This is a genomic window from Streptomyces sp. WG7, assembly GCF_049975785.1.
Lineage (GTDB): Bacteria > Actinomycetota > Actinomycetes > Streptomycetales > Streptomycetaceae > Streptomyces.
The window spans coordinates 57672-115342 of the sequence record NZ_JBNGGE010000022.1 but is presented as its reverse complement, the minus strand read 5'-3'; the positions used below and the strand labels follow the sequence as shown (position 1 = coordinate 115342).

The following is a 57671-nucleotide window of genomic DNA, read 5'->3' as shown; positions in this document are numbered from 1 at the left end:
GCACGACCGTGTTCATCGTGGTGCCGTGCCGGGCGGCGAGTGCCGCGAGGCCGGCGGTCAGTTCGCCGCCGAAGGTCACGGAGATCTTCTCGGTCGCCACGGCCGCCCGCTCCGGGTCCGCGGGTGCCAGCAGGGTCGGCTCGGCGGAGTCGTCCAGCACCCGGCGCCAGGCCCGCTCGGCGGCCGCGCGGTCCTGGCCGGCGAGCCAGGACAGGTAGTCGCGGTACGGCCGGACCTCGGGCAGACCTGCAGGGTCGCCCTCTGCCGCGTACAGCCGCATCAGCTCGTCGAGCAGGACCGGCGTGGACCAGCCGTCGAGCAGCAGGTGGTGCAGGGTCAGCACCAGCCGTGCCCGGCCGCCGCCGAGGCGGAGCAGCGCGCAGCGCAGCAGCGGGGGCCTGCCGATGTCGAACCGCTCCGTCCCGGCCTCGCGCATCGCCCGCTCCACGGCGTCCTGCCGTGCGGCCTCGTCGAGGTCGCCGAGGTCGGTCTCCGACCACGGCACGTCGACGTCCTCGGGGATGAACTGCACCGGTCGGCTGAGGCCCTGGTGGGCGAAGCCGGCGCGGAGGTTGGCGTGCCTGCGCAGCAGCGCCCCGACCGCGGCCCGCAGCACCGGGGTCTTCGGGTCGCCCTCCAGGTCGAGTCCGAACTGCACGGTGTACACGTCCGGTTCGCGCTGGTCGTAGAGGGAGTGGAAGAGCAGCCCCTCCTGCAGCGGGGCCAGTGGCAGCACGTCGGCGAGCCGGTGTCCGTCGCGTTCGAGGACGTCGATGTCCTGCTGGGTGAGGTCCACCAGCGGGAAGTCCGACGGGGACCGGCCACCGTCGTGGACGGCGGCGGTCTCCCGGACCGCCTGCTGCCAGTCCGCGGCGAGTTCGGCGGCCTCGCCGTCCCCGAACAGCGCCTCGGGCCAGGACCAGACGGCCGTCAGGCGGGGGCCGCCCGGGCCGTCGTGGGACCAGGTCTCCACGTCGAGGACGTAGCGGGCCGGTGTGTCCGCGTCCTCGCCACGGGCGGGCCGCAGGGCTCCCGGTGCGTCGACCGGCACGGAGCCGTCGGCGAGCGGCTCGGCGCAGCCGTCCCGGTGTGCGACGCGCACCCACGGGGCGGGCAGCCCGGCCAGCAGGGGGACCGTCTGCGGGTTGAGGTACCGCAGCAGGCCGTAGCCGGAGCCGTCACCGGGGACGGCCGCGAGCTGTTCCTTGACCTGCTTGACCCGGGCCGCGGGCGCGGTGCCCGGCTCGCCGGTGCCGAGCAGCACCGGGTGGACGGCGGTGAACGGGCCGACGGTACGGCCCGTGCCGCTCCGGGCGTCGCGGTCGTCCTGTTCGACGGCGACCAGGACACCCGCGTCCGCGGGCAGTCCGCGCCGGGTGCGCCACTGGGCGACCGCGGCCGTCAGCGCGCCGAGCAGCACTTCGCGCACCCCGGTGGCCAGGCCCTCGGGGACGGTGGTGAGCAGGGCCTTCGACTCGGCGGCGGAGAAGGTCATCTCCAGGCGGCGGACGGTCCCCTCGGTGTCGCGGCGCTGGTCCGGCGCCGCCGCCACCGGGGCCACGGCCCGGGCGGCGAGCATGTCGGTCCAGGCTTCGAGCTCGTCGACGAGTTCCGGGACGGCGGCCGCCGCGGCGATCTGCTCGGCCCGGGTGCGGTAGGCGGTGGTGACCGGCGGCAGCTGGGGCGCCGCCCCGGTGCCGGCCGCCTGCCAGGCGGTGCGCAGGTCGTCGAGGAGGATCCGCCAGGAGGCGGCGTCGGCGGCGAGGGTGTGGACCGCGAGGACCAGCCGGTGCTCACCGTCGGGTCCGCCGTCCAGCCACGCGGCCCGCAGCAGCACGCCGTCCTCGGGCGCCAGGGCGGACCGGACGGCGTCCGTCTGCCGGGCGGTCTCGGCGGCGAGCGCGTCCTTGTCGGCCGCGGCCACGTCGACGCGGGTGAGCAGGCCGGCCGCCGGTACGTCGCCGCGCGGCAGAACCTCCAGGCCCCACACCAGGTTGCCGGCCCGGCGGGTGAGCCGTTGCCGCAGGGCGTCGTGGTGGTCGATCAGTGCCTGCAGCACGGTGTGCAGCCGGGACTCGCCGGTGCCGGGCGGAAGGGCGAGCACGGCTGTGGCCGCCGAGTGGCCGGCGTGGCCGCCGCGTTCGCGCAGTGCGTGCGCGGCGGGCAGCAGCGGAACCTCGCCGGTCCCGGTGTCACCGGAGCCGCCCGGGCCGTCGGCCGGGAGGAGCGCGGCCGGTCCGGTCGCGGCGGCGGCGAGTGCCTCGACGGTGCGGTGGCGCAGGACGTCCGCCGCGGTGAACTCCAGGCCCGCCTCGAGGGCCCGGCTGACCAGCTGGATGGACACGATGCTGTCGCCGCCGAGGTCGAAGAAGCTGTCGTCGATGCTCACCGGCTCCACGCCGAGCAGGTCACCGATCAGTTCGCACAGCAGGGTCTCCTTGGCGTCGCGCGGGGCGCGGCCCTCGCCCCGGGAGGCGAAGTCCGGTGCCGGCAGCGCCGCGCGGTCGACCTTGCCGTTGGCGTTCAGCGGCAGGGCCTCCAGCAGGGTGTACGCCGCGGGGACCATGTACTCCGGGAGCCGTTCGGCGAGATGGGTGCGCAGCATCCGCGGGTCGGCGTCGGCACCGTCGGCGGCGACGACGTGTGCGACCAGTTGCTTGCGGCCGTCGTCGCCGTGGTGGACGGTCACGGCCGAGCGGGCGACGGACGGGTGGCCGTCCAGCGTGGCCTCGATCTCCCCGAGCTCGATGCGGAACCCGCGGATCTTGACCTGGTCGTCGGCACGGCCGGCGAACCGCAGCTGCCCGTCGGCGTTCCAGGCCACCAGGTCGCCGGTGCGGTACAGGCGGGCTCCGGGCGCCCCGAACGGGTCGGCGACGAAGCGTTCCGCGGTGAGGGCGGGCCGGCCGAGGTAGCCGCGGGCGAGCCCGTCGCCGGCGATGTACAGCTCGCCGGTCACCCCGGCCGGCACCGGGCGCAGGAAGTCGTCGAGGACGTACACCCGCGTGTTCCACAGCGGGGCGCCGATCGGCGGCTGGACCGCGCCGGACTGGGGCGCGCTCATCGTCGCGCAGACGGTCACCTCGCTCGGGCCGTAGACGTTGAGCAGCCGGCGGCCCCGGGACCAGTGGGCCACCTGCTCGGGCGGGCAGGCCTCGCCGCCGACGGCGAGGGTGCGCAGGTGGGGCAGCGGGTCGCCCGGCAGGGTGGCCAGCACGCCGGCCGTGATCTGCAGGTGGGTGACCTCGTACTCGGTGAGCAGCTGGGCGAGTTCGTCGCCGACCGGGGCGCGGTTGCCGTCGGGCAGCACCAGGGCGGCACCGCTCAGCAGGGTCATCGCCAGGTCGGCGACGGACACGTCGAAGCTGGGCGACACGGCCTGCAGGATCCGGCTGTCCGCGTCGATGGCGAAGTTCTCCGCGTGGGCCCCGGCCATGCCCGCGACACCCCGGTGCGTGACGACGACGCCCTTGGGCCGGCCGGTCGACCCGGAGGTGTAGATGACGTAGGCGGGGTGGTCCGGGGCGAGCGGCCGCGTGCGGTCGGTGTTCGCCGGGTCGGTCGCCGAGGCGGCGGCCACCGCCTCCCGGACGTCGGCGGCGTCGGCGCGCAGGACCGGCACCCCGGCGGGCAGCGCCCGGTCCGCGAGGGCCTCGCCGCTGGTGACGACCAGGGCGGGGCGCGCGTCCTCGGCCATGTAGGCGATGCGCTCGGCCGGATAGCCGGGGTCGACGGGCAGGTGGGCGGCGCCCGCCTTGAGCACGCCGAGGGTGACGGCGAGCCACTCCGCCGAGCGGGGCAGGGCGACCATGACCCGCTGCTCGGGACCGGCACCGTGCCTGATGAGGTGCTGCGCCCAGCGGTTCGCCCGGGCGTTGAGGGCCGCGTAGGTGAGCCGCTCCTGTCCCGTGATCACGGCCGTGGCCTCGGGGGTGGCGGCGGCCTGCCGCTCGAACAGCTGCGGCAGGGTGGCCGCGGGCACCTCACGGGCGGTGTCGTTCCACTCGGTGAGCATGCGGTGCAGTTCGGCCTCGGGCAGCAGGTCGATCCGGCCGAGCGGGCGGTCCGGGTCGGCGGTGACCGCGCCGAGCAGTGCGGTGAAGCGGGACACCACGGACTCGACGGTGCCGCGGTCGAACAGGTCGGTGCGGTAGCTGACCAGTCCGCGCAGTCCGGCGGGGCCCCCGTCGGGGGTCCGTTCCTCGGTGAGTTCGATGCCCAGGTCGGTCTTGGCCGAGGTGAGTTCCACGACCGCCGGCCGGACGGTGAGACCGGGCAGCTCCAGGCGCGGGGCCGCGTTGTTCTGGAAGGCGAGGAACACCTGGAACAGGGGGGTGTGGGCGAGTGACCGGGCCTCGGCCCCGAGGTGGTCGACGAGCCGTTCGAAGGGCAGGTCCTGGTGGGCGTAGGCCGCCAGGTCGGTGGCCCGCACGCGGCGCAGCAGCTCGGCGAAGGTGGGGTCGCCGGAGGTGTCGGTGCGCAGCACGAGGGTGTTGACGAAGAAGCCGACGAGGTCCTCGAGGGCCGCGTCGGAGCGGCCGGCGACGGCGGTGCCGACGGGGATGTCGGTTCCGGAGCCGAGCCTGGTCAGCAGTGCCGCGAGTGCTGCCTGCGCCACCATGAACAGGCTGACCTGGTGGGTGCGGGCGAGCTCGGTGAGGCGGGCGTGCAGCGCGGGTTCGATCCGGAAGCCCACCGTGGCGCCGTCGCCGGTCATCTCGGCCGGCCGGGGCCGGTCGGTGGGCAGCGCCAGTTCGGCGGGCGCGCCGGCCAGGGCCTCGCGCCAGAAGGCGAGTTGGCGGGCGGCGAGGCTGTCGGCGTCCTCCTCGTCACCGAGCAGGTCGCGCTGCCAGAGGGTGTAGTCGGCGTACTGCACGGGCAGTGGCGCGAAGTCCGGCGCGCGGCCGGCCCGCCGGGCGGCGTACGCCCGGGAGAGGTCGCGGGCCAGCGGGGCGTTGGACCAGCCGTCGGACGCGATGTGGTGCAGGGTCAGCAGCAGACGGTGCTCGGTGTCGGAGACGGCGAACAGAGTGGCGCGCAGCGGCGGTTCGGTGGCGAGGTCGAAGCCGCGGGCGGCCTCCTCGCGCAGCGCCGCGTCGAGCTCCTGCGGCCCGCACGTCACGACGCGCAGCGGCACGGGGGTGCCGGCGGCGTCGAGGACGGCCTGCCGCGGCCGGCCGCCGTCGTCCGGGAAGACGGTGCGCAGGGCCTCGTGCCGGGCCACCACGTCGGCGAGGGCCGCGCGCAGCGACGGCACGTCGAGGGCGCCGTCGAGCCGGATGGCGAGCGGGATGTTGTAGGCGCCGGACGGGCCGTGCAGCCGGCTCAGGAACCACAGCCGGCGCTGGGCGTACGACAGTGGGATCCCGGCGGTCCTCTCCCGGGCGGTGAGCTCGGGGCGCCGGCTGCCGGACGCGGTCAGCCGGGCGGCGAGCAGGGCCGGTGTCGGCGCCTCGAAGACGGCGCGCACGTCGACTTCGGAGCCGAAGGCGGAGCGGATCCGGCTGAGGAGCCGGACGGCGCTGAGCGAGTTGCCGCCGAGCTCGAAGAAGTGGTCGTCGGGGCCGGCCTCGGGGCGGTCCAGCACCTGGGCGAACAGACCGCACAGGATCTCCTCCTGCGGGCCGCGCGGGGCGCGGGTGGCCGGGCCGGCGGCCGTCTCCGGTTCGGGCAGGGCGCTGCGGTCGAGCTTGCCGTTCGGGGTGAGCGGCAGCTCGTCGAGGAGGACGACGGCGTCCGGGACCATGTAGTCGGGCAGGACCGCGGCGAGTTGCTCGCGCAGCGCGGCGGCGGCCGGCGCCGTCCCCGGCGCGGGCACGGCGTACGCCAGCAGCCGGGCTCCGTCGGCGGAGCCGGTGGTCACGACGGCCTGGGCGGCGACGCCGGGGAGGGCGGCGAGGGCGGCGGAGATCTCGCCGGTCTCGACCCGGTGGCCGCGGATCTTCACCTGGTCGTCGGCGCGGCCGGTGAACACCAGGTTCCCGTCGGGCAGCCGGTGGGCCACGTCTCCGGTGCGGTACATCCGTGAGCCGGCCGGACCGTGGGGGTCGGCGGTGAAGCGCTCCGCGGTCAGGCCGGGGCGCCCGAGGTAGCCGCGGGCCAGGCAGGGCCCGGCGAGGTACAGCTCGCCGGGGACACCGGGCGGGACGGGCCTCAGCGCCCGGTCCAGGACGTAGGCCCGCACGTTGCCCTGGGGCCGGCCGATCGGGACCGGGCCGGGGACGAGTCCGGTGCCGGGGTCGATGCGGTACTCGGTGACGTTGACGGTCGCCTCGGTGGGGCCGTAGACGTTCCAGACGGTGGCGTCGGGGTGGCGGTTCCGCCAGGCGGTCAGCGACTCGCCGAGCAGGGCCTCGCCGCCCAGGAGGAGTTCGCCGGACGGCGAGTACTCCTCGGGGAGGGCGCCGAGCAGCGGGAGGTGGCTGGGGGTCGCCTTCATGAAGGCGACCGGGGTGTGCCGGAGCCGCCCGGCGGTCGCCGGGTCCTCCTCCAGGGCGGCCATCAGTACCGTGCCGCCGACCGTGAGGGGCGTGAACAGGGCGGTGACCGTCAGGTCGAAGGCGACCGGCGAGTGCAGCAGCGCGAGGCCGGCGGCGCCCCGGTAGGCGCTCCCCGCCCAGGTGAGGTAGTCCGCGACGGAGCGGTGCGTGACGACGACGCCCTTGGGGCGCCCGGTGGAGCCGGAGGTGTAGATGACGTACGCCGGGTGGTCGGCGGTGAGCGGGGCGCGCCGGTCGGCGTTCACAAGGGCGGTGGCCGGGTGGGCGTCCGCGCGCCGGGCCGTCTCCGGGTCGTCGACGACGAGTGTGCGCACGTCGTGGTCCGCGAGAACGGCGGCCGTCGCCCGGTCGGTGAGCGCCAGGCCCGGGCGGGCGTCGGCGAGCAGGTACCCGATGCGCTCGGCCGGGTGGGCGGGGTCGACGGGCACGTAGGCGGCACCGGACTTGAGTACCGCGAGCAGTGCCACCGCCAGGTCCGCCGACCGTCGCAGGGCGACGGCGACGAGTTGCTCGGGTCCGGCTCCCTCGGCGGTCAGCGTCCGCGCGAGACGGTTGGCGCGTTCGTCGAGCTGGGCGTAGGTGAGTTCGGTGGTGGCGTCGGCGACGGCGACGGCGTCGGGGGTGCGGGCGGCCTGGGCCTCGATCAGCTCGGGGACGAGGGTCGCGGCGGCGGCCACGGCGGGGCCGGCGGATCCGGTGGTCAGCTGCCGGGTCTCCTCGTCGTCCAGCAGCCGGAGCCGGCCGACGGGGGTGTCGGGCGCGGTGACGACGGCCTCCAGGACGCGGCGCAGCTGACGGGTCGCGGACCGCACCAGGTCCTCGTCGAGCAGGTCGCCGCGGTAGTACCAGTTGATGACCATCCGCCGGTCGTCCTGCATCACGACCATGCCCAGCGGGTAGTGGTTGTCGCCCTTGGTGTCGACGTCGGACAGGGTGAGCCCGTGCACGGTCCGCCCCGTGCCGTCGTCGGCGGGGAAGTTCTCGAAGACGACGGCGGTGTCGAAGAGGGTGCCGAGGCCGGTCAGGCGCTGGAGGTCGGCCAGGCCCAGGTAGTGGTGGCCGAGGAGCTCCACGCGCTGCGCCTGGACGCGGGTGAGCGTCTCGGCGAGCGAGAGGGCCGGGTCGACGCGGACGCGTACCGGCACGGTGTTGCTGAACAGACCGACCATGGACTCCACACCCGGCAGCTCCGGCGGGCGGCCGGAGACGGTCTCTCCGAAGAGCACGTCGCCGCGGCCGGTGAGGCCGGCCAGCACCAGGCCCCAGGCGCCCTGCACCACGGCGTTCATGGTGAGGCCGTGGGCTCTGGCCGCCGTGGTCAGGTCGGCCGTGAGGCCGGCCGGCAGTTCGTCCACGATCCGGCCGGGCAGGGCGGCGGCGTGCCCGGCCGCCTGCGGGGCGACGAGCGTCGGCTCCTCGACGCCGGCGAGCGCCGCCCGCCAGGCGTCCTCCGCGGCGCCGCGGTCCTGCCGCGCGAGCCAGGCGAGGTACTCCCGGTACGGGACGACGGGCGGCAGCGCCAGGGCGTCGCCACGCTGCCCGTACAGCGCGAACAGCTCGCCGGCGAGCACCGGTGCCGACCAGCCGTCGAGCAGCAGGTGGTGGGCGGCGAACAGCAGCCGGTGGCGGTCCGGGCCGAGCCGGATGAGGGTGAAGCGCAGCAGCGGCGGCTGCTCGGGGTCGAAGCGACGGGACCGCTCGGCGGCCAGCAGCCTGTCGAGTTCGGCCTGCTGGGCGGCTTCGCCGAGGCCGCTGAGGTCGATGTCGTGCCAGGGGGTGCCGGCCTCGGCCGGGATCAGCTGCACGGGTGTGCCGTCGGTGGTGCGGTGGAAGCAGGCGCGCAGGCTGGCGTGGCGGGCGAGCAGCCCGGCGACGGCACCGCGCAGTGCCCCGGTGTCCAGTTCACCGCGCACGTCGACGGCGAGCCGGGTGATGTAGACGTCCTCGGCGTCCTGGTCGTACTCGGTGTGGAAGAGCAGGCCCTCCTGCAGCGGGGAGAGCGGCAGGATGTCGGTCAGCCGCGGCCTGGCCCGCTCCAGGCGGTCGATCTCGTTCTGGTCGAGGGCGACCAGCGGCAGGTCGGAGGGGACCAGGCCGCCGGTGTCCTCGGGCCGGTCGGCGCGCGCGACGAGGGCGCGCAGGGCGTCGAACCAGCCGGTGGCGAGGTCCCGCACGTCCTCCTCGGTGAGCAGGCCGCCGGGCCAGGTCCAGGTGGCCCTCAGCCGCGGGCCGTCGGCGTGGGTCTCGGTGACCGCGTTGGCGGTGAGGGTGTACGGCAGCGGCGTGCCGGGGTCCGCGCCGCCGCCCAGGCCGCTGTCCTGCCCGTCGTCGGCGGTGTCGCCGGACTCGCCGATGCGGCCGAGGTAGTTGAAGCCGATCTGCGGCTCGGCGAACCGGGCCAGGGCGGCCGCGGTGCGCGGGTTGAGGTGGCGCAGCAGGCCGAAGCCGATGCCGTTGTCGGGGATGGCCCGCAGCTGTTCCTTGACGGCCTTGAGCGCGCGGGCCGCCGCAGGGCCCTCGGCGACGAGGCCGGCGGCGGTGACCGGGCCCGGGTCGAGACGCACCGGGTAGAGACTGGTGAACCAGCCGACGGTGCGCGACAGGTCGGCGCCGTCGAGGATGTCCTCGCGGCCGTGGCCCTCGAGCCCGATCAGCACCGACGAGGTGTCGCCGCGGCCCTGCCGGCGCCGCCAGTCGGCGACGGCGAGCGCGAGGGCGGTCAGCAGGACGTCGTTGATCCGTGCGTGGAAGGCTGCCGGGACCCGGCCGAGAAGCGGCTCGGTGACGTCGGCGGGCAGGCGCAGGGTGAGGTGCCCGGCGCCGGCGAGGGTGTCGGCCGCCGGGTCGAGGGGGCGGTCGGTGAGCAGCGGATCGGGCGCGGAGAGGACGGAGCGCCACAGGGAGAGTTCGCGGATGCGGTCGGGTTCGCCGGCGGCCGCGGTCAGGTGCTGGGCCCAGCGCCGGAAGGAGGTGCCGACGGGCTCCGGTGCGAAGGTGGTGCCCCGGGCGGCCGCGTCGAGTGCGGCGGAGAGGTCCGGCAGCAGGATGCGCCACGAGACGCCGTCCACGCACAGGTGGTGGGCGACCAGCAGCAGGCGGCCGGGCCGGCCGGCACCGGCGTCGAACCAGACGGCCTGCACCGTCCGGCCCTCCTCGGGGGCGAGCCGGTCCTGGGCGGCGGCGGACTCCCGCTCGGTGACGGCCCGCACGGCGTCCGCCTCGAGGCCGGCGACGTCGACCCGGTGCAGGGCGTCGGCGGCCGCGACGGTGCCGGGCGGGGTGATCTCCAATGTCCACTCGTCGATGTCCTCGATGCGGGTCAGCCGCAGCCGCAGCGCGTCGTGGTGGTCGAGGAGGGTCTGCAGGGCGGCGGTGACCCGCGCGGTGTCCAGGCCGGCGGGCACCGGCACGGGCATGGCCTGGCTGAACCGGGCGGCGGGGCCGCTGTGTTCGCGGAACCAGTGGATGATCGGTGTCAGCGGGACCCCGCCCACCCCGTCGGACGGGGCGGCACGGCGCGGGGCGGCGCCCTCCTGGGCGACCTCGGCGAGCGCCTCGACGGTGCGGTGGGTGAACACGTCGCGGGGGGTGAGGCGCAGTCCGGCCTTGCGGGCCCGGCTGATCAGCTGGATGGAGCCGATGCTGTCACCGCCGAGCTCGAAGAAGCTCTGGTCGGCGCCCGCCTTCTCCAGTCCGAGCACCTCGGCGAAGATCCCGCACAGCAGTTCCTCGCGCTCGGTGGCCGGGGCCCGGCCCGCGCCGGCGGCGGGCCGCGGGGCGGGCAGCGCCTTGCGGTCGAGCTTGCCGTTGGCGGTCAGCGGCAGTGTGTCGAGGGTGACGACGACGGACGGCACCATGTACTCGGGCAGCAGTTCGCCGACGTGGGTGCGCAGCGTGCCGGCGTCGGCGTCGCCCGTCCCGGACGGCACGACGTAGGCGACGAGCTGCCGTACGCCCTCCTGGAGCTCGTGGACGGCGACGGCGGCCCGGTCCACCGCCGGGTGGCGTGCCAGGGCGCTCTCGATCTCGCCGAGTTCGATGCGGAAGCCGCGGATCTTGACCTGGCCGTCGGCGCGGCCGACGAACTCCAGCTGTCCGTCCGGCCGTATCCGCACCACGTCACCGGTGCGGTACATCCGCTCGCCCGGGGAGCCGAAGGGGTCGGCGACGAAGCGCTCGGCGGTCAGGCCCGGGCGGCGCAGATAGCCGCGGGCGAGACCGGCGCCGGACACGTACAGCTCGCCCTCGGTGCCCTGGGGCACGAGGCGCAGTGCCGCGTCGAGGACGTAGAGGCGGGTGCCGCGCACCGCGGCGCCGATCGGCGGGACCGTTCCGGTGGGCTCCAGCGGAGTACTCATGGACACGGCGACGGTGGACTCGGTAGGACCGTAGGCGTTGACCATGCGGCGGCCGGGTGCCCAGCGCTCCACCAGCTCCGGCGGGCAGGCGTCGCCCCCGACGATCAGGCAGCGGAAGCCCGGCAGTTCGGAAACGGGCACGCTGGCCAGCGCCGCCGGCGGGATCAGGGCGTGGGTGACCCGTCGGGCGTCGATCAGCTCGGCGAGCGGCTCACCGGCGAGCGCGCCGGGCTCGGGGACGACGAGAGCGGCCCCGGAGGTCAGCGCCATGCACAGCTCCAGCACCGAGGCGTCGAAGCTGGGCGAGGAGAACTGCAGGACGCGGGCGGTGGCGTCGACGGCGAACCGCTCGCGCTCGGTGGCGGCGAACGCGGCGAGCCCGGCGTGGCTGACGACGACGCCCTTGGGCACGCCGGTCGAGCCGGAGGTGTAGATCAGGTAGGCGGGCGACGCCGCCGACACGGGCCCGGCGGGCCGCTCGGCGGTGTCGGTCCGGGCGTGGTCGTCGTCCAGGACGACGACGGTGGCGTCGCCCGCGGGGACGACGGCGCGGTGGGCGGTGGTGGTGAGCACGGCGGCGGGACGCGCGTCGTCGAACATGAAGGCGATGCGCTCGGCCGGGTAGTCGGGGTCGACCGGGAGGTAGGCGGCGCCGGCCTTCATCACGGCGAGCGAGCCGATGACGGACTCGGCGCTGCGGCCGAGGACGAGGGCGACGGTCTGCTCGGGGCCGACGCCCGCGGCGCTCAGGCGGGCGGCGAGCGCGTCGGTGCGCGCGTCCAGTTCGGCGTAGGTGAGCGTGAGGCCGGGGGCGTCCACCGCCACGGCGTTCGGGGTACGGGCCGCCTGGGCGGCGAACAGCTCGGGGAAGGTGGCCCGTTCGGCCTCCTGCGCCCCCGCGGTCAGGCGGGCCCGCTCGTCGTCGTCGAGCAGGTCCAGGCCCGCGACGGTTCGCGCGGGGTCCTCGGCCAGCGTGTTCAGGATGTTCACCAGCCGGGCGCCGATCACCTCGACCTGCTCGGGTTCGAACAGGTCCGGGCGGTAGTTGAGCAGCAACCGGAGCCGGCCCTCGTGGACGTGCGAGACGAGGCAGAGCGGATAATGGTTGGCGTCCAGGACGTCGAAGCCGTCGATCCTGAGGTCACCGGCCAGCCCGCGCAGGCTCTGCAGGTCGAAGGGGAAGTTCTCGAACGCCACGTAGGTGTCGAAGAGTTCGGGGTGGCCGGAGACACGGAGGATGTCCCGCATGCCCGTGTACTGGTGGGCCGTCATCTCCAGGTGCTCGCGCTGCACCGCGTCGAGCACGCTGTGCAGGGTGTCGCCGCTGCCCAGCCGGACGCGGACCGGCAGGGTGTTGATGAGCATGCCGACCATGCGCTCGACGCCCGCCACCTCCGGGGGCCGGCCGGAGACCACGGTGCCGAACACCACGTCGTCGCGGCCTGCGAGCACCGACAGCAGCAGGGCCCAGGAGCCGTGGACGGCCGTGGAGAAGGTCAGGCCGAGGGCACGCAGCCGGGCCGAGAGCACCTCGGTCTGCTCGGTGGACAGCTCCAGGACGCGGGTGTCGGGGTGCAGGACCTCGCGCGCCGGGTCCGACGGCACCAGCCGGGTGGGGGCGTCGATGCCGGCGAGGGCGCGGCGCCAGGCTTCCTCGGAGGCCCGGTGGTCCTGGCGGGCGAGGTGGGCGAGGTGCTCACGGAAGGGCGTCACCGGCTCGAGGCCGGAGGCGTCGCCGCCGGCGGCGTACACCTGGAACAGCTCGCCGAGCAGCACGGACGTGGACCAGCCGTCGAGCAGGATGTGGTGGAAGGTGCACAGCAGGCGGTGCGTGTCCTCGGCGAGCCGGACCAGGCGGTAGCGCATCAGCGGCGGGCGGGTGAGATCGAAGGCGTGGGCCTTCTCCGCTGCCTGGATGCGGGCCAGTTCGGCGGTCCGCTCGGCCTCGCCCAGGGGGCTGAGGTCGCTCACGGCCCACGGCACCTCGACCTGTCGGGCGACGACCTGCACCGGCCGGCTCTGCTTGGGGTGCAGGAAGGCCACCCGGAGGTTGGCGTGCCGGTCCAGCAGTGCCTGCGCGGTGCGGTGCAGCGCCTCGGTGTCCAGGGCCCCGCCCAGGTCGAGGACGACCTGCACCGTGTAGACGTCGTTGCCGGTCTCGTCGTACAGCGCGTGGAAGAGAAGTCCCTCCTGGAGCGGGGACAGCGGAAGGATGTCCTCGGGACCCGTGTTCGTCATTGCAGCGTCCTCCACTCGGCTTCGAGGCCGTCGATCTCGTCTTGGGAAAGTTCCACCAGGGCCAGGTCCGACGGGGACCAGCCGCCGGCGTCGGGGCGTTCGGCGTGGTGGAGCAGCGCGCGTACGGCGCGGAACCAGGTGTCCGACAGTTCGCGGACGTCGGCCTCCGACAGGAGCCGTCCCGGGTAGGTCCAGCGGGCGGTCAGGCGCGGCCCGTCGGGCTGCTCCTGGATGAGGGCGTTGATCTCGATCAGGTGGGACAGCGGCAGGTCGGCGCCCTCGGCGAGGACCACGTCGCTCTCGGCGGCGGCCGCCCAGTCGCCGCCCGAGGCGGCGACTCGTCCCAGGTAGTTGAAGAGCAGGGGTGAGGCGGCGAGCCCGGCCAGGCGTGGCCCGGCCTCCGGATGCAGGTGGCGCAGTACCCCGAAGCCGATGCCCTCGTCGGGTACGGCCCTGAACTGTTCCTTGACCGTGCGCAGCACCCGGCCGGCCTCCGGCCCTCCGGACCACAGCCCCTCCCAGTCCTCGACGCCGGGGTCGAGCCGGGCGGGCCGGATGGCGGTCAGCCAGCCGACGGTGCGCGACAGGTCGACGCCGTCGGCGATCTCCTGGCGGCCGTGGCCCTCCACGTCGAGGAGGACTCCCTCGCCCCCGCCGCGGTGCCGGTGCCTGCGCCAGTGGTCGACCGCCACGGCGAGCGCGGTGATCAGGACCTCGTGCACACCGGCGTTGAGTGCGGTGGGCGCCCGGTCCAGGAGTCCGGCGGTGGCGTCGGCGGTCAGCACCTGGGTGAGGTGCCGGGCGGCGTGCGCGGTGTCCCGGGCCGGGTCGAGCGGCCGGTCGGTGAGGGCGGGGGCGGGCTGCCGGAGCGTCCGTGCCCACAGCTCCTCCTCGGCGGCCCGGGCGGTGGCCTGTTCGGTGAGCAGCTCGGCCCAGCGCCGCAACGGTGTGCCCACGGGGGCGAGTTCGGGTTCCTTGCCGACCGCGGCCGCCTCCCAGGCAACCCGCAGGTCGGGCAGCAGGACACCCCACGACACGCCGTCGACGGCCAGGTGGTGGGCGGCGAACAGCAGTCGGCCGGGGGCGTCCTGACCGGCGTCGAACCACACCAGCCCGGCCATCGTGCCGGCCTCCGGGTCGAGGCGCCGCCAGGCGGCGCGGGCCTCCCGTTCCAGGGTCGCCCGCAGCCGTTCGCCGCGCTGCCCGGCGATGCCGACCCGGTGCACGAGGCCGGCGGCACGGACGCTGCCGGGCGCGGGGATGTCGTACGTCCACTCGGCGCCGCTCCGGTCCAGGCGGAGGCGGAGGGCCGCGTGCCGGTCGAGCAGGGCCTGCAAGGCCTCCGTGAGCGGTTCCTCCCCCAGGCCGGGCGGGACCTGCACGAGCATCGACTGGTGGAAGGCGTCCACCGGGCCGCCGCGTTCGCGCAGCCAGCGCATGACCGGGGTCGGCGTGAGCGGACCGCTGCTCGCGGCGGTGTCGTCGGCCGGCCCGGTCTCCATGGGGGCCGCCTGGGCCGCCAGGGCCGCCACTGTCCTCAGCTCGAAGACGTCCTTCGGGCTCAGCGCGATGCCGCGGCGCCGGGCGCGGGCCACCAGCTGGATGGAGACGATGCTGTCACCGCCGAGTTCGAAGAAGCTCTCGTCGAGGCCGACGGCGTCACGGCCGAGGACCTCGGCGAACAGCGCGGCGAGCGTCTCCTCCGCCGGGGTGCGCGGCCGGTCCGCCCCGGCCGGGGCCCCGGCGGTGAGCTCGGGGGCGGGCAGGGCCTTGCGGTCCAGTTTGCCGTTCGGGGTGAGCGGCAGGGTGTCCACGACGACGACCGTCGCGGGCACCATGTAGGCGGGCAGCCGCCCGGCGGCGTGCGCGAGGACCTCCTCGGGTCCGGGCCGCTCGCCCTCGCCGGGGACCACGTAGCCGACGAGCTGCCGGTGGCCGGGCAGGTCCTCGCGCACCGTGGCGGCGGCCCGCGCCGCCTTCGGGTGGCGGGCGAGCACGGCCTCGACCTCGCCCAGCTCGATGCGGAAGCCGTTCAGCTTGACCTGGTCGTCGACCCGGCCGAGGTACTCCAGCCGGCCGTCGGCGCGCCAGCGGCCCACGTCGCCGGTGCGGTACATGCGGGCGCCGGCCGGGCCGTGGGGGTCGGCTACGAACCGCTCCGCGGTGAGCGCCGGCCGGTCCAGATAACCGCGGGCGAGTTGCCCGCCGCCGATGTAGATCTCGCCGGCCACGCCCGGCGGGACGGGGCCCAGGGCGGGGTCGAGCACATGGACGACCGAGTTCCACATGGGGCGCCCGATCGGCACCGGTCCGCCGGGCACGGGCTCGTCGGGGCCGATGCGGTACGCGACGCAGCCGACGGTGGCCTCGGTCGGGCCGTACTCGTTGACGACGGTCACGCCCGGGCGGTGGCGGCGCAGTTCCGTGACGGCCTCGCCGATCAGCATCTCGCCGCCGACGACGAGTTCCCCGGTGGGCGAGAACTCCTCGGGGAGCACGCCGAGCAGGGCCAGGTGGGCGGGGGTGGCCTTCAGGAAGGCGGGGCGCCGGGCTCCCGTCGCGGGTCCGTCGAGCGCGGTGACGCGGACGGTGCCGCCGGTGATGAGGGGCGCGTACAGGGAGGTGACGGTCAGGTCGAAGGAGACCGGGGAGTGCAGCAGCGTGCCGCCGGCCACCGACGGGTAGTGCTCGCGGGCGTACTGGAGGTAGACGGCGACGGAGCGGTGTTCGACCACCACGCCCTTGGGCCGGCCGGTGGAGCCGGAGGTGTAGATGACGTAGGCGGGGTGGGCGGGGCCGAGCGGCCGGATCCGGTCGGTGTCGGTGGGGTCGGTCTCCGGGGCGGAGTGCTCCGCGCCGGGGTCGACGACCGGCAGCCGTCCGGGGACCGCTGCCCGGGTGCGCTCGTCGGCCAGCACCAGTGCGGGCGCGGAGTCGTCGAGCATGTACGCGATCCGCTCGGCGGGGTAGTCCGGGTCGACCGGGACGTAGGCGGCACCGGACTTGGTGACGGCGAGCAGCGCGATCACCAGTTCGACGGAGCGGGGCAGCAGGACCGCCACTCGCCGCTCGGGGCCCGCGCCGGCCGCGATCAGGTGGTGGGCCAGCCGGTTGGCTCGCGCGTTGAGCTCCGCGTACGTCAGCACCCGGTCGCCCTCGCGCAGCGCCTCGGCCCGCGGGCTGCGCGCGGCCTGCTGCTCGAACAGCCGCGGCAGCAGCGCCTCGGGGGCGACGGCGGGGGCGGAGGCGAACTCCTCGAGGACCTGCCGGCGTTCCGCGGTGGAGAGGACGCCGATGTCGCCGGTCCGCCGGGCGGGGTCGGCGGCGAAGGCCTCCAGCACCCGCAGCAGGCGGTCGCCCATCGCCTCGATGGTCGACCGGTCGAAGAGGTCGGTGCTGTACTCCAGGCGGCCCGAGACGCCGGCCGCGACCTCGTGTCCCGCGGACCGCTCGTCGAACCCGAACAGCAGGTCGATCTTGGTGACGCCCGGGTCCACCTGCTGCGGGGCGGTGGCCAGGCCCGGCAGTTCAAGGGTGGCCTCGGCCGGTGTCTGGACGTCCATCATCACCTGGAACAGGGGGTTCCTGGCGAGCGAGCGCTCGGGGTTGAGGACTTCGACGAGCCGCTCGAAGGGGAGGTCCTGGTGCGCCTGGGCCGACAGTGCCGTCTCCCGGCTGCGGTCCATGAGTTCGGCGACGGTCGGGTTGCCGGAGACGTCGTTGCGGAACACCACGGTGTTGACGAAGCATCCGACCAGTTCGTCCAGCCGCGCATCGCCGCGGCCCGCCACGGCACTGCCGAGCGGGATGTCGTCGCCCGCGCCGAGCTTGCTCAGCAGTACGGCGACCGCGCTCTGCAGCACCATGAAGAGGCTGCACCGGTGGGTGCGGCCCAGGTCGATGAGCCGCTGGTGCAGTTCGGCACCGATCTCGAAGCGGACGATGTCACCGCGCTGGCTCAGCTCGCTCGGACGCGGCCGGTCGACGGGCAGGTCCAGTTCCTCGGGCAGGCCCGCCAGCGCCCGGGTCCAGTGGGCGAGCTGGCGGCCCAGTGGGCTGTCCGGGTCGTTGTCGTCGCCGAGCACCGACTGCTGCCAGAGGGTGTAGTCGGCGTACTGCACCGGCAGCGGCGCGAAGTCCGGGGCCCGCCCGGCGGTGCGGGCGGTGTAGGCGCGTCCCAGGTCGCGGGCGAGGGGGGCGAGCGACAGGCCGTCGGCGACGATGTGGTGCAGGACGACGAGCAGGACGTGCTCCTCGGGGGCGAGCACCAGCAGGCGGGGGCGCACGGCGAGGTCGGTGGTGAGGTCGAATGCCTCGGCGACGACCCCGGCGACGGTGGCGTCCACGGTGTCGGGGTCGGCGGGCAGTTCCACGAGGCGTGCGCGGGTGGCGGCCTCCTCGGGGGTGAGCACGTGCTGGCGGGGCCGTCCGTCGGCCTCCGGGAAGGTGGTGCGCAGGCTCTCGTGCCGTGCCAGGACGTCGGCGAGGGCGGCGCCGAGGGCTGCCTTGTCGAGCCGGCCGGTCAGTTTCAGGGCCAGGCCCATGTTGTAGGCGCCGCTCGGACCCTGGAGCCGGTTGACGAGCCACAGCCGCTGCTGGGTCAGGGAGAGCGGCAGTTCGGAGGGGCGGTGGGGGGCGGGTTCGAGGGCTCTGCGGCGGTCACCGGCGCCGTCGAGCCGGGCGGCGAGTCCCGCGACGGTCGGTGTCTCGAAGACGGCGCGGATGGACAGCTCCGCGCCGAACGCCTCCCGGATTCGGCCGAGCAGGCGGATCGCGGTGAGCGAGTGGCCTCCCAGGGTGAAGAAGTTGTCGTCGAGGCCCACGCGGGGCACCTTCAGCACGTCGGCCACCAGCCCGCACAGGGTCTCCTCGTGCGGGGTGCCTGGCGCGCGGTACGCCACCGCCTCGGCGGCCGCGGGCCCGCCGGCGTCGTCGTCCGTCCGCGGCGGGGTCCAGCCGGCCGGCGCGGTGAGCGCGACGGAGTCGAGGGGGGCGTCCGGATCCGCGCCGGCCAGCGCGACGAGGAAGGCGGTGAGGGCCTCGCGGTGACCGGTGAGCGTCTCTTCGGTGTAGAGGTCGGCGTTGGCGTGGAAGTCGATGAGGAATCCGCCGTCGGATGCGCGGTTGTCGACGACCAGCGACAGGTCCTCCTCCGGGCCGATCGAGAAGCCCCGCACGGTGGCCGGGCGGCCGGCGAAGACCAGTGGCTCGCCGTACATGACGAAGTTGATCTCCGGGCCCCACAGCCGCTTGCGGTCACCGACCAGGCCGAGGTCGCGGTGGATGTCCTCGTAGCGGTAGCGCTGGTGGCGCAGGGCGCGGTGGATGCCGTCGCTGACCGAGGCCAGGAATTCGGCACTGCTCGTTCCGGGCCGCACCCGCACGCGGATCGGCAGGGCGTTCGAGACCATGCCGGGGGTCCGCCGGGCGGCGGCCCCGGGGCGGGCGGCGGCGGCGAGTCCGACGACGATGTCGTCGGCGCCGGTGAGCCGGTTGAGGTAGGCGGCGAGGCCCGCGACCACCACGGCGGGCCAGCTGACCCGGGTCTCGCGGGCCAGGTCGCGCAGCGCCGACGCGGTGCCGGGGGTGATGTGGCCGGCCTGACGGACGTGGTCGGCCGGCACCCGGGCGGGCCGGCCGGCCAGGCCGGTCGGCGGGGCGACGTCCGCCAGCTCCTCGCTCCAGAAGGCGGCGTCGGCCGCGAACTGGTCCGAGCCGCGGTAGGCGGTGTCGAGGTCGACGAGTTCGCGCAGGCTGCCGAAGCCGGCCGGCGCGGGTTCCTCGCCGGCCACCAGCGCCGAGTAGACGGCGGCCACCCGGGACACGATCAGGGACCAGCTGTAGCCGTCGACGAGGACGTGGTGGACCCGGCTGAACCAGGTGTGGCGGTCGTCGGCGAGCTTGACCAGGCCGAAGGTGAACAGCGGCCCGGACGCCAGGTCGACCGGCGCCCTCACCCGCTCCAGCATCCACTGCTCGGCAGCGGCGGCGGGGTCCGCCGCACCGCTGACGTCGAGGGTGTGCAGCTGCCAGTCCGGCTCCGCCACCACGCTCTGCACGGGGCCTTCGTCGCCCTCCGCCAGCCGGACGCGCAGCACGTCGGCCTCGGTGACCGTCCGGCGCAGCGCCGTCTCGAACAGGCCCGGGTCGATCTCCCCCGATATCTCAACGCACTCGGCGATGCTGTACATCGGGTTTTCCGGATTCACCTGCTGCGCCAGCCACATTCCGTACTGAGCGGCCGTCAGCGGCAATTGGAGTCCATTCCGATCGGCCATTGCCATTCACTCCGATTGAGTAGATGCGTCGAGACCCGTGAAGAATCGCCTGCCGACAGGGGGCGGCAGTCGCGGCGACCCGGCCCACCCTACGAATGAAATCCCGCCGGTCAGGTGACTCATGGAAAACTTCGAAGCGCCGGACAGCCATATCGAAGAATGCTCATCGCGCTGTACAGCAGGGCATTCCAGGTACCCGGAAAGCACCGGGTGCCCCACCTCAAAAGAGGCGGGGCACCCGGGGTGCGCACGGTCGGCCGGGGGGTTACCGCTCCGCGCGCAGGGAGACGGGCAGACTGCTGTACCCGTGCAGGAAGTTCGAGTGGATGGGACGTCCGGGCGAGGTCAGGGCCGCCTCCGCGACATGGGTGCGCAGCGCGCTGAGCATCGCGTGGATCTCCGCCCTGCCCAGGTAGGCCCCGAGGCAGAAGTGCGGTCCGTACCCGAACGAGACGTGCTTGTTGGGTGTCCGGCGCAGGTCGAACACCTCGGGCCGGTCGAAGACGTCCTCGTCGTAGTTGGCGGAGCTGTTCCACAGGGTGACGACGTCCCCGGCACGGATCGTCCGGCCGCCGATCTCCACGTCGGTCAGGGCACGGCGTCCGAAGTGCATGGCCGGGGAGACCCAGCGCAGCACCTCCTCCACCGCGCTCTCCACGGTGACCTCGCCCTCCTTGAGGCGGCGCCACTGCTCGGGGTGCTCGATCAGCTCGTGCATCCCGCAGATCATCGACAGCCTGCTGGTCTCGTCGCCGCCGATGATGACGCTGTAGCAGTTGAGCATGATCTCCTGCTCGTTGAGCGGCTCGCCGTCCACGGTGGCCGCGGCGAGCACGCTGACCACGTCGTCGCGGGGATCGTCCCGGCGGTCGGCGGCCAGGTCGGAGAAGTACAGCAGGAGTTCGTTGCGGGCGACCAGCGCCTCCTCCTCCGACTGGCCCTCCTCCTCGGAACTGAGGGCCTGCTTGGTCAGGGACAGCAGGTAGTCCCGGTCGGCGGTGGGCACGCCGAGCAGGTCGGCGATGGTCGCCATCGGGATGTGCTCGGCGACGTCCTGTGCGAAGTCACAGGTGCCGCGTGCCACCGCCTCGCGCACCAGCCGGTCGGCGCGCCGGCGCACCCCCTCGACGACGGGCTCCAGAACACGGGGCGCGAACGCCTTGAGCAGGACGTTGCGCAGTTCCCGGTGGCGCCGTCCGTCGGTGACGGCCAGCATGCGGCCGGCGGCCGAGTCGCCGCCCTCCAGGAGGGTGGCGAGCACGTTGCCCCGCTCGGAGGTGAACCGCTTGTTGTCCCGGTACACCTCCATCACGTCCCGGTAGCGGGACAGGACCCAGAAGCCGGGCACGGCACGTCCCCGCACGGGGTGCCAGTGGACCGGGTCCTGCGTCCTGAACGCCCGCCAGATGCCGACGAGTTCCTTCTGGCGGTCCAGGAAGGTCCGCGGGTCGGTGAGGTCGATGTCCGTGAGGTCGACGTCGCCCGGGGCCCTGGTGGCGGTGGTCATGCCGCGTCCGCCGTGCGCTGGGTCATGGCCACCAGCACCGTGCGGTCGCCGGTGAAGGGACGGCGGCCGTGCGAGGTGAGGATGTTGTCGATCATCAGCAGGTCGCCGGTACGCCACGGCTCGGCCAGGGTCTTGTCCCGGTAGGCGCCGAGGATGGTGTCGATCTCGTCGCCCGTGATGGGCGTGCCGTCGCCGTAGTAGGCGTTGCGGGGCAGACCGTCCTCGCCGCAGATCTCCAGCAGGCCCTCGCGGACGGCCTCGGGCAGCGCGTGGACGTGGAACAGATGCGCCTGGTTGAACCAGACCTTGCGCCCGGTGACGGGGTGCTCCATGACGGCGGGCCGCCGCTGGCGGGTGCGCAGCACGTCGCCGTCCCACTCGGCCTCGATGCCGTGCTCGGCGCAGTACGCCTCGACCCGGCCCTTGTCGTCGGTCTGGAAGCCCTCCTGCCAGGACAGGCCCATGCCGGTGCGGTAGGTCCGGGTGTAGAGCACGCCCTTGTCCTCGAACCGGCGTACCAGGTCGGCGGGGAGCGCGTCGAGAAGGGCGGCGCTGTCGGCGACCGGGGTCTCCCCGCCGGTCTGCGCGGCGCGCGCGCAGAAGAAGAAGACGTTGTGGGGCCAGTTCTGCGAGTACGCGCTCTCGTTGTGCTGCGGGATCGTCTGTTCCTGCGGGTACTCGGTCGAGGTGTAGACGTTGCCGGTCACCCGGCTGCGCGGGGTGGAGCGCTCGTTGTACTCCAGGCTCGGGCCCCCGCCGATCTCCTCGGCGATCTCGGCCAGTTCGGCCTGCTCGGCGAGCCCGCTCCCCTTCACCATGACGGCGGCGTGCTCGTACATCGTCGATCGCAGCGCCTCCGCGTTGGCGGTGAACCAGCCACGGTGGTCGCCGCCGGAACGGGGCGTCACCCGTACCAGGTGGGTGCCGTTGTGCTCGACCAGCTCGGTCTCGGCGTCGGTGAAAGGCGTCGTCATCATTCCTTCTCCACGTCCAGGCTGTAGCCGTTGATGCTCGTGTGGTTGACCGGGTCGCCGGCCGCGTATTCGTAGGGGTTGAGGAAGGGGCCCGACGACACCGGGGCGGAGAACCGCCCGAAGGAGGGGTTGTACACGCGGGTGTCGAGGACCACGTTGTAGAGGGCTCCGGCATGCTCGGTGCCCACCTGGTACCGGCCGAGCCATCCGTAGTCGAAGTCGCCGGGCATGTTGTCCGGCACGCGCCGCGGGTCGACGGTGCCGTCGGCGGTCACGGGCTCGCCGTTCAGGTTGTAACGGTGGAGGTCCCCGCGCTGCCGGCCGTCGTCGCCGGTGACGAGGAAGACGTCACCGCGGACCGTGGGGTGGCTCCACGTCGTGGGTGTGGCGCCGTCCCGGCCGGCGTCCACGGTCAGCACCACTCCGCCGGGCAGGCCGACGACCCGGTTCAGCAGCCGCCCGTCGCCGTCGAGCACCAGGTCGGGAGCGGCCTCGGCCATGTCGGTGTGCCCGTAGCGCAGGTGCTGGGTGCCCTGTGCCGTGGTGGTGGTGCGGGCCATCACGTGGTCGGCGATGTCCTTGCTGTACGTCACGTCGGCGTCGCCGGCGCCCGCGCCGGTGACACGGGCGCCGAGGTAGCGCTCCGCGGCGTCGGGACGCTGCGTCACCCGCGTGCCGTCGGCCCGGTACCCGGTGAGGTGACCGTTGAGGGCGTAGTCCGGGCCGGTGACGGCGTGGTCGCCGGTGGTGGCGAGCAGCCGGTCGGCGTCGTCGTAGCAGTAACCGGTGACCGTCGTGCCGCGGGCGGTGCGGTCGGTGAGGCGGACGACGTTGCCGTTGGCGCCGGCGTCCGGCCGGGTGCCGCTCGGGCAGTCGTCGGCCGCCCGGGAGGTGAAGTCGCGGACGTACTCGTGTCCCGTGGTCCAGGCGCGCACCAGCCGCCCGGCCGTGTCGTAGACGAAGTCGGGGCCGCCGGGGCGGCCGTCGGCGCCCGCGACGGTCTCGTCCACGACGGTGCCGGACCGGGACCGGGTCACGCCGGTGTTCCTGCCGGTGCCGTCGGCGAGCGTCCAGTTCTTGGCGGTGATCCGTCCGGCGGCGTCGCGCTCCACGGCGAGCCGGGTGCCGTTGGCGTAGCGCACGCCCTTCAGCTCGCCCGCGGCGTCGTACGCGGCGGAGGCCAGCCGCCTGCCGTCCAGGACGACGGTGCCGACGCGGCCGGCGGCGTCACGACGGAACTTCGTGACCTGGGGCGCGTCGCCCGCGGACGGCGGGGTCACCGTTTCGAGCACGACGCGGCCGGCCCGGTCGTAGGCGGTCCGGGTGCGGGTGCCCTGGCCGTCCGTGTAGTCGACGGTGCGGCCGAGCAGGTCGACGGTGCGGGTCATGGTGTGGTCGTGCTGGGTGGCCCGCAGCGTCAGCGGGTCGCCGCGGTGGCTGTTGTCGTAGGCCACGCTCCAGGCGGGCAGGTTGGCGTTGCCCGGCATGGACATCCTGCTGATGACACCGCGCTCGTCGTACTCGACGCAGGTCCATTCGGGGCCGCCGAAGTTGACCGCGACGGGCAGGCCGCGAGCACCGAAGACGAACCTCTCGACGCGGGCGGCGCCGTCGGCGCCGGCGGGCAGTGCGATGGACTTGGGCAGTCCGCGCTGCGGCGCGGGGTCGTTCTCCTCCGTGCAGGGGTTGTCCGCGCTCTCCGCGCTGCCGTAGTAGGTGAAGGTCTTCCGGGTGCCCGCCGGGCTGGTCTCGGCGACCGGGCGGAACGCCTCGTCGTAGGTGTAGCCGGTGGCGAGGGCGAGACCGTCGGGGTCGGTCACCACGGCGGACGGGAGGCCGAGTCCGTCGAGGCGGGTCTGCGTGGTCAGCGGCGGAACGCCGTCGGAGTCCGCACGGACGGTGGTGAGACCGGTGGCGCCGACTCGGGTGGTCTGCGCCGGTACTCGGGCGCAGCCGTCGGGGGCCGGGCTGATGAGGCGCAGATCGGCGCCGAAGCACTCGCGCGGTCCGGGGCCGTAGGAGCCGGACGGCATGCCGGTCTCGTCGTAGACGGTCGTGCTCGTCCGCCCGGCCGGGTCGGTACGCGACCGCGGGCGGCCGTCCTCGGTCCAGGTGTAGCGGGTGGTGCGGCGGGTGGCGTCGGTGTCCGTCGCGAGCCGGCCGGCGGCGTCGAAGGTGACCCGGCGCGCCCAGCCCTGCGGCGTGGTGACTCCCGCGACCTCGACCTCGGTCCCCCGTGCCGCGATGGCGTAGGAACGCATCGGCCGGAGTGCGGACCGGGCGTCGGTGCCGTCCGGCGCGGGTCCGGTGACACGGGAGACGACGGGGGTGTCCCCGCGGTAGGCGACGCGGTACTGGGCGGCGGCGGTGTCGCGGCCGGTGCCGGCCGCGATCCAGTCCATGACCAGCGGCGGGCGCACCGTGGTGAGCCGGTGGTCGGCCGTGTAGCCGAAGTCCGTCACCTCCGCACCGGGGTTGACGACGCGGACGAGTTTGCCGTCGCGGTAGTGCAGCTGGGTGGTGCCGGCGCCGGGCACCCGGACGGCGCACACGTACCCGGCCGGCGCGTCGTGATCGGCGCAGGCCTCGTCGCCCGCGTAGCGGAAGGTGAGCCCTTCCTCCTCGGCGGCGTCGATCGCCGCGGCCTGGCCCTCGGGGACGGCGGCGGGGACCGTGTCGGCGCCGTCCTCGCCGACGTGGTCGCCCCGTTCTGCCCGGTCTCCGGGCGTGGGGAAGGCGGCGGAGCCGGAGGGGGCAGACCCGGAGGCGGCGGGCCCGGAGGCCGCGGCCCCAACGGGCGCCTGCCCTGCGGTCGTGGCCCCGGCGGGCGCCTGCCCCGCGCTCGTGGCGGCCGGTGCCGCCGCTCCGGGCGTCGTGGGCGCGCCGGCGGTGGAGGCCGCGGCGGGAGGCGTCGCGTCGGGGGTGACCGTCCAGCCGGGCGGGAGCACGGCGCCGGACGGCTGCAGCCAGGAGGCGGGGACGGGGGCGGCGTGGCGGCCGGCGGCGGCCCACAGGGTGACCTGGCCGCCCTGCTCCGGGCGGCGGTACTCGACGGTGATCCGGTGGGCGGTTCCGGCCTTCAGCCGGACGTTTCGCCCGTACACCGGCTCGTCCTCACCGGCCCGGTCGCCCTGCCAGTCGTCCAGAAGCGGCTTTCCGTCGACGAGGACGCGCAGTCCGCCGTCGTAGGTGCCGCCGAGGCGGTACGTGCCGTCGGCGGGAACCGACAGCCGTCCGCTCCAGCGCACCCGGAACCCGGCGCCGGGCTCGGCATCCGGGTAGGGGGCGCCGCCGCCCCAGCGGAAGTCGACGCGGGCGTCGGTGCGCACCTCGGCCGGCTCGGCGGCCTCCCCGATACGGGCCTCGTCGTCGCCCGCGTAATAGGAGCCGGTCAGTCCGCCGACGGTGGCGGCGCCCTGCGCGTCGAAGCTGAACATGGCGCCGAGGTCGCCCGAACCGGTGGGCACCTGGGCGGTGTTGACGGAGGTGGTGACGTTGCCGGTGGCGAGGTCGACGGTGACCGGGCCGAGGCTGTCGACGGGAACGGGGCCGCCCGCCTCCTGTGCGCCGAGCAGCCGGCGAACGGTGAGGGTGCGGGCCTCGGCGTCCTTGCCGACGCGGCCGGCGGCGTCCTTGGTGCGTACCGTCCAGTGGTAGCGGCCACCGTCCTTCAGCAGCCCGGCAGGAACCTGCCACCGGGGCGACCGGATCCAGCCGGACGAGGTCACCTGCCCGGTGCGCGCGCCGTCGCCGCTGCCGATGACGAACTCGTAGGCGCGCGCCCCGCGTTGCCGCTCGGCGGACAGCCAGGGCCGGACACCGGTGACGGCGGCACCGTCGGCGGGCGCCAGCGCGGCGGGCCGGGCGCCGCTGCCGTCGGACGGCGTGGCGGCCGTGTCGAAGTCGCCCTCCGGCCATGCGGGCCGGTTGGGCGATCCGGGATCGGCGGGCAGCAGTGGCACCCGGGTGGCGTCACCTCGCGCCGCGGCCTCGGCCGCCGCCGGGGGGACAGCTCCCAGCAGGGTGAAGGACAGAGCCGTCGCCGCGGTCGCGGCGGTCCATCCGAGTCTCTTGGTGTGAGCCATGCTCAATCACCGCTCCAAAGAGGGAAGAAGCGAGAAGAAGGGGGGAAGGCGGCGCGCGGCGGCGCTCGGGTACTGCCGTCCCGATCCTGTCAGTGGCCGGATCGGGGCCCCAGTCCGCAGAGAATCTTTGAATACGCTCCGGTGGCTGCCCGTCGGCCCGTCCAACTACGGTGCTGTCCGTGACCATTCGTATTCTTCTCGCCGACGACCAAGAGTCGGTACGCATCGGATTCCGCCTGATCCTGGACTCCCAGCCGGACATGGAAGTCGTCGGGGAGGCGGAGGACGGACGGCAGGCGGTGGATCTGGCCGAGCGGCTCAAGCCGGACGTGGTGCTCGCCGACATCCGCATGCCCCGCATGGACGGTCTCGAGGTGACCCGGCGGCTGGCCGGCCCCGAGGCCGCGAACCCGGTGCGCGTCGTGGTGGTGACGACGTTCGGGCTGGACGAGTACGTCCACACCGCACTGCACAACGGTGCCTGCGGGTTCCTGCTCAAGCGCTCGGGCCCGACCCTCCTGGTGGAGGCCGTACGGGCGGCGATGGCCGGCGACACCCTCATCAGCCCCTCGCTGACGGTGAGCCTGCTGCAGAATCTGCAGGGCGCGAACCGGCCCGGTGCCGCGCGGCCGCTGGAGTCGCTGACGGAGCGGGAGACGGAGATCGCCCGGCTGGTCGCCAAGGGACTGACGAACGCCGAGATCGGCGCGGAGCTGTTCATCTCGGCCGGTACGGCCAAGACGCACATCGCCAACATCCAGCGGAAGCTGGACGCCCGCAACCGGGTGGGCATCGCCGCCTGGGTGTGGGGCAACGGCCTGGCCCAGAACTGACCGTACGGAATCCGGCCGGCGCCGGCCCCCTCCGCCGGGGCCGGAGCCGGCCGGGTCAGGCCGGCGCACAGACGTCTTTCATACTGTCGATCAATGCGAGTACCGCCCGCGCCGAGGGCAATATCATCCGGCCTTCGCGGGTGAGTCTCGCGCCGGTCGAATCGCGGGTGAAGAGTTTGATACCCAGTACCTGTTCGAGGCACTTGATCTGGTAACTGATGGCCGGTTGTGAATATCCGAGCACCCTGGCGGCCTGGTCCATACGCCCGATCTCTGCCACGGACACGAAAGCACGGAACTCACGCTCGTGCATCACTCCCCCTGTCTGTCTGGTGGAACACAAGCGGCTCCGACGGGCCTCCGCGCGGTGGCGCCGGATTCCGTCGAAATGCGCTTCCATGTCAGCCGACTTGGTCTGAAGAGGCAATGAACGGTGCAGGAAGCTGCAATCGGGGGACGTGCTACGGACAGCATCGAGCCCGGTTTCCCCCGCAGTAGGGGGAAACCGGGCTCGTACGGGTGCCGTGCGGTCAGCCGTGGTTGACGGCCGCGAGGACGTTGAGCCGCGCGCCGCGCCGGGCCGGGGCGATCGAGGCGATGACCCCGACGACCGCCGCGCCGATCAGGTAGGCGGCCATCTGCCCCCACGGGAGGGAGAGCCGGGTGACGCCCTGGTCCTCCATCGCGTGGGAGACGGCGAGGCCGAGCACTCCGCCGACCGCGATGCCGAGCACGGCGCCGAAGAGCGAGATCACCACCGACTCGGTCATGATCATGCGCCTCGTCTGTCCCCGGCTGAGCCCGATGGCGCGCAGCGCGCCCATCTCGCGGGTCCGTTCCAGGATGGAGAGGGCCAGGGTGTTGACGATGCCGAGGATGGCGATGAGCATCGCCACGCCCAGCAGTGCCTGGACGATCGCGAGCATCATGGCGAACCCGCCGCTGAACTCCTCGATGACGTCCTCCCGGGTCTGCACCGTCACCTCGGGGCTGTCCTTCAGGAGCGTCTCGATGCGCGACCGCACCTCGGACTCGTCGGCGTCGCCCGCCAGCTGGAAGTAGGCCTGCGAGGGCTGACCGGTGCGGAAACCGGCCTCGGCGTCCGCCCACGGCACGACCATGCCGTTGATGAGGGTGGAGTTGGCGAAGAGGCCACCGACCCGGTAGGTGCGCTCCTCGCCGCGCTGGAGCTGGAGGCGGACGGTGTCGCCGACCTTCAGTCCGCGCGCCTCGGCCGTGCTCGTGTTCATCACCACGGTCCCGGCGGCCAGGGTCTCGACGGACCCGCCGGCGGACCGCAGGCCGAGCACCTCGCGCGCGGCGTTCCAGTCCCGCCAGGCGGCGACCGGCTGGTTCTCCTTGCCGACGGCGGCGGTGTCCATCACCGCGGCGGCGAGGTGGCGGACCCCGGGCACCTCGGCGATCCGGTCCAGGGCGGCCGGCTCGATGGACGCGGAGTTGGCCGAACCGGCCTCGCCCATGGCCACCAGGTCGGCCTTCAGGTCCCGCCGGATGTCATGGGTGACGCTGTCCTCCGAGGATGCGGCGACCGTGCTGATGGCCGTCACCAGCGCGACCCCGATCATCATGGCCGAGGCCGTGATGGCGGTACGGCGGGGGTTGCGGGCGGAGTTGCCGCGGCCCAGCCGCCCGGGCACCGAGCGGGCGAACACCGCTCCGAGCAGGTGGACGGCGGGCCGGCTGATCAGCGGGGTGAGCAGGACGACGCCGATGAACGCGGGAAGGAGGCCGAGCAGGATGAGGTTGGCCCCGTCGGAGGACAGGGAGCCCGCGACGAGCAGCAGTGCACCGAGGCCGAGGAGGATTCCGCCGGTCCAGGTCTGCTTGCGGTGCCGGCCCTCCGGTCCCGCCGACGCCCTGATCACCGAGATGGGCGCGACCTTGGAGGCCCGCAGCGCCGGGAAGAGGGCCGCCAGCATGGTGGTGAAGACGCCCACCGCGAACGCGGTGACCACGGCGCTGGCCGGGATGCCGAGCGAGGCCACCTCCAGGCCGTCGGTCGAGCCGGCCAGCAGGTTGGAGCCGAGCGCCCCGATACCGATGCCGGCCGCCAGCCCCAGGGCGGAGGAGACCAGGCCGACGACGAACGACTCGAGGAGCACGGAGCCGATCATCTGCTTGCGGCTGGCACCGAGGGCGCGCAGCAGGGCCAGTTCCCGCAGGCGCTGGGCGACGATGATGGAGAAGGTGTTGATGATCAGGAAGACCCCGACGAGGACGGCCACACCGGCGAAGCCGAGGAGCACCGTGCTCATCATGTCGAGAATGCCGCGTGACTTGTCGGACGCCTTCTCCGCGAGCTCACGCCCCGTCAGCACCTCGTATTCGGCGCCCAGTTTCTTGCCGAGCGAGGCGGCCACGGTCTCGGCGGAAGCGCCCGCGGCGAGGCCGACCCGCACCCCGGAGAAGCCCCCCGCGCCGTCGAGCATCAGCCGCTGGGCGACCGGCTCGCTGAACACGACCGTCTGCTCGCCGCCGATGGAATCGCGGTCGCCGGAGTATCCGAAGACACCCGACACGGTGAAGTCCTGCCGCGGCTCGTTGGTCAGCACGCCGATCCGGTCGCCGACCTTCAGGTCCGCCTCCTCCGCGAGGCCGGCGTTGACGGCGACCTCGCCGTCGGTGCGCGGCTCGTGTCCCTCACGGAGTTTGATCAGATCGCTCTCCCCGCGCCAGCTGCCGCCGTAGCGGGGACCGCCGGTGCCGGGGACGACCTTGCCGTCCTTGCCGATGGCGCGGGCGCCCTCGGCGAGGACCAGGCCGGCGGCCCGGTCGACGCCTTCGACACGGGAGACCGTCTCGACCAGTGCCGGGTCCACCGGCGGTACGACGGCCGGGTCGTCGGCGGTCTGCGCCTCGACCTTGGGCTTGCGCTCCACGTACAGGTCGATGTCCTCGTACGCGCCGCTGAACTGCGCGTCGACGGAACGGTTGAGGGTGTCCTTGATGACCATGGCGCCGGACACGAACATCACGGCGAGCACGATCGCGAGGCCCGACAGGACCAGGCGCAGCTTGCGGGAGAGCAGGCTCTTGAGGGTCGCGGTCAGCATCACGCCACCCGCACCCGGGAGTCGAGGTTGCGCATCTTGTCGAGGACCGCGTCGGCGGTGGGCTCGCGCAGTTCGTCCACGATCCGGCCGTCGGCGAGGAAGACGACACGGTCCGCGTAGGACGCGGCCCGCGGGTCGTGCGTGACCATGACAATCGTCTGGCCGAGAGTGCGTACGGAGTCCCGCAGGAACTCCAGCACCTCGGTGCCGGAGGCGGAGTCCAGGTTGCCGGTCGGCTCGTCCGCGAAGATGACCTCCGGCTGGGAGACCAGGGCGCGGGCGCAGGCCACGCGCTGCTGCTGGCCGCCGGACAGCTGGGTGGGCCGGTGGCCGAGCCGCTGGCCGAGGCCGACCGTGTCGACGACCCGGTCGAACCAGTCCTTCGACGGCTTGCGGCCGGCGATCGCCAGGGGCAGCAGGATGTTCTCCTCGGCCGTCAGCGTCGGCAGCAGGTTGAACTGCTGGAAGATGAAGCCGATCCGATTGCGCCGCAGCAGCGTCAGCTTCTTGTCCGACATGTCGCTGACCCGGGCGTCACCGATGTAGACCTCGCCCTCGGTGAGCGTGTCGAGGCCGGCCAGCGTGTGCATGAGCGTCGATTTCCCGGAGCCGGACGGCCCCATGATCGCCGTGAATTCACCGGCGGTGAATTCGACGTCCACACCACGCAATGCCGCGACTTGCGCCTCCCCTTCGCCGTACAGTTTCGTCACCCCGACAGCTCGGGCGGCGACCTGTCGCTTCGTCGAAGCCGAAATGGTCGCGGTCATGACTCACACTCCCCACAAGGGTTCTGAGATCGGATGGTTCATAAGCGGGTCACTGTGCACCGTGCCCGGCCGTGGACAAGAACCTACGAGCGGACCCGCTCGGGCCACATCCACCAAACGGCATAGATGGTCTCCCGGTCCGACCCCCTGTTCCGAGCGCAGATCGAACTCTTGAAACCAGCACTGCGCCGAACGGCAGAGCCCGCCTAGCGTGCTGGACCGAACGGGGTACTCCCGGCTCGGCGGCACGGAGGTCGGACATGACAGCCACGCGGACCCTCTCCAGGTTCTGGATGCTCACCAACGAGTTCACCCAGAATCCCTATCCGGTGCTCGAATACGTGCGGCGGGAATGCCCGGTGCGCGAACTCGCCTTTCCGGACGGCGGACGGGCCTTCGTGGTGACCCGCTACGAGGACGCGAAGGCCGCGCTCGCCGATCCGCGGCTCAGCCGGGACATCCACGTTCACTACCGGCTGATGTCCGAGCGCACCGGGCGCACCATGAACCCGCCGCCCGAGGAGGCCAACCACCTCGCGAACCTGGAGCCGCCACGGCACACACCGCTGCGCCGGGCGATCAGCTTCGCGTTCACCCCGCGCCGGGCGGAGGCCCTGCGGCCCCGGGTGGAGGTGATCGCCGACAGCCTCCTCGACGCACTGCCCACCGGTGCCGGCGCCGACCTGGTCGCCGGGTACGCCGATCCCCTGCCGGTCATCACCATCGCCGAGCTGATGGGCGTGCCCTCCGACCGGTGGCCGGACTTCCTGCGCTGGTCGGCCGCCCTGCGCACGTACTCGCCGACGGACGGCTCCGGCGCCCTGGACCGCAACATCCGTGAGCTGTCCTCCTACATGTCGGAGCTGATCGCCCGCAAGGAACGGGAACGGGGCGACGACCTGCTCTCCGCGCTCATCCACGCCGATCCGGAACGCCGGCTCACCAGCACCGAGATCCTGTCCACCGGGTTCGCCCTGATGACGGGCGGCAACGACACCACCGCGAGCCTGGTCGGCGGGGTGCTCGCCGCGCTGCTGACGCATCCCGCCGAGCGGGAGCGGCTGATGTCGGAGCCGGGCCGGTGGGGCAAGTCGATGGACGAGCTGATCCGGTACGTCGGCCCGATCAGCAACGCGCTGCAGCGCGTGACGACGGAGCCGGTGGAGCTGGGCGGGGTGACCATCCCGGCCGGTGAAGTGGTCGTCATCTGCGTGATGTCGACGAACCGGGACACCGGGCAGTTCCCGGACCACCCCGGCGAACTGGACCTGGACCGGCCCAAGCCGGCGCACCTCAGCTTCGGGCACGGCATCCACTACTGCTCCGGCGCACACCTGGCCAAGGTGATCACCGAGATCGCCGCCCGCCGGCTCTTCGAGCGGTTCCCCGACGCCCGGCTGGCCGTCGACCCCGCCCGTCTGGAGTACCAGCAGAACGTGGTCGTACGCCCGTTGAAGGCCCTGCCGGTCCTGCTGCGTCCGTGAGACCCGGGCGATGCGCCGCTCACTCCGGGCGGCGCATCGCCGTGTAGAGCGCCCGCAGGATGAGGATCGCGCTCACCGCGAGCACGTGGTAGCCGACCAGCGGGTACAGCTCCAGCTGGCGGGTCACCCGGGGTCCCTTGCCGGTGCCGAACACCACCAGCATCACCCCCATCAGCCCGGTGCAGCAGGCCATCAGGCTGACGGTCACCTGGTGGATGAGTCCGGAGACGAACCGCCGCTCCCGCTCGTCGGCGAGCAGCCGGATCCGCACCCCGAGCCGGCCCTCCTCCAGTGAGGCGCTGATCCGCTCCGCCCGCCGCGGCAGCCTGCGCAGCATGGGCAGCACGTGCAGCAGTTCCTGGGCCGCTCCGTGCATCAGGGCCGACACCGTCGTCGTACCGGAATCACCGGCCCCGCCGTACGCCTTCGACGCGCCGGGCCTCAACCGGTCGGTGAGCATGCCGACGGCGAACGCGCGTGCCTCCTGCAGAAGGTTGAAGGACGGTGCGATCCGGGTGAGGGTCCCCTCGATGGTGGCGAGCGCCCGGAACACCGCGGCGACCTCCGGGGGCACCGCCAGCCCGAACTGCGCCAGCATCCGGAACAGGGCGGTGAACATCTCGGTGTCGGGCTGCGCGTCCACGCCCAGGTGCCGGGCCATGAACCGGGCCAGCTCCCGCTCCAGCAGCGGACCGGGCAGCAGTTCCTCGTGCACGGTCGCGCGGGTGCCGAGCAGGGTGAGCAGCGCGTCGTGCAGCCCGGCGGGGTCGCCCCGGTCCACGGCGACCAGGAGCTCACGGATGGCGCTCTGCGCGGAGGGGTCGATGCGCCCCACCGAGCCGAAGTCGATCAGCCCGATCCGCCCGTCCTCCAGCAGCAGCATGTTGCCCGGGTGCGGGTCGGCGTGGAAGACGCCCACCCGCAGGATCTGGTGGAGCATCGAGCGCAGGGCGGTGCGGGCCAGCGCCTCCCGGTCGCGGCCCGACTCGTCGGCGACCGCCGCCGCCCGGTCGAAGGTGACACCCTCCAGCCACTCCTGCACCAGGACCCGCGCCGAGGTGTACTCGTAGTAGACGTGCGGGATGCGCACCCGGGCGTCACCCTCGCGGCCTCCGGTGGCCTTGGCGATGGCGCCCGCGTTGCGCGCCTCGATACGGAAGTCGAGCTCCTCGCGCACCGACCCGGCGAAGCCGTCGCTCAGCTCGCGCAGACCGAAGGCCTGCGCGGCACGCACCCGGCTCTGCAGACTGCGGCTGACCGCGAGGACGATGTCCAGGTCCCGCTCCACCACTTCGCGGATGCCGGGCCGCTGGATCTTGACCACGACGGTGGGTCCGCCGCGCAGCCGCGCCCGGTGCACCTGGGCGATGGAGGCGGCGGCCAGCGGCTCGTGCTCGATGCTCTCGAACACCTCGGCGACCGGCCTGCCCAGCTCCTTGCGCAGCACCGCCTCGACCTCCGGCCAGGGTGCCGGGGGCACATCGCTCTGCAGCCTGCTCAGTTCGTCGATGAAGTGGGGCGGCAGCAGATCGCGCCGGGTGGAGAGCACCTGCCCGAACTTGATGAGAGCCCCGCCGCACTCCTCCACGGCGCGGCGCGCCGACCGGGCGGACTGCTCCCCGTACGGCCCGGGCCGCATCGCCCGGTCCCAGCCGGCCCGGCCACGCAGTACCCAGCCCAGTCCGTTGCGCATGAGGATGCGGCTGATCTGCGCGTAGCGGCGGGCACGGCGCATCCGGTCCCCGAGGCCGCGGGCCGCCTGCAGGGGCCGGGCCCAGGTGCCGTAGGGCACGAAGACCTCCAGGGCCACCAGGGTGGCCATCGCCGCGAACAGCGCCAGCGGTATCTGGATGGTCGACAGGGCCCCGAGGTCGTCGTCGCGGCTCCCCGGGACCTGCCCGTAGACGAAGAGGCTGGCCACGCCCACCAGGCCGGCACCGAGCGCGCGCAGCGGGGCGACGGTGACCCCGAGAAGCCGGCGCGACGCCGTGGAGACGCCGAACGCGAGGACGGCCAGCAGGACGGTGGCGATCAGGGCGACGAGGAGAGTGAGGGATACGTCGCCGAATTCACCTTCAGCCAGTAATGCCATGAAACCGCTCCCTGGGGTAGGTCGCGGGTCACCCTAGGCCGAACTCGCCCCGCCCCGGGGTCCCGTGGCAGCTTCATGCAGCCCCGGTGCGCAGCCGCCGGTCGCGCCCGCGGCCACGCCGCCGGCTGCCCGGCGCCGCGGGTCTGTACGGAATCTGTATCCGAGCTTGCACGCCCCTGTACCCGGGGGCGGAGAAGGGTGCGGCAATTCGTATACCGGCTCCTCCGAATCTGTCGTCACGGCCCACGAAGGCCGGGACCGACACAGAGGAGGAGCCATGCGCGACGATCACGGATCCGCTGCCGGGGTTCAGGATCCGCTGCAGTTCCTGAACGAGATCGAGCAGCGTGCGGCGGCGTGGGCCGGCGTCGGCCTTCAGCCGCCGCAGGACGGTCCGGTGCCCAGGGCCCGGCTCCTCGCGGAGTACGTCAACGCGCTCACCGAGCTGATGGCACGACGTACCGTCGAGCCCCCCGCGGAGATGTACACCTTCGACGAAGGGCACGCGGGCGGCTGCGGCTGACGGCACGGCAGGCCCCGGTGGGCCGTCCCGGCGCCGCGGACCGCCCACCGGGGATGCGCGGTCGCCGGCCCCTTGTGTGGGGGCGTGCCGAAGGGGCGGTCAGGCCGCGGCGAGCGTGTGACCGCGGGAGCGGCGGGCGAGCAGGCGCGCGAGCGGCGGAAGCCGGTAGGACGGCCAGTCCTCGCCGCCGGCGTCCTCGGCCTCCAGCAGCCCGGCGTCGGCCAGTTGGCCGAGGGCGTCCTCGGCGTCGTCCGCCCCGGTGCCCAGCACGAGGGCGGCGTCGGCGGCGGTCAGCCGTCCCGCGCCCGAGGCGGCGAGCGCCGTGAACGCCGCGGCGAGGGAGGCGGGCAGCGTGTCCCGTACGGCGCTGAGGCCTGCCGCCACGTCGAGACTGCCCAGGCGCAGCTCGGCCAGCCGACGCTCCTCCGGCTGCAGACGGGTCACCAACCGGGCGACGGACCACTGGGGGCGCGCCGCGAGGCGGGCCGCGGCTGTGCGCAGCGCCAGCGGGTTGCGGTCGCACAGCTCGGCGAGGCGCACCGTGGCCTGGGGCTCGGCGACGATGCGCGGCCGGCCCGCGACGGCGGCGAGCAGGCGCACCGCGTCGGCCGGCGACATCTGCCCGAGCCGCACCAGGCGGGTGCCCTCCAGGGAGGCGAGCGGGGCGCGGACGCCGGTGACTACGGTGCGGCAGGCTCCGCCGCCGGGGAGCAGCGGGCGTACCTGGACGTCGTCCACCGCGCCGTCGAGGACGACCAGCATGCGCCGGCCCGCCGACACGGTGCGGTAGAGGTGGACGCGTTCGTCGAGTCCGGCGGGCAGGTCGCCGGCGCCCAGGGCACGCAGGAACCAGCCGAGGATCTCGCGGGGGCCGCCGCGCACGGCGGCCGGGGAGCCGAGGTCGGCGTAGAGGTGGCCGTCCGGGAAGGCGTCACGGCACTGCTCGGCGGCCCGGCGCGCGAGCACGGACTTCCCGGTCCCCGGTGCACCGGTCACCACCACGTCGCGCCCGCCCAGCAGCGCACCGGCCACCTGTGCCACCTCGGCCCGCCGCCCGGTGAAGTCACCGGGGGGCGCTGGCACCTGAGCCGGCACGGGCCGGGCGTCCCCGCCGTGTGCGGGGCCCGCGGCGGGGGCGGGCGGGGCATGCGCCGCGGTCCCGGCGCCGCCGGCCGCCGTGGGTGCCGTGACCGCCGTGGGTGCCGGAGAGACGGGAGGGGCAGGAGGGGCAGGAGGCGCGGGAGCGGCGGATGGGGGCGGCAGGGTGGCGGTGAGTATCCGCTGGTGCAGGGTGCGCAGGTCAGGGCCGGGGTCGATGCCGAGGTCGTCGGCGAGCAGGCGGCGGCCCTCCTCGTAGACCGCCAGCCCGTCCGCCTGGCGGCCGCAACGGTACAGCGCGGTCATCAACTGGCCCCTCAGCCGCTCGCGCAGCGGGTACCGGTCCACCGCGCGGGTGAGGCCCGGCACCGACTCGGCGTGCCGGCCGAGGGCCAGCGCGGCCTCGGCGTGCTGTTCCACGACGGCGAGCCTGGCCTCCTCCAGACGGGGCCCCTCGGCCGCGGCGAAGCGCTCGGTCACGCCGGTCAGCACGGGCCCGTTCCACAGCGCGAGGGCGGCCGCGAGACGGCGTTCGGCCTCGGCGTGCCGGCCCGCCGCCAGATCGGCGGCCCCGGCCTCGCGGAGCTCGCGGAAGGACGCCCAGTCGAAGGAGGCGTCACCGATGTCCATGCGGTAGCCCTGGCCACTGCGCTCCACGACGACCGTGTCGCCCAGTCCGGTGCGCAGCCGGGACACATAGGTGTACAGCTGCTTGGTGCTGGTGGCCGGCGGGTCGCAGTCCCACAGCAGCGTGGTGAGCCGCTCGTCCGGGACCACCCTGCCCCGGGCCAGCAGCAGGGCGGCCAGCACGGTGCGCTGCTTGCCGCCGCCGAGCGCGATCGGCCGGCCTTCGCGCTCGGCCGACACGAAGCCGAGAATCCGGAAGTCCATGTCGCCCTCCTGCGGCAGGCCCGGTGCGGTCACCGGGCGGACTCCGCAGCACGCTAGGGGGCGGGGCTTCCGTAGCGGCATCGGTGCGATTTCGCCCCCGCGAAAGCGATGCGAAACCGCCGGAGAAAGGCGGCTTCGTACCTTCGTTGTGCACCGCGGCTCTCCGGCCCGCGGGTCACCCGCTCAACGCTCGTCCCCGGGAGGGCACATGCACGGCATTCGCACCGCTCCGGCCAGGCTCGTCGCAACGACGGGCGCTGCCCTCTGGCTGGCGGTGGCCGGCGCGGGCACCGCCCACGCGCTGGCTCCGCTCTCCATGTCCGCCCACGCCGGCGCCGACGACCCGTGGACGGCCGCCCAGCTGGGCGACGACCCGTGGACGGCCGCCCCGCTGGGCGACGACCCGTGGACGGCCGCCCTCAACGGGGACGACCCCTGGACCTGACCTCTCTCCCGACGGTGCCGGGACGGCACGGCGGGAGCCCTCACGGCCGCACCATGCCGAACAACTCGTCCATGTCGAGCGGCCCGGACCGCGACAGCAGATCCAGCAGGTGCGTCGTGCGGTCGCGCCAGGACTCGACGCCCACCTCGACGAAGAGGTCGGCGGCGATCTTGAAGCAGTCCGCCGCGCTGTCACGGTCGCCCCGCAGGGCCCGCACACAGCCGAGCACGGTTCCGGCCCGCGCCTCGAGGAAGCGGTCGGGCACGTCGGCAGCCGCCGTGAGCGCCTCCTCCAGCACCTCCTCCGCCTGCGCGATCCGGTCCTGCCGCCACAGCGCCTCGCCCAGCGTGCGCAGCGCATGGGTCTCACCGCGCCGGTCCCCCGTGGCGCGCACCAGTTCCAGGGCGCGCCGGCAGACCTCCTCCGCCCGCTCGCCGTCCCCCTGGTGGATCAGCACCTCGGCCAGCCGCACCGAGCTCTGCGCCTCCCCGCGGGCCGTGCCCAGGCCCCGGCTCCGGGCCACCGCCTCCGACGACAGCAGGAAACTCGCCTGTGGCCGGCCCCGCTCCAGCTCGATCTGCGCGAGCAGGCCCAGGACGTGGGCCTCGGCGTAGCGGTCGCCGGTGCGGCGGAACAGCTCCAGGGAGCGGTGCGCGAGGTCCCGCGCGGTGTGCAGGTCCCCGCGGTGCCGCTCGCACAGGGCCAGGTTGCGCAGGACCAGGGCGCGTCCCTTGTCCTGCCCGGTCTCCTCGAACAGCCGTAGCGCGTCCACCAGACGGCCGAGGGCGGCGTCGTACGCCCAGCCGACGATCTCCAGGGTACCGAGGGAGTGCAGCATGGCCGCCTCACCGAGCCGGTCGCCGGCCCGGCGGGCGGCGGACAGCGCGCGGTCGGCGCAGTAGCGCCAGTCCTCCAGGTAGTCGCGGTTCTGGAAGAGGGTGACGCTGGTGAGTGCCAGGTCCCAGGCGTGCGCCGCCTCGCCCTCCCGGGCCAGCTGGTCGACCAGTCCGGTGATGGAGCCGCGCTCGCTGTCGAACCACTCCATGGGGTTCTCCAGCAGGCTGTCCACCAGGTGGTCCGGCAGCTCGTGCAGCGGCGCCGGGCCGTGGACGAGGGTGAAGTCCCCGCCGTACACGCGCCGGTGGGCGGCGGAGGCGAGGGCGAGCCAGGCTCCCGCCGCCCGGCGCAGCGCGCCGCGCCGCTCGTCCTCCGGGTCCTCCGCCAGGGACAGCTCCCGCGCGAACAGCCGGGGCAGGCCCTGGAAGCGGTACCGGACGTGCCCGGTGGCCGAGGAGGACGGGATCAGCAACTGCGCGTCGACGAGTTCCTCGATGAGGTCCTCGGCGTCGAACGGGTCGATGCCGAGCAGCGCGGCGCCGACCCAGGCGGCGAAGTCGGGCACGTTGACGGAACCGAGCAGCCGGAACATCCGGGCCGTGGCGTTCGGCAGGTCGCGGTAGCTCAGCCGCAGGCCCGCCCGCACCCCGCGCTCGTCCGGGCTGAGTTCGTCGAGCCTGCGGCGCTCGTCCTCCAGCCGGGCCACCAGGGTCCGCACCGACCAATGGGGTTTGGCGGTCAGCCGGGCGGCGGCGATCCGCAGCGCCAGCGGCAGCCGGTCGCACAACGTGCTCAGCCTGGCGGTGGCGACCGGGTCGGCGCTCAGTCTGCCGTCGCCGTCGACGCGGGTCAGCAGCGCGATCGCCTCGTCCTGACCCAGGGCGCCGAGGTGCAGCGTGACGCAGGCGTAGTCGCCGGCCAGCGCGCCGCCCATCGGGTCGCGGCCGGTGACCAGGACACAGCAGCGGCCCGTGCCGGGCAGCAGGGGGCGGATCTGCTGGAACGAACGGGCGTTGTCCAGCACGATCAGCACGCGTCTGCCGTCGAGCACGGTCCGGAACAGCGCGCTGCGCTCGTTGAGGTCGGGCGGGATCTCCGAGCCGGGCACGCCGAGAGCGCGCAAGAAGCGGTCGAGGACGGCGCCGGGTCGGTGCGGCGCCTCCTCGTCGTAGCCGCGCAGGTCCGCGAAGAGCTGGCCGTCCGGAAAGCGGCCCGCGACCTGGTGGGCCCAGTGCACGGCGAGCGCGGTCTTGCCCACGCCGCCGATGCCGGAGATCGAGCCGACGGGCAGCGCCGGTCCCTCCAGGTGGTCCAGCAGCCGGTCGAGGGCGGCCAGTTCGGGGTGGCGTCCGGTGAACGAGGCGACACCGGAGGGCAGGTGGGCGGGCACGGCCGCGGTCAGGGCGGGAGCCGCCGGTTCGGTGGGCGGGCCGAGGCGCGGGGAGTCGGCGAGGATCTCCTCGTGCATCTCCTGGAGAGCGGGACCGGGTTCGATGCCCAGTTCGTCGGCGAGGATCCGCCATCCCTCACGATAGGTCTCCAGGGCCTCGGCGCGCCGCCCGGAGCGGTACTGGGCGAGCATGAGGTGTGCCTTGGCCTGCTCGCGCAGCGGGTGTTCCCGGACGAAGGCGGCCAGCTCGCCCATCACCTCACGGTGCCGGCCGAGTTCGAGGCGCAGCCCCGTGTACTCCTCGTACACGTCGAGCCGCATGCCGGTCAGCCGCGCGGCCTCGGCCTCCACCCGGCCGGCCGAGATGCCCTCCAGCGCCGGGCCGCGCCACATGGCGAGGGCTTGTTCGAAGTGGCCGCACGCCTCCTCGGCCCGACCGCTGCGGGCGGCGGCCCGGCCCACCGCGACGCGTTCCTCGAACTCGACGGCGTCGATGCGGTGTTCGCCGGTGAAGAGCATGTAGCCGGGGTGGCTGGTGACGACCACGTCCTCGACCCCGGCGGCCTCCTTGAAGGCCTTGCGCAGGGAGGAGACGCAGATGGCGACCTGGTTGCGGGCGGTCGAGGGCGGGGTGCCGTGCCAGACGGCGTCGGCGAGGGCCTCGACCGACACGACCCGGTCCGGCGCCAGCAGCAGCATGGACATGATGGTGCGGCGGCGCGCCCCGGTGAGCACGACCGGCTGCCCACCGGCACTGATCTCCAGCGGCCCCAGGATCCGGAACACGACCTGAAGCACGACCTGCCTCCCAATACCGCGGCCGGCCGGGTGTGGCCCGTTCGTGCCGCTCTTGCGCTGGTTGATGGGACGTCGGGCTGCCCGCGACGCCGTCGGCGGCTAGCTGCCGCGCCGGCCACCGTCCGTCATCCAGGACGTCGGGGGAACCGGCTCCGGCCGAATCCAGCGGGCCCTGCGGGTCGCGGGGCCCCGGTCGGCCGAGGCCTCCTCGGCGCCGGCTGCCAGGGCGCTGAGCAGGGCTGCGACGACCGCGAGCTCTTCCGCGGAGGGGGTGCCTCGGACGACTTTGTACAGGGTGGGGCCGAGGGGCCCGTCGAAGAGCTGCGTGGACATGTGACGGCTCCTTCACGCCGGGGGGTTGCCGTGCTTGCGGGCGGGCATCGTGGCGTGCTTGGCGCGCAGCACGGCCAGCGCGTCGATGACCGCGCGGCGGGTGTCGGCGGGGTCGATGACGTCGTCGACGAGGCCGCGTTCGGCGGCGTAGTAGGGGTGCATCAGCTCGGCCTTGTACTCCTTCACCAGCTGGGCGCGCACGGACTCGGGATCCTCCGCGTCGGCGATCCGCCGGCGGAAGACCACGTTCGCCGCGCCCTCGGCCCCCATCACCGCGATCTCGTTGGCCGGCCAGGCCAGGGAGACGTCGGCGCCGATGGAGCGGGAGTCCATGACGATGTAGGCACCGCCGTAGGCCTTGCGCAGGATCACCTGTATCCGGGGGACGGTGGCGTTGCAGTAGGCGTACAGGAGTTTCGCGCCGTGGCGGATGATGCCGTCGTGCTCCTGACCGACGCCGGGCAGGAAGCCCGGCACGTCGACGAGGGTGACCAGGGGGATGTTGAACGCGTCGCACATCTGAACGAAGCGGGCGGCCTTCTCGCTGGCCTCGATGTCCAGCACACCGGCGAGCACCTGCGGCTGGTTGGCGACGATACCGACGACCTCACCGTCCAACCGGGCCAGGGCGCAGATGACGTTGCGGGCCCAGTGCTCGTGCACCTCGAGGTACTCGCCGTCGTCGGCGATCTCCTCGACGACCCCGGCCATGTCGTAGGGCCGGTTGCCCTCCGGCGGCACCAGGTCCAGCAGTCGCTCGCAGCGGCGGTCGACCGGGTCGGCCGAGGGGACACGGGGCGGCGTCCCACGGTTGTTCTGCGGCAGCATCGACAGCAGGTAGCGGACCTCGGAGAGGCAGGTCTCCTCGTCGTCGTGGGCGAAGTGGCACACACCGGAGGTCTCGGCGTGCACGTCCGCGCCGCCCAGGCCGTTGTGGGTGATCTCCTCGCCGGTGACCGCCATGACCACGTCGGGGCCCGTGATGAACATCTGCGACGTCCCACGCACCATGAACACGAAGTCCGTCAGCGCCGGACTGTACGCCGCGCCGCCCGCACAAGGCCCCAGCATCACCGAGATCTGCGGGATCACCCCGGAGGCCTTGGTGTTGCGCTGGAAGATCCCCCCGTACCCCGCCAGCGCCGAGACACCCTCCTGGATGCGCGCACCGGCACCGTCGTTCAGCGACACCAGCGGAGCGCCCGCCGCGACGGCCATGTCCATGATCTTGTGAATCTTCGCCGCGTGCGCCTCGCCCAGCGCACCGCCGAAGATCCGGAAGTCGTGCGCGTAGACGAAGACCGTCCGCCCCTCCACCGTCCCCCATCCGGTGATCACACCGTCCGTGTACGGCTTCTTCGCCTCCAGCCCGAACCCCGTGGCCCGGTGCCGCCGCAACTGCTCGACCTCCCGGAACGATCCCGCGTCCAGCAGCAGATCGATCCGCTCCCGCGCCGTCAGCTTGCCCCTGGCGTGCTGCGCCTGCGTCGCCCTGGCATCCCCCGCCTCGGCCTTCCGGCGGATCAGGGTCAGCTCGGCGACCCGGTCGTGCATCGACATGGCCGGCTCCCTCTTCCTTCGGTCTTCCTTCAGTTCGCCCGGGCGGCGACGGTGTCGCACAGCGCGTAGACCGCTCGGCGGGCCGGCAGCGACGGGAGCGACCCGACCGCCGCCCGGGCCTCGTCGAGCCATCGGTGCAGGGACTGCTCGGCCCGCCGCGCGGCGGTACCACCGGTCCGGGCCAGGAGAGCGGGCCGCCGCGCCGGCCCCACGGACCCGCGGGTCCCCGGGGCCCGGCCGCGCACCGCACGGCGCATCCGGGTACCGGTGCGCCGCCCACCCGCCGCGCACAGGTCGTCGGCGATGCGCAGGGCCACCCCGAGGTGCTCCCCGCACCGGATCAAGGACCGGACGTACGGTTCCGGGGCGGCGGCCTGCAGGGCGCCGAGGCCGAGGGCCATGCCGAGCAGTGCCGCGGTGTCTGCCGCCGTCGCCTCGACGTAGTGGGTGAGGGCGTCCTCTCCGGGTGCGGGCCCGGTCAGGGTGCGCAACTGCGCCGCCGCGAGCCGGCCGGCCGTACGGGCGTTGAGCCGCAGTGCGTCGGGGCCGAGGCCGGCGGCGAGCTGTGCGGAGCGGGCCGGCAGCCAGTCGGCGGCCGCTCCCCGCCCGGCATCCCGGACGGGCGTGGCGGACAGCAGCAGGGACAGGTGGACCAGCTCCGTGACGACCGCGGCCCGGGTCACGCCCTCCCTCCACGGCTCTCCGAACTCGGCCCCGAGGAGCGTGAGCATCAAAGGGAGGCGTCCGCCGTCCCGCCTCGCGAGCCGGTCGGCCCGTTCGGCGGCGTCCCCGTCGGGCATGCCGGCCAGGCAGTCGCGCAGACACTTCTCGGCGGCGCCCATCGCCTCGCGCATTCTCGACTCGAACTCGGGAGCCCGCAAATCCAGTTGCCCCAGGAGACCGGTTTCGTCATACACGAAGTCAGCACGCGCCTGAACGAGGTTCATGACCGCAGACCCCTCCCACCGTACCGAGAAGCACAATTCACCACCGAATGGCGGCACCTGGCCCCGACTCTGACACCACGACGGAACCTGGCCAACAACGCTGTCAGGAAAGTGCCATTGCGCGGCGACAACCAACGCACCGGCCCCCGGCGCACCTTCCTGCCAACCTTTCCACCGCACCCCCTGAACACGGCCGTAGCGGCTTTACACTCCCGTATTGAAAACTCGAGGAAAGGAACGGAAATTGAGCAGACGATTCGCCCGCACCGCATTGGCGGCAGCCGGACTCGTCCTTCTTTTCGGCGGAACGGCGACCGCCGCGCCCGCCGACGGAACGGACGCCCCGCGCAGCTGTGAAGGGGTACGGCTGACCGGTTCCCTGCCGGTGCCCCCGGCCGGCCTCTCCGCTCGGCAGACCGTCACGATCGGCGAGGACTGCACCCCGGTTCCGGGCAAGGTGCAGTATGTCCCGGCGGGTTCCGCCCCCGGCGCCGCGCGGGAGGCCGGTGTCGCGGCCGCGGATTCCGCCGGCCGTCATGTGCGCGGCTGGAACGAGATGTACGACTGCTGCAACATCCGGATGACCGGCCTGTACACCACGGCCGACTGGGACACGGCCGGCGGACGGATCACCACGGCGTCCAGCGGGGCGACCCAGGGCTGGAACCGAGAGCCCTGGGACGCCGGCTGGTCGCTCGCGTCGGCCGCGAACACCCAGGACTGTGCGGCCGACTGCGGCTCCGTCACGGCGGAGGCCGACGCCTCCTTCACGTACCGGGGCATCTTCGACGCCACCGGCGACTGGTACGCCAACACGCACCGCACCTCGGTGCGGCTCAACGCGGACGGCACCGCCGCCTGCACCTTCGACGTCGAGCTGAAGCACACGTTCATCGGCTGGAACTGGCAGCACGGCTGCGAGTGACGGAAGGGGCGGGCCCCCGCGGGCCCGCCCGCCGCGTCACGCGCGCGGCGCGGCCGGCGGCCGGCGCGGAGGGCCTCCCGGCCGGGGGCGTTCGTCTCTCGTTCAGGGCCCGCAGGCCGACGGCCGGACTCAGCGGCCCCGCGCCCCCGGTTCCTTGCCGGAAGCGGCGACCGCGGCGGCCCGGCCGACCGCGTCGAGCACCAGCCGCGTGCCGCTCCCGGCCACCCGGCGGGACCGGCGGGTGGCCGCCCGCAGCCGGGCGGGGCAGGACGTCGCCGCCCGGGCCGCGCGGCCCGAACCGGCCACCGGTCCCGCGCACCGGGTTCCGCACACCGGCTCGCGAGGAGTGTGAGGAGTGTGCCGTTTCCCGCCCCGGCCCCGTCCCGACGACCGGACGGCCCACCGGCTCACCGGCTCTCCGGCTCACCGGCATGGAGGCACGGCGGCCGTGCGCACCTGAACCCCTTCGAGAGGCGCCCGGTCGAGCGCCGGGTCCAGGACAGGGGGGCTCGCTCCCGCGGTAGCGGCCCCGGCCGGCGGCGCCCGGCGGCGCCTTCGCGATCACACGGGACCGGTCGACACGACCCGGCCCTCGGCCGGACGGCCCGCCGCCCTGGACAGGCGCACCCCGTTGCTGAGTTCCCCGGCCGCGTCGACGGCGGCACCGAGCAGGAGCCGGCTCGGCGTGGCGGGCATCCGGGGGCCGCGCCCGGTGAGGGTGAGCGCCGCGATCACGTGGTCACCGAGCGCCCACACCGGCACCGCCGTGGACAGGGCACCCGGAACCATGGGATCCGGACCGTGCGCCCAGCCGCGCCGCCGGACCTGGGTGAGCTGAGCGGCACTGAAACGGGCGTCGCGCAGCCCGTCGTAGAGGGTTTCGGGCTCCTCCCAGGCGAGCAGCACCTGGGCGACGGGGCCGGCGGAGGCCAGCGCCGTGCCGACCGGTACCTCCTCGGCGCCTGTGGGCTCACTGGAGGTGCCGATGCAGATCTGCGCGGCGCCGTGCCTGCGGAAGAGCCGGGCATGCAGTCCGGTCAGCGCGTGCAGATCCTCGAGGACGGGCGCGGCCGCCTGGACCAACTGGTCGCGACGGACTTCGACGGCGATGTTCCCGAGCCGCGGGCCGACCACGAACCGGCCGCGGAAATCCCGGGCCAGCAGCCCCAGCCGCTCCATGCCCTGCGCGATGCGGTGCACCGTGGGGCGGGCGAAGCCGCTGATCTCGACCAGTTCGGCCAGCGACGCCGGCCCCTGTTCGACCACGGCGAGCAGCGTGGACACCTTGTCCAGCACGCCGATGCCGCTGCGCCCGGCCGGCGGCCTGATCGCGACGCTCATCGTTCCACCGCCGGCGGCACGGGCAGGGCGGCGGGGCCGTCCACGGAGACGATCTCGACGTCCGGGGCGATCCGGCGGATCAGCCCGGCCAGGGTGCGGCCGGGGCCCAGTTCGACCAGCCGGCAGCAGCCCAGCCGCTCGGTGAGGGTGCCCACGCTGCGCTCCCACAGCACCGGGGAGGTGAGCTGCCGTACGCCGAGACCCGGCCAGTGCCGGCCCTCGGCGTACGGCTCGGCGTCGGCGTTGGCCACGACCGGGAGATGGCCGGGCGCGAACGGCGCCTGCCGCAGGGCCTGGCCGAGGGTTTCGGCGGCGGGCGCCATGTACGGGCTGTGGAACGCGCCGCCGACGTCCAGACGCAGCATCCGGCCGCCGATCGAGCCGGCCCGGGAGCCGGCCTCCCCGACTCCTCGGGGCGAGCCCGAGACGACGATCTGGCCGGGCGCGTTGACGTTGGCGACCCAGACGTCGGCGCCCTCGGCGCGGACCTCGCCGACCAGTCCCTCGACCTGGTCGAGGGGGGCGGCCACCATGACGCCCATGGTGCCCTCGCGGGCCAGAGCCGCCTCCCGCATGGCCCGGCCGCGCGCCGCCACGAGAGCGGCGGCCGCGGAAACGGTGAGGGCACCGGACGCGGCCAGGGCCGCGTACTCGCCGAGGCTGTGACCGGCGCACGCGACGACGTCCGGGCCGAGCATCCCGGACCGTACGGCCTCCGCGTGCGCGATCGACGCGACGGCGAAGACGGCGAGCTGGGCCAGATCGGTACGCCGCAGCTGCTCCCGCGGGGTGCGCAGCAGCAGTTCCTCGACGTCCTCCCCGGTGACGGCGGAGATCTCGGCGGTGAGCTCCCAGGACGGGGTGTGCCGCCAGGGCACGCCCATCCCCTCTTTCTGCGTCCCCTGTCCGGGGAACACCAGGCCGACCGGTACTCGATTCATGGACTCGCCTTCCGCACGACAGCCATCGGTGGTAGCGACGGGGCCGGGTCCGGCTGCGGCCGGGCGGCCTGCCTGGCCCGGCCCCGTGCACCGACGGCCCGTCGGAGGGGTACCGGCCGTCGGGGACGGGACGTGCCCGCCGCGGAGCCCCGTTCCTGGTGCCCCATGGAACCGGCCGGACGGATCGTGCGGCAACGGACCTTTCAGGAAGATGCCAGGGTGCCCTTGTGCGGCGGACCGGACCGGGTCGCGGGTGGCAGCAAACCCAGTTCCGCGGCGCGGACTCCCGCCTGGAAGCGGGAGCTCGCCCCCAGCAGTCCCATGATGTCGGCGACGTGGCGCCGGTAGGTACGCACCGAGATGTTCAGCTCGCGGGCGGCGACCTCGTCGGTCACGCTGGCCTGCAGGGCGCCGAGGATCCGCCGGCCGAGCGCGGCCCGGTCGCGGTCTCCGAAGACGATGCGCTCGCCGGCGGGCACGGCGTGCGCCCACACGTTGTCGAAGAGGGTGGTCAGGGTGTGCAGCACCTCGGGCACGCGGATCACCGAGGCGCGCCGGCCGACCGCCGAGTGGGCGACGACGACGGCGGCGGCGCCGTCGGCGATGATCGCCTGCAGTGGCGGGATGCCGGTGATCCGGATGCCCGCCGGGTGTTCGCGGCCCAGCTGTTCGCGCACGAACTCCTCGTCGATCAGCTCGGGGCTGGCCAGCAGCCGGACCGCGACGTCCTCCTGGGCGGCGTAGACCAGTTCGCGCTCGGTACGGCCTGCCTGTTCGTCGGAGCCCCGCCGGCGGGCGTGCACGATGTCGATCGTGCGTCTGGCCCCGGCGATGAGGCCGTGTGCCTCGTCGAGCACGGTGTCGTAGTCCTGGGGCAGGACGGTGATCAGCTCCTCCTCACGGCTACGGGAGCGGTGCAGCGCCACCGTCGTCTCGATCAGTGCCTGGACTTCGAGCAGGGAACGCTCCAGCTCGTCGTCTCCCCTGTTGGGCACGTCGTCTTCCACCCTCTTCACATGGTGTGTGGGAACGGCCGGCACGGGCCTGCCCGGCCCGTGCCGGTTGTGTCACGCAGCGGCGAGGCTACTCCGAGAGCAGTCCGAACTCGACGGCCCTGACGCCTGCCTGGAAACGCGAGTTGGCGTCCAGCGCGCGCATGATCTCCGCGACGTAGCGACGGTAGGTGCGCAGCGACACGTTCAGTTCACGGGCGGCCGTCTCGTCGGTGTGGCCCGCGCGCAGCCGTTCCAGGATGTAGCGGGCCAGTTCGGTGCGCACCCGGGGGCTGAGCTGCAGGTGGCCGGCCAGCGACCGGCCGCGCGACCATGCGCTGGCGAAGAAGAGTTCGAGGGCCCGGACGGTGGCGGCGTCGTAGACGACGGCGGCCGGGGCGGGGCTGCTCTCGGCGGACTGCACGAGTGAGGCGGAGCCGTCGACGACGAGGATGGCGCGCAGTTCGCTGCGGGACACGCGGACCGCGACGCGCTTGTCGGTCAGTCCGGTCAGTGGCGCCAGGGAGGAGTCGGCGACCTCGGCGGAGCACAGCACCCGCACGGTCACCTCCTCGGGGACCTTCGTGAGTAAGCGCACGGTCGTGTCGGTGAACTCGCCGACGTCGTCCAGCATCGCGCACACGGTGTGGCGGGCGGGGCCGATGAGCGACTCGAGGACTTCCGTGATCTGTACCCCGCCCGTGCGCGCCACCGGAGTGGGCAACTCCGCGCGCTGCCGGTGCAGCGAGACCGTGTTCTCGATCAGGGCGCTGGCCTCCAGCAGCACCCGTTCCACATGGGCGGCGTGATCGGCCGGTTCCGGCCGTACCGCACCTGCTGCGAACCCTTGTTCGATCACCGGCTCCGACATGACATCCCCCACGTCTTTGAAGTCCGACCGCCCCCGACGAACCCCGGCGTCATGCCGGTCGTCGCGGCCTCTCCCGCCGATTCCGGCAGGCGGAGCTGCTTTGTAATTTCTCCCGTCACAAAGAAGAAGATCACAAGCAGCCCGACAGTAGTTGACTGCATAAGGCGGAGTCAACCGATCCGCACCGTCGGCGGAATGCGAATGACTGGTCAATCCCAAGGCAGACATCTCGCAAGAATCGGGCCCCGGGACCGGCGCCGATGTCAGCAAAGTGCATCCAAACGCGGAAACGGAGCTTCCAATTTCCGTTACCGTCACACAGCGCAGTGAGGCGCTCACCCATCGCAGTATCCATGTCCGCTAGCGGCCAACCGTCCCACAGAGCGAGCAGGTTCTCGCCTACGGTCACATCGTGAACACACGCAGCACACGAACCATGCGGTGTGCGTGCGCAGCCCCTGCACGGACACCGGACCGCCCCGAGACCCGGCCGGGAAAAAAGTGGACCATACATGCGATTCGCGTCACCCGCTCCGCCCGGCGTCACCGGCACCCAGAAACGGGATTCCAGCGGAACGGAAAAGCTCGCTATTTCCTTGATGTTCAACGAATCCCCGATAAACCGAATCACCTGGCCCGGAGCGGTAAACACGACCCACCGTCCGGCTCGTTTCGGAGTTGCGTGAACGGCCGCGATATCGAGTCGAACAGCGTATGAACTCTGGAGCCGCATCGGCTCCGGATCTTCCCGACGATCACCGCACGCCCCGTCAGCACCCGCCCCGCGTGCCCACCAGGCAAGGGAGACCACCGTGCACACCACGCGTCAGAAGACCATCGCCGACCTCCTGCTGCACGCCGCCCGACACCACCCCGGCTCGGGCGTCCGCCACTGTCTCGGCGGAGCGTCGGCCGGTTTCCTGGACCAGAGCTATGCGGAACTCCGCGACGACGCACTGCGGCTGCTCACCGGACTGCGCGAGCGCGGACTGCGCCCGGGAGACAAGGTCGTCCTGCTGCTGGAGCGCCCCAGGGATTTCCTCACCGCCTTCTGGGCCGCCGTCCTCGGCGGTCTCGTCCCCTGCCCCCTGGCCCCGCTCGGCGCGGACCCGGAACGCGGTGCCGCCCAGCTCCGCCACGTGCACACCCTGCTCGACGACCCCCTCGTCGTCACCGCCGGCCGCGGACACGGCCTGCCGCGGGTGGAGGGCCTCACGGTCGCCGCGCTCGACGAGCTGCGCACGGACCGGATCGCCGAGCCCCACGACGGCGCCCTGCCCGGCGACACCGCGGTGCTCGTGCTCACCTCCGGATCCACCGGGAACTCCAAGGCCGTCATCCTCACGCACGCCAATCTGCTGGCGTCCATGGCGGCGAAGAACGGCCACCAGCGGCTGACCGCCGGCGACACGAGTCTCAACTGGGTCTCCTTCGACCATGTCGCGGCTCTCCTGGAGGGCCACCTGTTCCCGTTGTCCACCGGCAGCCGTCAGCTGCACGTGGAGCCCCGTGTCGTCCTCGGCGATCCCCTGGAGTTCCTGCGGCTGATCTCCCGGCACGGCGTGACGATGACGTTCACCCCCAATTTCCTGCTGGGCGCGCTGCTGTCCGCGGCGGACCGCCTGGACGACACGGAGGAGCGGCTCGACCTGTCCCGGCTGCGGCACATCGTCAGCGGCGGCGAGGCGGTGGTGTGCGCCACCGGCGAGGCGTTCCTCGACCGGTTCGCGTCCCACGGCCTGGCCCGCGACGTACTCTGGCCCGCGTTCGGGATGACCGAGACCTGTGCCGGCAGCATCTACTCCCGAGGGGCCTTCCCCGACGCCGACCGCGGTCAGGAGTTCGCCGGCCTCGGCACCCCCGTCGAGGGGCTGCGCATACGCGTCGCCGACGGCGAGGACCGTGCGCTGCCCGACGGCGAGATCGGCGAACTCCAGCTGACCGGACCCATGATCACGCCGGGATACCACAACAACCCGCGGGCCACCGCCGAGGCGTTCACCGCCGACGGCTGGTTCCGCAGCGGCGATCTGGGGTGGATCGACGACGGCCGGCTGACCCTCATCGGCCGCAGCAAGGACAGCATCATCGTCAACGGCGTCAACTACTTCAGTCACGAGCTGGAGACCACCCTGGAGCAACTGCCGGGCGTGACCGCCTCTTATGTCGCGGTCTTCCCCACGCGCGCGCCCGGTGACGACACCGAGCGGGTCGTGGTCGCGTTCTGCCCGCGGGCCGCCGACGGGGAGACGGACGGAGCCGTCGACGAGGGCACGCTGTACAAGGCACTCGTGGCCATCCGCAACACCGTGGTGCTGCACTGGGGCTTCCGTCCCGCTCTCGTCCTTCCGCTGCCGCGCGAGTCGTTCTGCAAGACCAGTCTCGGCAAGACCCGGCGCGCCCTGATGCGGCGCCGCCTGGAGTCCGGCGCGTACGACGACGTACGGCAGGCCGTGGCCGACCTCACGCTGCGCATGCTGGGCGGCTACACCCCGCCCGCCGACGGCACCGAGCGCGTCCTCGCCGAGATCTACGCCGACATCCTCGGCGCCGACCCCGCCGCGATCGGCGCCGACGCCAACTTCTTCGACCTGGGCGGCACTTCGCTCGACATCCTCCGGCTGCGCAGCAGGGTCGCCCAGCGGCTCGGCGCCGTCGGGCTGGAGGTCATCACCGTGCTGCGGGCTCCCACGGTGCGCAGCCTCGCCCGGCACCTGGCCACCACGGCCCCGGGCCCGGCGCCCTCCTACGATCCGGTGGTGCCGATGCAGACGAGCGGCACCAAGACCCCGCTGTTCTGCGTCCACCCGGGAGTCGGCGAAGTCCTCGTCTTCGTGAACCTCGCCCAGTACTTCACGGGTGACCGTCCCTTCTACGCGCTGCGCGCCCGCGGGTTCAACGAGGGCGAGAAGCCCTTCGCCACCTTCGACCAGATGGTGGACAGCTACGTGGCGGCCATCCGCGCCCGCCAGCCGCACGGCCCCTACGCCGTGGCCGGCTACTCCTTCGGCGGCGCCGTCGCCTTCGAGATCGCGAAGGTACTGCGCGACCAGGGGGAACGGGTCGACTTCGTCGGCAGCTTCAACCTGCCGCCGCACATCAAGTACCGCATGGAGGAACTGGACTTCGCCGAGACGGCCGTCAATCTGGCGTTCTTCCTCGCCCTGATCGACGGCGAGCAGTCCCGCCGGCTGCCCGGCGTGCTGCGCGGGCTGCCGGTCGAAGAGCAGATCGACCGCCTCGTCGGCCTCTTCCCGCCCGACCGGATGACCGAGCTCGACCTCGACGCCGAGAAGTTCGGCACCTGGGCGGAACTCGCCAACGCCCTGACCGATCTGGGCCGCGACTACCGCCCGAGCGGCAGTGTGCCGTCGATGAGCGTCTTCTACGCCACTCCCCTGCGCGGCACCAAGCAGGACTGGCTCGACAACGAGTTGCGCCGCTGGGACGAGTACACGACCGGCCCCAACCGCTACATCGAGGTGCCCGGTGAGCACTACACGCTGATGGGCCCGCGCCACGTGGCGTCGTTCCACACGGCCCTGCGCCGGGAGCTGGACCGCGCCCTCGCCGACGCCGACGCCGCACGCCCGCGGCCGGACGGCACCCGCTGAACACGCCCGCCCGGAACCCCGCACACACACAGATGGAGGAGACAGAAATGCTGAAGGGCAAGAAGATCCTGGTCACCGGCGGCACCGGCCAGGTGGCCCGGCCGGTCGCCGAGGCACTCGCCGAGCACAACGAGGTCTGGTGTCTCGGCCGGTTCGGCGCACCGGACGTCCGGCAGGAACTGAACGAGCGGTCGATCGTCACCCGGTTCTGGGACATGACGGATCCCTCGGGCGGGTCCCTGGAGCGCGTACCCCAGGACTTCACCCACGTCATCCACTCCGCCGTGCTGCGCGGCGACGACGGCGACTGCAACGCCGCCGCGGAGATCAACGCGGTGGCGACCGGCCGGCTGATGACGCACTGCCGAACGGCCGAATCGTTTCTGTATGTCTCGACGGGCGCCCTGTACGCCCGTCGGACCCTCGATCACGCCTACACCGAGAGCGACCGGGTCGACGCGGTCGCCGACTGGCTGCCGGCCTACCCGGTGGGCAAGCTCGCCACCGAGGGGGCGGTGCGCGCCTTCGCCCGGGTGCTCGGCCTGCCCACGACCATCGCCCGCCTCAACATCGCCTACGGGCCAGGGGGTTACGGCGGTGTGCCAATGCTGTACTTCCGGCGCATGCTCGCCGGCGAGGAGATCCCGGTGCCGCTCGAGGGGCAGAACTGGTGCTCCCCGTTGCACACGGACGACCTCGTCGCCCAGGTGCCGCGGCTGTGGCGAGCGGCCGCCGTCCCGGCCACGCTGGTCAACTGGGGCGGGGACGAGGCCGTCGGCATGACGGACTGCGTCCGCTACATGGCGGAGCTGACCGGCGTGCCCGCGAAGCTGGTGCCGAGCCCGGTCACCCGGGAGACGTACCGGTTCGACCCGACCCTGCGCCGGTCCCTGACCGGCCCCTGCACCGTCTCCTGGCGGGACGGCGTACGCCGCACCCTCGAGGCCCACTTCCCCGAGCACGTCCGTCAGCCGGCCCACGTCTGAGGAGCATCGCGTCCATGTCGAACCCCATGCCCGCCGACTTCGCGCCGGACTCCACCACGGCGCCCCCATCACCCAACATCAGCCTGATCCAGGCCGCCTACCGGGCCTTCCACTCCCGTGACGTCCAGGGCCTGCTCGGCACTCTCGCCCCCGACGTGCGCTGGGTCCACCCGGACGGCATGGCCGACTACGAGCTGGGCGGCACCAAGTACGGGCACGACGGCGTACGGGAGTTCCTCGCCCGCGTGCCCCGTGTGCTGGGCGGAATGCGGCTCGAGCCACAAGAGTTCGTCGAGGCCGGAGACCGCGTCGCCGTCTTCGGCGAGCGGTACGTGACCTCCGTGCGGGGCCGCACCGAGCGGATGAAGTTCGTGCACTCCTGGACACTGCGCGACGGCAAGGTCGCCGTCATGGAGGACATCTTCGACACGGTGCTGCTGCACCGCCTCATCGAGAGCTGACCGCTCCGTGGCCGGGGACCGTCCCGCGGCCACCGGCCGGGGCCCGTCGCACGGACGGGCCCCTCAGCTCATGCGCTCCCCCGCCCGCCGCCACACCACGGCGTCCTCGGACAACTCGTCCACCGCGTGGCGCACCTCGGTGATGACCGCGTGGACGGCCGGCCGGTCCAGGTGGCCGCTGCGGACCACCAGGGACAGGTGGCGGACCAGCTCCGGGCCGTCGAGGGCGACCCGGCGCACCGGGCACCCCGGCCGGTCGGGCACCAGGTCCGGCATCAGCGAGACACCCCAGCCGAACGAGACGAGCCCGAGCACGGCGTGGGGGTCGCTGGTGCGGGCCACGACGTCGGGTGCGAAACCGGCCTGGGCGCAGGCGTGCAGCGCGAGGGCGCCGAGGCCGGAGTCCGCGGTCAGTACCCAGGGCTGTCCGGCGTACCCGGCGAGCGTGCGCGGCAGCGGATCGCGGTCCCCAGGGTCTGGATGCGTTCCCGGTGCCGTTCCCTCGGGGCCGACGACCAGCCGCACCCGGTCCCCGACGAGCGGCTCCTCGTGCAGCCCGGCGACCGGCGGGTCCGGCACGTGGTCGTAGCGCACCGCGAGCGCGAGGTCGATCTCGCCGAGCCGCACGGCCTCCCGGGTCCCGCCGACGGGCAGCCCCCGCAGAACGATCCGCAGATCGGGGTGGGCCCGCCGCACCCGGGTCAGCGCGGGCACCAGCATCGCGGGCCCCTCGTGGAACGGGACGCCGACCCGCAGCTCGCCGCTCACCCGCCCGCTCGACGCCGCCAGTTCGGACTCCGCCGCTTCCAGCCCGACGAGGATGCGCTCGGCGTGGTCCACCAGCATCCGGCCCGCCGCAGTCAGGCAGGCCCGGCCCCTCCCCCGGTCCAGCAGCTCCGCGCCGGTCTCCGCCTCCAGTGTCGACAGCTGCTGCGAGACCGCGGACCGCGTGTAGTTGAGGGCCTCCGCGGCTGCCGCGATCGACCCTCGGGCCTGGACCTCGCGCAGCAACACCAGCTTTCGAACGTCAAGCACCTTGTGTCCCGTCAGTTCCGCTAACGCCGGCCGTCGTCGACCACCACGTCGTTCCGCGCGACTCGGGCCCTTCCGATCGCTTGAATGGTGTTGTCTTGTACCTGCTCCTGCACGGAGGAATCGTCCGCGCATGCTCACTCTGCTTCACCTCGACTGCAGCGCGCGCCCCGAATCGGTCTCCGCGCAGATCACGGCGGAGTTCGCCGCGGCATGGCGTGTGGCGCATCCGGAGGGCCGACTCCTCCACCGGAACCTGGCCCGGTGTCCCGTCCCGCACATCGACGGCGCCCACATCGAGACCGTCACCCGGCTGGAGACCGCGGGCATCGTCGAACTGGAGGAGGCGCGGCAGGCGGCACGCACGCTGCCCGAGCGCCGGTCGTGGAGCACGACCTGGAAGCTGATCGACGAACTCCTGCTCGCCGACGTGCTGTTGATCGGTCTTCCGGTGTACCACCTGTCGGTCCCCTCCGTTTTCAAGGCCTGGCTCGACCGGATCGGCGTCCCGCCGCTGTTCGTCTCCCCCAAGACCGGCCGGGGACCGTTGTCCGGCACCCGGGTCGTGGTGGCCACGGCACACGGCGCGGCCTACGGGCAGGACGTGCCGCACGACGACTTCCTGGAGCCCTATCTGCGGGCGGTGTTCCGTGCGCTCGGTCTCGCCGACGATCTCGCCTTCCTGCGCGCCGAGATGACCAAGGCCGGGCACGTGCCCTGGCTTTCCCCGTTCCGGACCGCCGCGCGGGGCTCACTGGAGCAGGCGATCGAGAGCGCCCGCGATGCGGCGCGCCGCTGAGGCCGCGGCCGCGTGTGGCGCCGCCGGGCGGTGGCGTGTGGCCCTGGCAGCGTCTTCAGTGGGTCCGGGACCCCACGAAGTCACACAGTGCGCCGAGGGCGCGGCGCGGCGCCCCGGACGGCAGTGAGGCCAGCGACTCGCGGGCTCCGGTGAGCCGTTCGGTCATCAACGCCCGTGCCCGGTCCACGGCCGGGGACCGCTGCAGGAGGGCGAGAGCCCGGTCGCGGTCCGCGCCCTGTACGCCCCCGGGCCTGCCGAGCAGCCCTCGCAGCTCCTCGTCGCCGGGGTGTGCGTCCTCGAGGGCCAGCAGCATCGGCAGTCCGGCCACGCCGACTTCGAGGTCCTTGCCCTGCTCCTTGCCCGACTCGCCGACGGACGAGGTGATGTCGAGCAGGTCGTCGGATATCTGGAAGGCCACGCCGAGGTGTTCGCCGTACCGTTCGAGTGCCTGGCCCACGCTGTGCGGGGCGCCGGCCTGGACGGCGCCGAGACGCAGGGCGAAGGAGATGAGGGACGCCGACTTGTCGGACACCACCGCGAAGTAGTGGGCCAGGCGGTCCTCCGGCAGGGCGGGTCCGGTGAGCTCCAGTACCTGTCCCCGTACCAGGCGCTCGGACGCCTCGGCCTGCAGGGGTATCGCCTCGGGCGTGAGTCCGGCCGAGAGCTGGGCGGCCTTGGCGAGCAGCCAGTTGCCGGACCGGACGGCGACGGTGTTGCCCCAGCAGGCGTTCACGCTGGCGACGCCGTGCCGGACACGGGCCTCGTCCATGACGTCGTCGTGGTGCAGGGAAGCCGTGTGGACCAGCTCGGACACGACGGCGGCGTCGATGACGCCGGGGCGGTCGAGGTCCCCGAACTCGGCGCCCAGCAGGGTGAGCAGCGGACGGAAGCGTTTCCCGCCGGCGATGACGAGGTGGCCGGCCACGTCGGCGAGCACCGGCACGGACGGCTCGCGCACGCAGGCCAGCAGCCGGTCCTCGACCAGGCCGAGGTTGCGCAGCATGCGTCGCTCCAGCGCCTTCTCCCGGACGGTGAGCCGGGCGACGATGGACCGTCCGCGCACGCGGTCGGTGAGCGCGGGCATCAGGTTTCTCCTCTGGGTCGCGGCCGCCGGGCCGTTCCTCTGCGATCACAACATTAGGAACACGTCCGGGGCCCACCGCAGCGGAAGTGTCAGCTACCGGACAGGCGGCGGGTGCGCGACGACCTGGGTTCCCGGATCACGGCATGCCCGACGGCATCAACCTGCCACACCGCGTCCGCCGCCGGCGAGGGGCTCGTGGTGCCAGTCCTCGGGGCAGGGGCGACCCCCGGAGCGGCCGCCCCTTCGTGGGACGAGCCGGGCGCCGAGCATGCCGGACACCGTTGGGTCCGTCACTCGGATCGATGATCCAAAACGTCCGGTGTGACCTTGGATATACCCTTTGGCGCCCGGTTGCGCGTAGCCTGACCAACTGCTCTCGCACGCAGTGCCGCGATACCGGGTGCACGTCACATCGATCGTTCAGGAGACCCATGCTTCCCCGGATAGCCTCTCTCCCGCCCGTCGCCCTGGCGGGCAGTGCGCTGACCGTCGGCATCGGCGGCCTGTACCTCGCCGGGCTGCTGCTCACCGGCGGTGAGATCGAGGCGGGTACGACGGTGCGCGGCATGGACATCGGGGGCCTGACCCGTGAGGAAGCCACCCGGAAGCTGGAGCAGCACCTGACGGAGGCCGGCCCGCGGAAGCTGGCCGTACAGGTCGGTGACCGCAAGGGCACGGTCGATCCACGGCAGGCGGGGCTCGCCTTCGACATCCGGGAAACCCTGGACCGGGCGACGTCCACCGGCGCCGATCCGGTCAGTGTGATCGGCGGGCTGTTCCGCTCGGGCGGTGACATCCAGCCGGTCCTGCGCGTCGATGAGGACAAGGCCCGTGCCACCCTCGGGAAGCTGGCGAAGACGCTCGACCGGAAGGTCCGCGACGGCGCTGTCTCCTTCGACAGCGGCCGTGTCGAGCAGACCGCGCCGCGCACCGGATACGCGCTGGACGTGGACGCCGCGATCGGCTCACTGCGCGCCTCCTTCCTGCGCGGCGCGGCGGACTCGGTCACGGTGCTGCCCGCACGCGAGACCAAGCCGAGGGTCACGGCGGAAGAGGTGCGACGGGCAGTGCGCGAGTTCGCGCAGCCTGCGATGTCGGCACCGGTCACGCTCACCGCGGGCGGCAAGCGGTTCTCGCTCCCCCCGGCCGTGCTCGGCGAGTACCTGGCCATGCGGCCGGACGACGCCGGCAGGCTCACTCCAGACCTCGACAGCAGGGGCCTGCGCGCCGCCCCCGCGGTGGCCGGCGCCCTGAACGGCCTCCCCACCACGCCCCGGAACGCACGGCTGGGACTCCAGGGTGACAAGGCCGTGGTGACCGCCGACGCCGCACCCGCCGTGGAGGTCACCGACAAGGCCCTGGGCAAGGCCGTCCTGCCCCTGCTCACCGAGTCGGGCACCGCCCGCACCGGCACGGTGGACACGCGGCAGATCCAGCCGGAGGTCACCCGCGAGAACGCGGCCCGGCTGGGTCTCACCGAGAGGATGTCCTCCTTCACCGTCGATTTCGAGCCGGCCGCCTACCGCACGACGAACGTCGGCCGGGCCGTGGAACTCATCAACGGCTCCGTCGTCATGCCCAACGAGACCTGGAGCTTCAACCGGACCGTC

General features: G+C 73.5%; 31 protein-coding genes (2 of these 31 cut by a window edge). 10 read left to right on the top strand and 21 right to left on the bottom strand.

The features are described from left to right. From ACP4J0_RS22090 to ACP4J0_RS22070, 5 genes are all read right to left on the bottom strand, one after another. Positions 1-13096: the 5' portion of an amino acid adenylation domain-containing protein gene (locus ACP4J0_RS22090; protein ID WP_426600387.1), read on the bottom strand. It extends 2372 nt beyond the left edge of the window; only the first 13096 of its 15468 coding nucleotides appear in the window; it begins with the start codon at positions 13094-13096; its stop codon lies off the left edge, out of view. Then, the gene (locus ACP4J0_RS22085; RefSeq protein ID WP_426600386.1) at positions 13093-19374 is read right to left on the bottom strand and encodes an amino acid adenylation domain-containing protein; all 6282 of its coding nucleotides are present in this window, start codon (positions 19372-19374) and stop codon (positions 13093-13095) included. Before ACP4J0_RS22085 ends, ACP4J0_RS22090 begins: the two co-directional genes overlap by 4 nt. A gap of 265 nt (positions 19375-19639) precedes the next feature. Continuing rightward, positions 19640-20881 (bottom strand): cytochrome P450, encoded by a 1242-nt coding sequence (locus tag ACP4J0_RS22080; protein ID WP_426600385.1) that lies wholly within the window; start codon positions 20879-20881, stop codon positions 19640-19642. Next, positions 20878-21858 carry a TauD/TfdA family dioxygenase gene (locus tag ACP4J0_RS22075; protein ID WP_426600384.1) on the bottom strand — a complete coding sequence of 327 codons (981 nt, stop codon included), beginning with the start codon at positions 21856-21858 and terminating at the stop codon, positions 20878-20880. The genes ACP4J0_RS22080 and ACP4J0_RS22075 overlap by 4 nt, the downstream gene beginning before the upstream one ends. Continuing rightward, positions 21855-25940, bottom strand: coding sequence for a PA14 domain-containing protein (locus ACP4J0_RS22070; protein WP_426600383.1), 4086 nt, complete (start codon positions 25938-25940; stop codon positions 21855-21857). Before ACP4J0_RS22070 ends, ACP4J0_RS22075 begins: the two co-directional genes overlap by 4 nt. 179 nt (positions 25941-26119) lie before the next feature. Between ACP4J0_RS22070 and ACP4J0_RS22065 the strand changes: the two genes are divergently transcribed. After that, entirely contained in the window at positions 26120-26773 is a 654-nt protein-coding gene (locus tag ACP4J0_RS22065) for a response regulator (protein WP_426600382.1), read from the top strand. A gap of 55 nt (positions 26774-26828) precedes the next feature. Here ACP4J0_RS22065 and ACP4J0_RS22060 read toward each other — a convergent pair whose 3' ends face one another. From ACP4J0_RS22060 to ACP4J0_RS22050, 3 genes are all read right to left on the bottom strand, one after another. Next, positions 26829-27086, bottom strand: a complete 258-nt coding sequence (locus ACP4J0_RS22060) for a LysR family transcriptional regulator (protein ID WP_426517904.1) — start codon at positions 27084-27086, stop codon at positions 26829-26831. 217 nt (positions 27087-27303) lie between these two features. After that, positions 27304-29847 (bottom strand): ABC transporter permease, encoded by a 2544-nt coding sequence (locus ACP4J0_RS22055; protein WP_426600381.1) that lies wholly within the window; start codon positions 29845-29847, stop codon positions 27304-27306. Continuing rightward, positions 29847-30617, bottom strand: a complete 771-nt coding sequence (locus tag ACP4J0_RS22050; protein ID WP_426600380.1) for an ABC transporter ATP-binding protein — start codon at positions 30615-30617, stop codon at positions 29847-29849. The genes ACP4J0_RS22055 and ACP4J0_RS22050 overlap by 1 nt, the downstream gene beginning before the upstream one ends. Positions 30618-30877: 260 nt before the next feature. Between ACP4J0_RS22050 and ACP4J0_RS22045 the strand changes: the two genes are divergently transcribed. Next, the gene (locus ACP4J0_RS22045; RefSeq protein ID WP_426600379.1) at positions 30878-32101 is read left to right on the top strand and encodes a cytochrome P450 family protein; all 1224 of its coding nucleotides are present in this window, start codon (positions 30878-30880) and stop codon (positions 32099-32101) included. 19 nt (positions 32102-32120) lie between these two features. On the opposite strand, the gene ACP4J0_RS22040 is transcribed toward ACP4J0_RS22045, so the two are convergent. Then, positions 32121-34193, bottom strand: a complete 2073-nt coding sequence (locus ACP4J0_RS22040) for an AarF/UbiB family protein (protein WP_426600378.1) — start codon at positions 34191-34193, stop codon at positions 32121-32123. A gap of 277 nt (positions 34194-34470) precedes the next feature. Here ACP4J0_RS22040 and ACP4J0_RS22035 point away from each other — a divergent pair, with 277 nt between their 5' ends. Then, on the top strand, positions 34471-34716 hold the full coding sequence (locus ACP4J0_RS22035) for a DUF6269 family protein (RefSeq protein ID WP_426600377.1): 246 nt from the start codon (positions 34471-34473) through the stop codon (positions 34714-34716). Positions 34717-34815: 99 nt separating this feature from the next. Here ACP4J0_RS22035 and ACP4J0_RS22030 read toward each other — a convergent pair whose 3' ends face one another. Then, on the bottom strand, positions 34816-36738 hold the full coding sequence (locus ACP4J0_RS22030; protein WP_426600376.1) for a BTAD domain-containing putative transcriptional regulator: 1923 nt from the start codon (positions 36736-36738) through the stop codon (positions 34816-34818). 175 nt (positions 36739-36913) lie between these two features. Between ACP4J0_RS22030 and ACP4J0_RS22025 the strand changes: the two genes are divergently transcribed. Then, on the top strand, positions 36914-37150 hold the full coding sequence (locus ACP4J0_RS22025; protein ID WP_426600375.1) for a hypothetical protein: 237 nt from the start codon (positions 36914-36916) through the stop codon (positions 37148-37150). A 40-nt stretch (positions 37151-37190) separates the two neighbouring features. Here ACP4J0_RS22025 and ACP4J0_RS22020 read toward each other — a convergent pair whose 3' ends face one another. From ACP4J0_RS22020 to ACP4J0_RS22005, 4 genes are all read right to left on the bottom strand, one after another. Beyond that, the gene (locus ACP4J0_RS22020) at positions 37191-40175 is read right to left on the bottom strand and encodes a BTAD domain-containing putative transcriptional regulator (RefSeq protein WP_426600374.1); all 2985 of its coding nucleotides are present in this window, start codon (positions 40173-40175) and stop codon (positions 37191-37193) included. A gap of 99 nt (positions 40176-40274) precedes the next feature. Further along, positions 40275-40508 (bottom strand): acyl-CoA carboxylase epsilon subunit, encoded by a 234-nt coding sequence (locus ACP4J0_RS22015; RefSeq protein ID WP_426600373.1) that lies wholly within the window; start codon positions 40506-40508, stop codon positions 40275-40277. 12 nt (positions 40509-40520) lie between these two features. Continuing rightward, a complete protein-coding gene (locus tag ACP4J0_RS22010; protein ID WP_426600392.1) occupies positions 40521-42062 on the bottom strand; it encodes an acyl-CoA carboxylase subunit beta in 1542 nt (513 codons plus the stop codon). Between the two features lie 35 nt (positions 42063-42097). After that, positions 42098-43015 (bottom strand): polyprenyl synthetase family protein, encoded by a 918-nt coding sequence (locus ACP4J0_RS22005; protein WP_426600372.1) that lies wholly within the window; start codon positions 43013-43015, stop codon positions 42098-42100. 244 nt (positions 43016-43259) lie between these two features. On the opposite strand from ACP4J0_RS22005, the gene ACP4J0_RS22000 reads away from it, so the two are divergent. Continuing rightward, a complete protein-coding gene (locus ACP4J0_RS22000; RefSeq protein WP_426600371.1) occupies positions 43260-43940 on the top strand; it encodes a hypothetical protein in 681 nt (226 codons plus the stop codon). A gap of 129 nt (positions 43941-44069) precedes the next feature. Here ACP4J0_RS22000 and ACP4J0_RS21995 read toward each other — a convergent pair whose 3' ends face one another. The 5 genes from ACP4J0_RS21995 to ACP4J0_RS21975 form a co-directional block, all read right to left on the bottom strand. Next, positions 44070-44246 carry a hypothetical protein gene (locus ACP4J0_RS21995; RefSeq protein ID WP_426600370.1) on the bottom strand — a complete coding sequence of 59 codons (177 nt, stop codon included), beginning with the start codon at positions 44244-44246 and terminating at the stop codon, positions 44070-44072. Between the two features lie 255 nt (positions 44247-44501). Beyond that, positions 44502-45281, bottom strand: a complete 780-nt coding sequence (locus ACP4J0_RS21990) for an IclR family transcriptional regulator (RefSeq protein ID WP_426600369.1) — start codon at positions 45279-45281, stop codon at positions 44502-44504. Beyond that, complete coding sequence (locus ACP4J0_RS21985; RefSeq protein WP_426600368.1) at positions 45278-46222, bottom strand: ACP S-malonyltransferase; 945 nt, start codon at positions 46220-46222, stop codon at positions 45278-45280. Before ACP4J0_RS21985 ends, ACP4J0_RS21990 begins: the two co-directional genes overlap by 4 nt. 203 nt (positions 46223-46425) lie before the next feature. Further along, entirely contained in the window at positions 46426-47217 is a 792-nt protein-coding gene (locus ACP4J0_RS21980; protein WP_426600367.1) for a LuxR family transcriptional regulator, read from the bottom strand. A gap of 88 nt (positions 47218-47305) precedes the next feature. Further along, positions 47306-48085 (bottom strand): DNA-binding response regulator, encoded by a 780-nt coding sequence (locus ACP4J0_RS21975; RefSeq protein WP_426600366.1) that lies wholly within the window; start codon positions 48083-48085, stop codon positions 47306-47308. A gap of 812 nt (positions 48086-48897) precedes the next feature. On the opposite strand from ACP4J0_RS21975, the gene ACP4J0_RS21970 reads away from it, so the two are divergent. From ACP4J0_RS21970 to ACP4J0_RS21960, 3 genes are read left to right on the top strand one after another with little or no spacing between them, the layout of a single operon-like run. Then, positions 48898-51699, top strand: a complete 2802-nt coding sequence (locus ACP4J0_RS21970; RefSeq protein WP_426600365.1) for an AMP-binding protein — start codon at positions 48898-48900, stop codon at positions 51697-51699. Between the two features lie 47 nt (positions 51700-51746). Further along, positions 51747-52685 (top strand): NAD-dependent epimerase/dehydratase family protein, encoded by a 939-nt coding sequence (locus ACP4J0_RS21965; protein ID WP_426600364.1) that lies wholly within the window; start codon positions 51747-51749, stop codon positions 52683-52685. Positions 52686-52699: 14 nt separating this feature from the next. Next, positions 52700-53146, top strand: a complete 447-nt coding sequence (locus ACP4J0_RS21960; protein WP_426600363.1) for a nuclear transport factor 2 family protein — start codon at positions 52700-52702, stop codon at positions 53144-53146. Between the two features lie 63 nt (positions 53147-53209). Here the strand turns inward: ACP4J0_RS21960 and ACP4J0_RS21955 are convergent, their stop codons facing one another. Next, entirely contained in the window at positions 53210-54181 is a 972-nt protein-coding gene (locus ACP4J0_RS21955) for a LysR family transcriptional regulator (RefSeq protein ID WP_426600362.1), read from the bottom strand. A 130-nt stretch (positions 54182-54311) separates the two neighbouring features. On the opposite strand from ACP4J0_RS21955, the gene ACP4J0_RS21950 reads away from it, so the two are divergent. After that, positions 54312-54977, top strand: coding sequence for an FMN-dependent NADH-azoreductase (locus ACP4J0_RS21950; RefSeq protein WP_426600361.1), 666 nt, complete (start codon positions 54312-54314; stop codon positions 54975-54977). A 55-nt stretch (positions 54978-55032) separates the two neighbouring features. On the opposite strand, the gene ACP4J0_RS21945 is transcribed toward ACP4J0_RS21950, so the two are convergent. After that, the gene (locus ACP4J0_RS21945; RefSeq protein ID WP_426600360.1) at positions 55033-56061 is read right to left on the bottom strand and encodes a polyprenyl synthetase family protein; all 1029 of its coding nucleotides are present in this window, start codon (positions 56059-56061) and stop codon (positions 55033-55035) included. A 431-nt stretch (positions 56062-56492) separates the two neighbouring features. Between ACP4J0_RS21945 and ACP4J0_RS21940 the strand changes: the two genes are divergently transcribed. Next, positions 56493-57671: the 5' portion of a VanW family protein gene (locus tag ACP4J0_RS21940; protein WP_426600359.1), read on the top strand. Its footprint extends 546 nt past the window's final position; the window shows 1179 of its 1725 coding nt (coding positions 1-1179); it begins with the start codon at positions 56493-56495; its stop codon lies off the right edge, out of view.

What these genes read in the sequence shown, in the direction of transcription:
- ACP4J0_RS22085 (WP_426600386.1), bottom strand. Translation starts at nt 19,374, where the DNA reads ATGGCCGATCGGAATGGACTCCAATTGCCGCTGACGGCCGCTCAGTAC.
- ACP4J0_RS22080 (WP_426600385.1), bottom strand. Translation starts at nt 20,881, where the DNA reads ATGACCACCGCCACCAGGGCCCCGGGCGACGTCGACCTCACGGACATC.
- ACP4J0_RS22075 (WP_426600384.1), bottom strand. Translation starts at nt 21,858, where the DNA reads ATGATGACGACGCCTTTCACCGACGCCGAGACCGAGCTGGTCGAGCAC.
- ACP4J0_RS22070 (WP_426600383.1), bottom strand. Translation starts at nt 25,940, where the DNA reads ATGGCTCACACCAAGAGACTCGGATGGACCGCCGCGACCGCGGCGACG.
- ACP4J0_RS22060 (WP_426517904.1), bottom strand. Translation starts at nt 27,086, where the DNA reads ATGCACGAGCGTGAGTTCCGTGCTTTCGTGTCCGTGGCAGAGATCGGG.
- ACP4J0_RS22055 (WP_426600381.1), bottom strand. Translation starts at nt 29,847, where the DNA reads ATGCTGACCGCGACCCTCAAGAGCCTGCTCTCCCGCAAGCTGCGCCTG.
- ACP4J0_RS22050 (WP_426600380.1), bottom strand. Translation starts at nt 30,617, where the DNA reads ATGACCGCGACCATTTCGGCTTCGACGAAGCGACAGGTCGCCGCCCGA.
- ACP4J0_RS22045 (WP_426600379.1), top strand. Translation starts at nt 30,878, where the DNA reads ATGACAGCCACGCGGACCCTCTCCAGGTTCTGGATGCTCACCAACGAG.
- ACP4J0_RS22040 (WP_426600378.1), bottom strand. Translation starts at nt 34,193, where the DNA reads ATGGCATTACTGGCTGAAGGTGAATTCGGCGACGTATCCCTCACTCTC.
- ACP4J0_RS22035 (WP_426600377.1), top strand. Translation starts at nt 34,471, where the DNA reads ATGCGCGACGATCACGGATCCGCTGCCGGGGTTCAGGATCCGCTGCAG.
- ACP4J0_RS22025 (WP_426600375.1), top strand. Translation starts at nt 36,914, where the DNA reads ATGCACGGCATTCGCACCGCTCCGGCCAGGCTCGTCGCAACGACGGGC.
- ACP4J0_RS22015 (WP_426600373.1), bottom strand. Translation starts at nt 40,508, where the DNA reads ATGTCCACGCAGCTCTTCGACGGGCCCCTCGGCCCCACCCTGTACAAA.
- ACP4J0_RS22010 (WP_426600392.1), bottom strand. Translation starts at nt 42,062, where the DNA reads ATGCACGACCGGGTCGCCGAGCTGACCCTGATCCGCCGGAAGGCCGAG.
- ACP4J0_RS22005 (WP_426600372.1), bottom strand. Translation starts at nt 43,015, where the DNA reads ATGAACCTCGTTCAGGCGCGTGCTGACTTCGTGTATGACGAAACCGGT.
- ACP4J0_RS21990 (WP_426600369.1), bottom strand. Translation starts at nt 45,281, where the DNA reads ATGAGCGTCGCGATCAGGCCGCCGGCCGGGCGCAGCGGCATCGGCGTG.
- ACP4J0_RS21985 (WP_426600368.1), bottom strand. Translation starts at nt 46,222, where the DNA reads ATGAATCGAGTACCGGTCGGCCTGGTGTTCCCCGGACAGGGGACGCAG.
- ACP4J0_RS21975 (WP_426600366.1), bottom strand. Translation starts at nt 48,085, where the DNA reads ATGTCGGAGCCGGTGATCGAACAAGGGTTCGCAGCAGGTGCGGTACGG.
- ACP4J0_RS21965 (WP_426600364.1), top strand. Translation starts at nt 51,747, where the DNA reads ATGCTGAAGGGCAAGAAGATCCTGGTCACCGGCGGCACCGGCCAGGTG.
- ACP4J0_RS21960 (WP_426600363.1), top strand. Translation starts at nt 52,700, where the DNA reads ATGTCGAACCCCATGCCCGCCGACTTCGCGCCGGACTCCACCACGGCG.
- ACP4J0_RS21950 (WP_426600361.1), top strand. Translation starts at nt 54,312, where the DNA reads ATGCTCACTCTGCTTCACCTCGACTGCAGCGCGCGCCCCGAATCGGTC.
- ACP4J0_RS21945 (WP_426600360.1), bottom strand. Translation starts at nt 56,061, where the DNA reads ATGCCCGCGCTCACCGACCGCGTGCGCGGACGGTCCATCGTCGCCCGG.